The sequence below is a fragment of the Streptomyces geranii genome (genome assembly GCF_002954775.1).
In the GTDB taxonomy this organism is placed as follows: Bacteria; Actinomycetota; Actinomycetes; order Streptomycetales; family Streptomycetaceae; genus Streptomyces; species Streptomyces geranii.
Genome location: NZ_PJME01000019.1, coordinates 56,410 through 112,388, shown reverse-complemented (window position 1 = coordinate 112,388; position 55,979 = coordinate 56,410). Strand labels below are relative to the sequence as shown.

Here is a 55,979-nt window from a genome sequence, read left to right as displayed (position 1 = left end):
ACCCACCGCGCCCTTCGGCGCCCTGCTCACCGCCGAACTCGTGCTGCACGAGGACCGCGACGGCCGGCCCGTCTACCGCGAACTCCTCGACCGGCTGGTCCCCGCCGACCGGCTCGGCGAACTCACCGTGCTGGCCGCCGCCCACGACCACGAGTCGGCCTGCGCGCTCGCCGCCGCCCAACTCCCGGACGACTTCGGCCCGTCGAGCATCCGCGCCCTGGAGGCCCGGCTCACGGCGGAGGGACTGCCCGCCGTACCGGGCCAGTTCGTCGGCGACCTCTTCGTCCGCACCCTGCTCCTGCTGCGGCTGCACCACCGCAACGCCGACCACGGCAAGTGGCGGGACGTCCACGAGACCCTCATCCGGCACTACGACGGGCCCGAACCGTCGGCCGCCCGCTACCGCCTCCACCACGAACTCGCCCTCGGCGACACCGGACCCGCCGTCGCCCACCTCCGCGACACCTTCCACACCCTCGACACCGCCATCTGGCTCGACTCCCTCCTCTTCATCGCGTCCGCGCCCTACTTCCACGCCCACGACACCGAGGGCCACGACTTCGTCGGCGGCGACCACCACCGCGCCCGGATCGCCTTCGGCCGCACCGACGCCGAACAGCTCCCGCCGGACGGCGTGGACGCCGTACTGCACCTGCGGATACGCCGACTGCTGCACGCCGTCTGGCAGTTGACCGACCCGCTCGTGCTGCCCGACCGACGCCTCTGCGAGCGGCTGCGCTACGAACTGGAGCAGCTGTCCAACGACCCGCGCGCCAGCAACGCCCTGCTGTGGCAGGCCTCGCAGGAGTGGCCCGAGGCCGCGCTGGCCGGCCGCCCGCTGCGCACCCCGGGCGACGAGGACGCCGCCGACGACGACCGCACCGACGGAGGCGCGTGATGGCCCGCAGGGGACTGGGAAGGCTCGCGACCCGGCTGCGCGAGGGGGTCTGGGAGATCCCGCTGCGCCGGTTCCTGGCGCTGCTGCTGGTCACCGGACTGGTGGTCGGGCTGGCCTACGGGGTCAGGGAGTGGACGTACGACGACCGTTCGTGCGCGCCCGGTGTGACGCGGCCGGAGGGCAGCGAGGAGTGCGTGGGCGTCTCGGCCACCGACTACTCCTTCGGGCGCCCCCAACTCGCCGACACCATCAGGGCGATCGACCGCGAGAACGACTCCCTCGGCGACGACTACGTCACCGTCGCCCTGTTCGAGCCGTTCACCGCGACCGACGCGGACAACCTCAGGGATGTCCTGCACGAACTCCAGGGCGCCTATCTCGCCCAGTGGAAGATGAACCACGACGCGAACGGCGAGACTCCGCCGATCCGGCTGGTGCTCGCCAACCCGGGCCGCACCGGCGCCCATTGGGAGCACACGGTCGACCAGCTGGAGGGGATGACGACCACCTCGGACCGGCTGCGCGCGGTCACCGGGATAGGGCTCAGCACCGAGGAGAACACCCGGGCGGTGAGGGAGCTGACCCACCGGGGCATCCCCGTCGTCGGCACCTCCATCACCGCCGACAGCCTCGCCAACGGCCAGCAGGGCAGCGCCCAGGACGAGAAACCCTTCCCGGGGCTGGCCCGGGTCGCTCCCACCAACACCGACGAGGCCCGCGCCCTGGCCTCCTTCGCCAAGGTGGAGGCCGACAGGGCGGTGCTGGTGTACGACGATCCGGGCGACCCGTACACCCTCACGCTCCAGGAGTCCTTCGAGAAGCTGCTGACGGGCTCGCGCTACCAGCCCTGGCCCTTCACCTCGCCCGCCGACCGCACCGAGGAGGGCACCACCGCCAACGACTTCCGGCAGATCAGGGACCGGCTGTGCGACACCGCACAGGACGTGGACACCGTCCTGTTCGCCGGCCGCCACACCCAGCTGCGCCAGTTCATCAACGCGCTCGGCGACCGGGGCTGCCGGGAGCGCAGGTTCACCATCCTCAGCGGCGACGACGCGTCCTACCTCACCGGCGACAGGAAACTCGACCCCGAGGCCCTCAAGGACGGCACCATCTCGCTCCACTACAGCGCCCTCGCCCACCCGGACGCATGGTTCGAGAACCCCCCGAGCACCGGGGGTTCGGCGGCGGACGCCCAGGATCTGAACGATCTGCTGGACGCCGCCGAGGCGAACACCGCGGCCAAGACCGACAAGCCCCTGCCGATCGGCGAGATCGGCCTGGAGGACGGCCAGCTCATCGTGGCGTACGACGCGATGCGGCTCACCGTCACGGGCATCCGCGAGGCCACGCCCGGCGGCGAGAGTGCCCCGACCCTCACCGACGTGCGTGACCAGTGGACCAACGTCAGCGGCTCCGCCCGGGTGAACGGCGCGAGCGGCTGGATCTGCCTCGACAACAACGGCAACCCGTACAACAAGGCCGTGCCGATCGTGAGACTGACCCACGACCGGCACGCCGACTTCGTCAAGATCGCCTGGCCGACCGGGAAGCCCCCGGAGAAGAGCTGCCTGCCGCCGCCGTCGTGATCACGGGCGTTCGCCGGCCCGGTCGACCACCGCGCGCTCCATGACCGAGCTGCTGCCGGTCTGCTCGCCGTCGTCGAGCGACCGCTCCCCGAGGAACGTGTACGTCTCCTTGTCGAAGATCAGCTGCTCCTCGGCACCGTCGGCGCCGGTCCGGGTGACCGCGATCCCCGTCCGGCCCGCCGTGTCCTGCACGTCCGGGACGACCTCGACGCCCGGGATCTTCGCGGCGGCCCGGTAGAGCGCGCCGCCCACCTTCGGCGGCATCAGGGTCTCCCGGATCAGGTCGCCGAAGAGGACGAAGGCCCGGTAGTCCTTGTCGGGTTGCTCGTTGTCGACCTGCTTGCCGACGGTCTCGTACAGCCAGGCGAGCATCTTGTCGGGGTCGGTGGGCAGCTTGGACAGTTCGCGGTAGCTGGTGGCCGAGGGGGCCGTGGGCTTCCCCAGCAGGTCCCCCGAGTACTTCAGCACCTGGTGCCTGAGGTGCTCCTTGTCCTCCTCCAGGAGCCCGTCCCTGATGCCGTCCACCGACAGCCAGATCTCCCGGTCGTGGACCGGTTCCAGCTTCCCGGGACCGCCGTTGACGTAGCTCGTGTAGGCGACCCGGCTCTTGATGTAGACGAACTGGTCGTCACGGACGTCGCCGGGCGGCTGGGTGCGCTCGGCGGCGAACGCGATGTTCTGCAGCAGGGTCACGGCGGACCGGCCGGGTGCCGCGCTCGTACCTCTCTCACCGCTCGGCAGGGCGACGAAGGTGAGCGCGGCGACGGTGGCGACCGCCCCGGCGGTGAGCGCGGGCCGCAGCCAGATCTTGCGCCGGGAGGCGCGCTTCTCGTCCTGGTACCGGATCTCGGTCATCAGATGCTCCTTGAGGAGTCGGTGACGGCCCGGCGGAAGGTCTCGCTCGGAGAATCCGGAGTGTTCGGAGAATCCGGGTGGCGTGCTCATCGGTTTGCCTCCCTCATGGGCCCGACCGCGGTGGTGCGGTCACCTCTCATCTGTCCGCGTCCGGTGGGCGGTTCCAGGTTTTTGACATGTTTCGCGAGCTTTGTACGCGCCCTCGACAGCCGCGACCGTACGGTCCCCACCGGCACCCCCAGCGCCTCGGCCGCCGCCGGGTAGTCGAGCCCCGACCACACGCACAGCGCAAGCACCTCCCGCTCGGGCCGCCGCAGCAGCGCCAACGCGGCCTGTACGAGGGCGAGTTGGCCGAGGTCGTCCAGGCGGCCTGCGACCTCGTCGGCGAAGTCGCGCTCGACCTCGTCGCGGGGCAGCCGGGCGACGGCGGCGGCGTGTCTTCGGGCGGCGCGGCGGGTGTTGCGCGTGACGTTGGTGGCGACGCCGAGCAGCCAGGGCCGCAGCGAGCCGCCCTCCTCGTCGACCTTGGCGCGCAGCCGCCACGCGTCGAGGAAGGTCAGCGAGACGATGTCCTCGGCCGCCGACCAGTTCCCCGTCAGCCGGAAGGCATGGTTGTAGACGGAGCGCGCGTACGCGTCGAAGAGTTCGCCGAAGGCGTCGTGGTCCCCCGCGCGGATCCGTGTCCGCAGATTCGTGTCCACGCCCTCTTGCCTGTCCGTACGCCGAAGGCCGGTTCCCGTGACGTGGGTCACGGGAACCGGCCTTCGGGACAAGGGAGTTGCGTTACGGCTCAGACTCCGGCGTACGAGTGCTTGCCGCTGACGAAGATGTTGACGCCGTAGTAGTTGAAGAGGAAGCACGCGAACGCGATCAGCGCGATGTAGGCGGCCTTGCGGCCCTTCCAGCCGGCCGTGGCGCGGGCGTGCAGGTAGGTGGCGTAGGCGACCCAGGTGATGAACGCCCAGGTCTCCTTCGGGTCCCAGCCCCAGTAGCGGCCCCAGGCGTCGCCCGCCCAGATCGCGCCCGCGATGATCGTGAACGTCCACAGCGGGAAGACGGCCGCGTTGATCCGGTACGAGAACTTGTCGAGCGAGGCCGAGGCGGGCAGGCGCTCCATGACGGAGGTGGCGAAGGTGCCGGGCTTGCCGCCGGACGCGAGCTTGTTCTCGTACGAGTCCTTGAAGAGGTACAGGATCGTGGCGACCGCGCCCACGTAGAAGACGGCGCCGCACAGGATCGCCGTGGAGACGTGGATGTACAGCCAGTACGAGTGGAGGGCCGGCACGAGCTGGTCGCTCGCGGTGTACAGGACGGTGACCGCGAGACCGAGGTCCAGGAGGACCGACGTCACCAGGGGCAGGCCCAGCCAGCGGATGTCCTTCTTCAGGGCGAGGAAGACGAGGTAGACGCCGACGGCCGTGGTGGAGAAGGTCAGGTTGAACTCGTACATGTTGCCCCACGGCGCCCGCTGCACGGACAGCGCGCGGGCCAGCACCCCGGCGAACTCGATCAGGAACGCCAGCACCGTGAGCGACACGGCGATCCGCCCGTACAGGTCGCCCTGCACGTCACCCCCGTGCGCGCCGGGCCCGTCCGGCACGTCCCGGGCCCCGGCCGCGGCCCGGACGACGACCTTCGGCCGCTCCAGTACGGCGGTCCCGCCGGCGTTCTTGACGGTCACCTCCGGCGCCTTCGCCCCGGCGGCGGGCTTCGCGGTGAGCGCGGCGGCCGTACGGCTGATCTTGCTGCGGCTGCCGAAGGTCCACTCGGCGATGTAGGTGAAGAAGGCCAGGGTGTAGACGGCCATCGCGGAGTAGATCAGCGTGTTGCTGAGGTTCGCGAGGTTCTCGTTGGTCGCGGCGGCGAGAGATTGCATTTACTTCTCAGCCCCTTCGGATTCGGCAGGTACGGCAGTGGGGTCGGGGGTGTCGGAAACAGGGGTCTCGGGGGCGCCGGGCGCCTGGTCGTACAGGATTCCGGCGAGGTCGCCGAGTTCCTCGGGCACCTTGGCGGACTCGCTGCGGCCGAGGCCGCCCAGCTCGACGACGGTGATGCCGTCGGAGCCGCGCACCGCCCGCACCCACACCCGGCGGCGCTGGATGAAGAGGGAACCGGCGAGGCCGAAGATGGCGACGATCGCGCCGCCGAGCGCCCAGCCTGCGGCGGGCTGGCGGGTGACCTGGAAGTTGGCCCACTCCTGGGTGCCCTCGTAGGTGACCGAGCCGGCGCCGTTCGGCAGGGTCATCGTCTCGCCGGGCTTCAGGTTCTCCCGTACCTCCGCGCCCTTGGCGTCCTTGAAGACCTTCATGTGGCTCTTGTCGAGCTGGTACACGCTCTGCGGGATGCCCGCGTTGACGCCCAGGTCGCCGTGGTAGCCGATGAGGTTGAGCACCGGGTTGTCCAACGCCGGGAACTGCGAGGCGAGTTCGTTGCCGGGCACGTAGGTCGGCAGGAAGAAGGCCTGGAAACCGAGCTGTTCGGCGACGCCCTTGGCGTCGCGGTAGCCGTCCATGACCTTGATGGCACCGGAGGAGGTGACGTTGGAGTCGAGCGGCAGCAGGGCGACGGGCTGGCTGTAGACGACCTTGCCCTTGCCGTCGCGGACGGTGATGACAGGCGCGTAACCATGGGCGGTGAGGTAGACCTTCGAGTCGCCGATGACCAGCGGCTCGTTGACCTTGATGGTCCGCTTCTTGTCCTTGCCGTACGCGCCGACGCTGTAGCTGACGTCGGCCTCGTAGGTGCGCGGGGTACCGCGGTTGGGGCCGGTCGTCTCGTACGTGCCCTTGAAGTCCTTCAGGTTGAAGGAGAAAGGGTCGAGATCGTCGGTGTCGAAGAGGGTGCCCGACTTGAAGTCGTCGTACTGGGTGAGGGTGTTGGAGAAGCCGTCACCTTCGAGGATCAGCTTGTTGCCCTCGGACTTGTACAGCTGGCCCCAGGCGAAGGAGGTCAGCATCACGATCAGCGCGATGTGGAAGGCGAGGTTGCCGACCTCCCGCAGATAGCCCTTCTCGGCGGCGACCGCGTCCCCAGTGACATGTGCCCGGAAACGCCGCTTCCTCAGCAGTACGAGGGCTGCCTCGCGCACCTGCTCGGGCTCGGTCTCCGTACGCCACGTCGTGTAGGCGGGCAGCCGGGTCAGCCGGCGGGGGGCGCCCGGCGGACGGCCGCGCAGCTGGCCGACGAACTGCCAGGTGCGGGGCACGATGCAGCCGATGAGGGAGATGAAGAGCAGGATGTAGATCGACGAGAACCACACCGAGCTGTACACGTGGAACAGCCCGAGCTTGTCGTAGAGCGGGCCGAGGACGTCGTGCCGCTTCATGAAGTCGGCGACCTTGGTCTCGTCGGTCCCCGACTGCGGGATCAGCGAGCCGGGGATCGCCCCGAGCGACAGCAGGAAGAGCAGCAGCAGCGCGACCCGCATCGAGGTGAGCTGCCGCCAGAACCAGCGGGCCCAGCCGATGACACCGAGGGCGGGGGGCAGGTTCGGCGCGTCCTCCTGGGGGGCGGTGGAGAGCTGGGAGGCGGCGGCGCCGAGTTCCTGCTCGTCGCTCGTCCTGCCGGTGCTGGTGTCGGTGTTGCTCATGGATCAGATCCCCACAGTGAAGCCGTTGGACCAGGTCTGCATCTCCTGCACCAGACGGTCCCACGCGCCGGTAAGGAGCAGCACACCGGTCAGGATCATCATCGAGCCGCCGATGCGCATGACCCAGACATAGTGGCGCTTGACCCACCCGAAGGCACCGAGCGCCTTGCGGAAGGCGACCGCGGCGAGCACGAAGGGGACACCGAGGCCGATGCAGTAGGCGACGGTCAGTATGGCCCCGCGCCCGGCGCTGGCCTCGTTGAAGGCGAGGGTGTTGACGGAGGCGAGGGTCGGGCCGATGCAGGGCGTCCAGCCGATGCCGAACAGCGCGCCGAGGACGGGGGCGCCGACCAGCCCGCTGACCGGCTTCTTGTGGAACCTGAACTCGCGCTGGGTGAGCCAGGGCATCATGCCCATGAAGAAGACGCCCATGAGGATCATGAGCACGCCGAGCACCTTGGACAGCACGCTCTGGTGCTCCTGCAGCGTCTGCCCGAAGTACCCGAACAGGGCGCCGGTCGACACGAACACGGCGGTGAACCCGAGCACGAAGAGCGAGGCCCCCGCGACCATCCGCCCCCGGCGGGCCTCGCCGAGATCGGTGCCGGTCACGCCGGTGACGTACGACAGATAGCCCGGTACGAGGGGCAGCACGCAGGGCGAGAAGAAGGAGACGAGGCCGCCGAGCAGGGCGATGGGGAGGGCCAGTATCAGGGCGCCGTCCATGACGGTCTTGTTGGCCTCGGGGACGGAGGCGGCGAGCGTGAGCACACCGGTCAGCTCCGTGATCGCGCCGGACACGTCACTTCTCCGCGAGGACGGGCTTGAGCATCTTGCGGAGGTTGTCCTCGCTGAGCGCCTGGAGCGTCCGGGCGGCGATCTTCCCGTCCCGGTCGATGACCAGGGTGGAGGGGATGGCCTGCGGGTTGAGCGTGCCCTTCTTGAAGCGGAGCATCAGCTTGCCGGTGGGGTCGTAGAGACTCGGGTACGTGACGCCGTACTGCTTCTCGAAGGCGACCGCCGGACCGGTGCTGGTGTCGCGGGTGTTGATGCCGACGAACTGGACGCCCTGGTCCTTGAGATCGGCGGAGACGGCGACGAAGTTCTTGGCTTCGAGCCGGCAGGGCCCGCACCAGGAACCCCACACGTTGATGACGACGACCTTGCCCTTGTAGTCGGCGACGTCGAGCTGTTTGCCGTCGATGGTCGGGCCGGAGAGGTCGGGGGCGGCGGCCCGCTCGCCCTTGGCGACGGTCGCGATGCCGTCGGTCCCGGTGATGAAGTTGGTGTCGCCCGAGCCCCCGGACGTACCGCCGGAACCGCACGCGGTCAGCAGCAGCGCGGACGCGACGGCCGTGGTGGTGAGCACCATGGCCCGGCGGCTACGGACTTGGCCACGGGAACGGTTCGCGGAGAGGTTCGAGGAGAGGGGGGCGCGGCTGGCGGCACTCATGTGAAAAGTTTCGCATGTCCGTTCCGAGGATCTTGCGCACCCCCCTTGCGGGCGGAAACCCGCATTTCAGACGCCCTTTCAGGCTGGTCACGCGGCTGTCGTGGCGGTACCGGTGGGCGTCTGCGGTGTCTGCGGTGTCGCGGCGAGGAAGCCGTTCCAGCCGCCGACCGGCGGCTGTCCGACGTCGAGGGTCCGCAGCTTCTCCAGCACCTCGGGCTTCTGTACGTCCAGCCAGTCGACGAACTGCCGGAAGGAGACGAGCCTGATGTCCTCACCCTTCTCCTTCTCCCGCGCGATGTGCTTGAGGGCTTCCTCGACGGCGTCCATGTAGATGCCGCCGTTCCAGTGCTCGAAGTGGTTGCCGACGAAGAAGGGGGCACGGTTCGTCTCGTACGCCCGCCGGAAACCGGCGATGTAGGCGCCGGACGCCTGCTCGCGCCAGGCCGGGTAGTTGTAGGCGGGGGCGTTGGTCGAGTTGATCGACTGGTTGGCGAGGATGTTGTAGTCCATGGAGAGGACCTCGAACGAACGGCCGGGGAAAGGTATCGCCTGGAGGGGCAGGTCCCAGACGCCGTCCGTCTTCGCCGGCCACACCTGTCGTCCGCCGGGCGAGGAGGCGTCGTAGCGCCAGCCGAGGGCGCGGGCGGTGGGCAGCAGGTTGTTCTGCCCGAGCAGACAGGGCGTACGCCCGCCGATCAGCTCCTTCTCGTAGTCGAAGGGAAGGGCGGGAAGGTCGGTCCACCCGGTGTTGGTCCGCCACTCCTTCACGAACCCCTTGGCCTGCTCTATCTCGCTGCGCCACTGCTGGGGCGTCCAGTTGGCGACGGTGCCGTAGCCGGAGCAGAAGTGGCCGTTGAAGTGGGTGCCTATCTCGTGGCCGTCGAGCCAGGCCTGCCGGACGTTGGTGAGGGTCGCCTTGACGTGCTCGTCGGTGAGGTAGCCGATGTCGGAGGCGCCGGGGCGGTTGTTCGGCGGGAGGTACTTGCGCTTCTGCGACTCGGGGAGGAGGTAGAGCCCGGAGAGGAAGAAGGTCATGTGGGCGCCGTGGGCCTTGGCGAGGTCGAGGAAGCGGGGGAAGAGGCCGTTGCCGACTTCACCGGCCCCGTCCCAGGAGAAGATCACGAACTGGGGCGGGGTCTGGCCGGGTTCCAGCGGCACGGGCTTGGCGGGCTGGTGGGGCTGCTTGCCGGTGAAGGAGGTGGAGCCGTCGCCGATGGGCTTGACGGTGGGGGTCGGGGTGGCCTTGGGCGACGGCTTGCCGGAAGGCCGGTCGTTACCGGAACCTCCGGACCCGTCCGACCCGTCTCCCAGTACGGTCCCGCAGCCGGCGGTGCCGAGAGCCGCGGCGGCCCCGAGGCCGAGGCCGAGAGCGCCTCGTCGGCTGAAGCGGTGCATGTGGTCCCCATTCGTCGTACCCGCTGGTGGTCACCCAGTCAGAGGGCACGACGAATGAGGAGGTTCCCCGCGTTTTCATGGATTCCGGAACAATTGCAACAGTTGTGTCACTACGCCCCGAAAGCTTTGTCCTTCCCCTTCACCGGCTTGGCGCCGGCGAGGAGATGGGCGGGGACGAGATCGCGGGCGGGCTCGCTGTAGCCGACGGACACGATCTTGTCGCCGCGGTAGGTGAAGGTGGTGAGGGAGGCGAGGGTGCACTGCCGCTTGCGGGGGTCGTGCCAGAGCCGCCGCTTCTCGACGTACGAGCGCACGATCCAGATCGGCAGCTGGTGGCTGACGAGCACGGCCTCGTGCCCACGGGCGGCGTCCTTGGCGGCGTCCAGCGCCCCCATCATGCGGACGACCTGGTCGACGTACGGCTCTCCCCAGGACGGCTTGAACGGGTTGACCAGGTGCTTCCAGTTCTCGGGCCGCTTGAGCGCGCCGTCGCCGACGCCGAAGGTCTTGCCCTGGAAGACGTTGTCGGCCTCGATGAGCCGCCCGTCGGAGGCGAGGTCGAGCCCGTGCGCCTTGGCGATGGGGGTCGCGGTCTCCTGGGCGCGCTCCAGCGGGGAGGCGCAGACGTACGTGACATCGCGGGAGGCGAGGTGCTCGGCGACGCGGTCGGCCATACGGCGGCCGAGGTCGGAGAGGTGGTAGCCGGCGAGCCGCCCGTACAACACCCCGTCGGGGTTGGCGACTTCACCGTGCCGCATGAGATGGACGACGGTGATGTCGGACTCGTTGGAGCCGGTGCTCCGGTTGCTGCTGTCGGTCATGCTGCCGTGGCCTCCGCTGCCGCACGGGCCGCCGCCGGGAGGGCGTCGGCGATTTTCTGGATGGCCCGGTCGTCGTGCGCGGTGGAGACGAACCAGGACTCGAAGGACGAGGGCGGGAGATAGACGCCGCTCGCCAGCATGGAGTGGAAGAAGGCGGTGAAGCGGAAGGACTCCTGTGCCTTGGCGCCCTCGTAGTCGCGCACCGGCCGGTCGGTGAAGAAGACGGAGAACATGTTGGAGGCGTTCTGCACGGTGTGCGCGACGCCTTCCTTGCTCAGCGCGTCACTGACGAGTGCTCGGAGTTGCGCCGAGACGGCGTCGACGGTGACGTAGGCCGCCTCGTCGAGCAGCCGCAGCTGGGCGAGCCCGGCGGCGGTGGCGACGGGGTTACCGGAGAGGGTGCCGGCCTGGTAGACGGGCCCGGCGGGGGCGAGGTGAGCCATGACCTCGGCCCGCCCACCGAAGGCGGCGGCGGGAAAACCACCGCCCATGACCTTCCCGAAGGTCATGAGATCCGGCCGTACACCATCAATCCCGAACCACCCACCACGACTGGTACGGAACCCGGTCATGACCTCATCGGAGACGTAGAGCGCGCCATTGGCGGCGCAGGCGTCTTTCAACCCTTGGTTGAAGCCGGGGAGGGGCGGCACGACGCCCATGTTGCCCGGGGAGGCCTCGGTGATGAGGCAGGCGATCTCGCCGGGGTGGGCGGCGAAGGCGGCGTGGACGGCGTCGAGGTCGTTGTAGGGCAGGACGATGGTGTCGCCGGCCTGGGCGCCGGTGACGCCGGGGGTGTCGGGCAACGCGAACGTGGCCACACCGGACCCGGCGGCGGCGAGCAGCGAATCGACGTGACCGTGGTAGCACCCGGCGAACTTGATGACCTTGGAGCGCCGGGTGAACCCGCGGGCGAGGCGGATGGCGGACATCGTGGCCTCGGTCCCGCTGGAGACGAGCCGCACCTGCTCAAGGGGGTCGATGCGGTCGACCATCTCCTCGGCGAGGGCGACCTCGCCCTCCCCCGGCGTACCGAAGGAGGTGCCGCGCGAGACGGCGTCCTGGACGGCGGCGATGACCTCGGGGCGGGAGTGGCCGAGGATCATCGGCCCCCAGGAACAGACGAGGTCGACGTATTCGCGGCCGTCGGCGTCGGTGAGATATGGGCCACGCCCCGAGACCATGAACCGGGGCGTACCGCCCACGGCTCGGAAGGCACGCACCGGCGAGTTGACGCCGCCGGGTGTGACGACCGTCGCACGGTCGAAGAGGCCCTGAGAGACGGGCGCTTCATATGGATAGGGCAACCCGCTCGCCGTTCCGTCGGCTGCCCCGCTAGACGTTTCGCTCATGACCTGCGACTTCTCCGACTTCTCGGACTCCGGTTGCCAGTGACCCCCTCAGGGTAGGCGGCCGGACAGCGGCCCGTCGGCCCCACCCGTCTGCGAAACTGGGACCGGACACACACAGGGACACTCAGAGACACACGGCCCATCGGCCCGTACATACGAACGATGGGTGCACGATGAGCGGACGACGGTGTTCAGAGGCTGCGAAGATCCTGCGGACAGGTGTTTCAACGCACGTTTCGGCGGGCGGACGTGGGGGAGGTCACTGACACGATGATCGGGTTGCGCGGAGGGGTTCGCGCGTCCTAGAAAAGCAGTCGGGTGGAGATATGCATCGCGGTGGCGGACTGGGCGAGGGGACTGACGACCTGGGTCCTCGGCGTGCCCGGCGGGGAAGGCACCGACGCGACGTGGAGGAAGCGGCGGCAGCGGCAGAAGCGGCACGGCAGGGACAGGGACAGGGGTTGGGTCCTGCGTCAGGACCCGGTTCAGGTTCAGGATCGGGTCCAGGATCGGGATCGGGACCTGGATCGAACGGTGTGCCCGAGAGCGTCGACCGGAGGGTCGAGCGGCTCCGGGCGGCGAGTGGGAATGGTGGTCGGGTGGGGGTGACGTACAAATACTTCGGGGCGCCGGACGGCGCCACGGCAGCCCGCGTCCCGATCTCGATGCGCCCCGAGGAACTCGGCGGCGACGAACTCGGCATGAACGGCATGTTCACCAAGATCAAGCCCGAGACGATGGCCGCGATGGTCCTCACGGGCATCGAGGGCGTCCCTCTCCACAAGGTGCCGCCACTGGAACTGGTCGTCCTGCACCCCGACTACGCGGTGGTGAAGCTTCCGATGACCGTCGTCGACCCCCTGCGGGGGATCGGGGAGGAAGCGGTGGGAGCGGCGGCCTTCATCTGGTCGACGGTGCCGGACCGGGGTGGGCCTCGGGATGCGTTCAATGTGTATCAACTGCTGCATGAGTGGCAGGACTTCAGCCATCGGTTGCATGAGGCGGGGCATCAGCCTTATTGCCTGGTGTGGCCGTGAGCTGAGGGTTCGTGGGTGGTGGGCGGGGTCTTCGGGCCTCGCCTTCTTCATGTCCCCGGAGGGGCCGTCAGGCGGCCAGGGCACATTGAGGGCACATGGGTTTCGGCGGGGGTGCTGACGTGCCCTGAGCCTTCGGCGTACCGCCGCCTTCTTCCGCCTCGGCTTGAGTGAGACGTCCTGGGCAACCGTGCTCAGCGACACACAGGAAGGGCCTCTTGTCCGAGTTGTTCAGCCTCGTCACGCCCGGGCTGCAAGGAAGCGAGCTTCTCGTTGGACAGCCAGCCTGTTCGCCAACGCCTCGGGACCGATCTTGCTCAAGGCCCAGAGGCTGCTGGTCCTCCGGGCCCACTGCCAGAGCGGATCATCCGCATCCACAGGTGTACGGAAAGGCAGCACCGGGATGCTGCGGGCATCGAACGGATCAGCGTCGAGGTAGCGCAGCCCGCCAGTGCCGCACAGATAGTGGGTACTGCGGGTGGCTGCCGCGAGATCGGCAAGGCGCTCGGACCGGCCTTGACGGGTCGGAATCTCACTGCTGAGCAGCACTTCTCCTGACCAGCCAAGAGCGGTGAGCAGGGCGATTGTCGATGCTCTCGTGAGGTCGGCCACGCGGTCTGTGGTGTCGAGCATGCACAAGACCGCGTCCAGGACCTCACGCGCGGCATCCCAGTAGCGGCTGTGGCCGTAGTACTGGCGCACGAGCAGTTCGACCGTCCGTCGCGAGCGGCGGGGATCGACGAGCCGAGCCTGGCTGATCCTCGTCGCGCGCCCGTGGGGAAGGTGCGTCGGGAGCGTGAGCCACTGCTGCCGACCAGGATCGTCCAAGGCGGCGAGACGGGCTCGATGCTGGTAGTCGCGCCGGGCGAACTGCACATCGTCGAGGACTATCCAGCGGTCGGCGGCAAAGAGCTTCGCCAATGTGGACAGCCGTGGAAACAGATTCGGTTGATGAATCGCGCACACCCCACCCGACGGACCGACTCGCCGTGACTCAGGTGCTGATGAGGCGGCTGTCGAAGCCGGCGCCCAAGAGGCGCTCGTACGCGTCATACACATCCCCCGGTACGTCCTGCTCGACGGCGAAACCGAGCTTCGGGTACTCGATCACCCGTTGCAGGTCACCGACAAGCATGTCGACAACGAGCTTCTCGTCGCCGATGGACTTGATGTAGTCGTCCAACTCAAGCGGCTCGGAGGCACAGACCACCTCTACCTCCGGCCACAAGTTGCGGCAGGTCGCGTACGAGCGGCGCTCCATGTACGGCTTGGAGATCAGCAGAAGCGACTGCACCTCCACGCCGGCGTCGGCCAGCAGCTCGCGGGAGAAGGTGATGTTCTGGCCGGTGTTCGCCGCCTTCGGTTCCACCAGGATCGCCTCGTCCGGAACGCCCAGGGCGAGCGCATGCTCGCGGTAGTGGACGGCCTCGCCGCGCGGGAAGCGGGCTCGGGTGGTGGGGCTGTTGCCGCCGCTGAACACCACGACGGGAAAGAGCCCGGCACGGTAGAGGTCGGCTGCCGCCGTGGCCACCCCCAGGTCGTGGCTGCCCAGGCCGATCGCCGCCGAGCAGGACCGCTGCTCGTGGCCCATCTGGTGGTAGTTCCAGATCAACGTCGCATCGTGGAACTGCTCGTCGGTGATCTGACGCTGCTGGTGCTCCGGCACGTGCACTCCCTGGCTCATCCCTGCTGGCCTCTACGGATGCCCTCGATGCTGCGCAGCTGGTGGCTCAGCCCGAACTGCTGAGCCACTTGTGCCGCCTGATCGAGGACGGACAGCCCATCATTCCGGGTCGCCGCATCCGACAGAAGGATGTGCCCGTACGCGGTGTCCAACCGCACCCGCTGCATCGGAGAGTCGACCGTGCCGGTGGTTCGCGCGATGTCGATGTAGTGCAGGGCCTGCTTCAGGTCCCCTGCACCGCGGTGGGCCAGGGCCATCTTCTGGTGGGCGACCGACCAGTCCTCCGGCTCGCCCAGGTCCTCGAACACTCGAGTGGCGTCCGCCATCACATTGGTGGCGTACTCGTTGTTGCCTTCCTTACTCAGGGCCGTACCCACCCAGAGCTGGGCCCTGGCGCGGTCGCGAGGGCTCAGGCGCTCGTCGGTGGCGAGGAGTTCGTAGTGGCGGGCGGAGGCTTCGAGTTGGCCGGACATCTCCTGTACGACAGCGAGGGACAGCTCGATCTGTGCCACCCGGCGCGGGATGTCGAGTTCGGTGAACATGCCACGGGCGGTCCGGTAGGAGTGAAGGGCGGAGAGCGGGCCGAGGATCGCGCCCTGGTCCCGCTGAAGGTCACCGAGGAGCACGAGTGAACGGCCGTACAGATAAAGGCCCTTGTCCTCCAGGCGGTGTGGGTCGTGACTCCCCAGCCAGCGGTTCAACAAGGTGGAGGCGAAGGAGAAGTTCTGGCGGCTGACGCAGACCACGGCCCGCTCGATGTCCTCGGTCCAGGTCTCGTAGTCCGCCGACCTCGCGCTCTTTCGCTCCGGGCACAGCACCGCCTCGAACCGGGCATGGGCGGCAGCATCGGCACGAGCGAGCGCGGTGTCGAGGATCGCCTGCGTATCGGGCCGCGGCTGCGTTTCGGCGCGCAGGCTCTCCCACTTGGCCACCGTACGCAGGGCGACGCCCAGGTGCTCGGCGAAGGCGCGCGTGCTCATACGCAGGGCAGCGCGCAGAGCGCTCGCCTCCCGGCCTGTCCATTGCTGCTGCACGCTGACCACGGATTACCTCCCCTCCGTCACGTATGTAAGCACCCTCTGTGACGGCGCAGGGCGAGAAGTGCAACGGAAGTACAACAGCAGGTCATTTCGAGGCCGCTCGCGCTGGCCGACGCTATGGGCATGGACGAGGAACCCATCACGGAACGCCGCCCGGTCACCGGCCCACACGTCTTCGGCTACATACGCCACGTCACCGGTGGACGTGCCCGACACGCGGCGTTGGTCGACTGCCTCACCGAGTACTGCCGACGGCACGAACTGACCCTGTCCGGGGTCTTCACCGACCGCGAGTCGACCGTGACCGTCTGCTCCCCCGCCTTCGTCGGCCTCCTCGACGCCCTGGAACTCCCCGACACCTACGGCACCGTGATCCCCGTCCTCAGCCACCTCGGCCCCAAGCGCACCGCCAACGAGCGGAAGCGGCGGATAACCGCGACCGGTACCCGTCTGATCGTGGTCCGTTCCACCAGGGTCACCACTGGTCCTTCGCCTTCACTCGGCGCAAGTTCCAACCTCCAACGGCAAGGAGGCACGTGATGTTCCTACGCGAAGCGCTGCGGAGCGCCCTCATGGTCAACGGTGTGCCCGGACTGCGCCTGCTCCAAGTCGGCGACTGCTGGGACCTCGTACGGATCCCCGCGGACATCGGCCTCCTAGCCTTGGCTCACCTCCGCGCCACCGGCGCGACGATCGGCCCTGTGCTGTACGACAAGCCCAACGAACGTCTCTACTACGCGATCAGGACCGGCACCCTCGGCAGTTGGGACGACCTGCCCGTGCGGCATCTCTCCAGCAACTCTTGGCTGGTAGCCCCTGGCCTTGAGCTGATGGACGACTGGTTCGGCGGCTGGTGCGAGCTGCCCGACGACAGCACCCTCACAGACGTCGACACCCTCCGCGCCGCACTGTCCCATCCCTACGTCCTCGCCGGGCAGGAGGAGCCCTCCGGCACCTGTCGCAGACAGACCGAGTTCGAAGAGGCAGGCCGGTGAATACCCGCGCAGTCATCCGCCACATGGAGTGGACCATCCAGCCCGACCGGGAGCCGGATGCGGAGCCGACCACATACGCGATGCAATGCGCCGTCTGCGGCGAGACCTCCCGACCCAGCATCGACTTCGCCGAACCGCAGGACTGGGTGTTCGGGCACGGCGGCCGCAATCCGTCGCACCACACCTACCGGGAGATCATCGCCCGGCCATGGCGAGCTTGGTGGAAGCCGTGACACGCCGTCCTGTGAGTCGACTGGCGCACTACACGGCCTGCTTCCGATCGTGCTGATCGGCGCCTTGTGCGGCTTCGTGATCGGCGTTGTGGTCTCCACGGTCCCAGCCGGCCCCTGAATTCCCGTCCCTGCCGGACGTAACCGATCGAGAAGTTCCCCCACCCGAGAGGCCCCGGCAGGGGCGGGTCGTAAGCCCCCGCCCCGGGCGGATCAACCGCCCGAGCCCTGGACAGGTCTAGCGCCGTCCGGGGCGGGTCCGCAATGCCGTTTCATCCCGAACTCCAGGAGGATCAATGCCGAACGAGAGCACCACCCCGGCGACCGGACAGGCCCAGGCCGGGCTGGTCAAGGCACGTCGCCGCATCCAGGCCGCCCGCGAGCGGGGCGTCACCCCGTCCGACGGCGGCAGCACCGGCCGTACCGACGGCAACGACTGATCCAGGAGGAGAAGCGTTGTCGCCGCTGAATCTGGCGGCTCACCTGGGCCAGGACGAGTTCCTGGCCCAGGTGCTCCACCGCCGCTACCGCTACATCCCGTCCGCCGTCCCGAACCCAGGCGAGCTGATCACCTGGAACGACGTCAACACGATCCTGGCGACCCACCGCCTGGAGCCGCCCCGCTTCCGCCTCTCGGCGGACGGTGAGATGCTGCCCGCCCACCGCTACACCGCTCCCGTCACCACCCGCCGACACACTGTCTGGCAGCGCCTGCACCCCACCGAACTGCACGCCCGACTCGCCGAGGGCGCCTCCCTGGTCATCGACGCCGTCGACGAACTCCACCCACCCATCGGCCGCGCCGCCATGGAACTGGAGCAGTGGCTACGCACCGGCGTGCAGACCAACCTGTACTCCTCCTTCACCGCCCGCGAGGGCTTCGGCGTGCACTGGGACGACCACGACGTCGTCGTCATCCAGATCGATGGCACCAAACGCTGGAAGCTGTACGGCCCCACACGCACCGCCCCCATGTACAAGGACACCGACGAACCCGAACCACCGCCGGAGGAACCGGTCGCGGAACTGGTCCTGCGACCCGGCGACATGCTCTATCTCCCGCGCGGCTGGTGGCACTCGGTGGCCGCCTCCGAAGGCGAGCACTCCCTCCACCTCACCTTCGGCATCCAGACCACCACCGGCGCGCAGCTGCTGTCCTGGCTCGCCGACGACCTACGCCGCCACGACGTCCTGCGCGAGGACCTGCCCGTACACGCCACCGCAGCGCAACAGGCCGCATACCTGGAACGACTGCGCAAGGAAGTCACCACCGCCCTTGAAGACCCCGGGTTGCTCGGCCGGTACACGGCGATGCGTGACAGCACCGACCTCACCCGCCTCCGCCCGAGCCTTCCTCACATCACCGGACTCCCCGCAGACCCGGACATCCACATCCAGTTGACCAGCAGTCGCGCGCAGATCGGCCCCGCACCCGACGGGGACGGAGTGATCTTCCGAGCCTGCGACAACGAATGGGAGTTGGCCGAGGAGGCCCTGCCTCTGCTTCAGCGCCTGACGTCCGCCGCACCCGGCACTGTCTCCCTCGGCGAACTGGTCGCGGCAACCGGAATCCCTATGGCGGACGTGACGGCCGTCGTCTCCGATCTGCTGAACGGCCAAGCGGCCACAGTGGTGCAAGGAGACCGACGATGACGATCCCCTCTCTCGGTCTGGGCACCTACCGCATCCAGCCGTCCGCACTGTCCGACGCCGTCATCCGCGCAGCCACCGACCCGACCACCGCATGGATCGACACAGCGCCCAACTACCTCAACGGACAAGCCCAGTCGCTACTCGCCCCGGTTCTCACCCAGCACCGCGTCCCGATCTCCACCAAGATCGGCTTCCTCACCGACCGGGCCATCAAGGACGCCGTCGCCGACGGAGCCCTCACCACCGGTGCCGCCAAACACGGACACTGCCTGAGCACCCCGTACGTGCACTGGCAGTGCTCCCGCAACCGCACCGAACTCGGCCGCGCCCACCTGGACCTCGTCTTCGCCCACAACCCCGAGCGCGCCTACGGCGACCCTTACGAGTCCCTGCGCGACGCCTTCATCGCCCTGGAAGCAGAAGCGGCAGCGGGCACCCTGGGCGCGTACGGCGTCGCGACCTGGGACGGCTTCGACACCGGCGTCCTGAGCGTCCCCTCCCTGCACCAACTGGCGGCCGAAGCCGCCGGCACGGAACACCACCACCTGCGAGCCATCCAACTGCCCGTATCCCTCGTCACCGCCACCGCGTTCGGCCAGGCCCTGGACGGAGATGGTCCCATCGCTCAGGCAGCCGAACTCGGATGGCAGGTGTACGCCTCAGCGCCCCTGTTCGGCGGGGAACTTCCTCACCTGGCCACACCCGAACTCACCGCACTCCTCAGCCCGGATCTCACCGTCCCCCAGGCATGTCTCCTCGCCACGGCCTCCTGCCCGGGAATGACGCGGATTCTGCTCTCCACCTCCACCCCGGCACACTGGGCCGAGGCGCAAGCGGCTCTGCGAAGCCCGGCCATCCCGGTCCCCACGCTGCGAAAGGTGCTGGATGTACTCGCCACCGACTGACCTCGCCGACCAACAGCGCATGCACCGAGCATTCGTCCAGGCCGCGCAGACGCTGAACACCACGGTCGTCGGTCCGGAGGTCTGGGGCTGGTACGGCCGCACCCTCAGCAGCCGCGTCCAGCACCCGGACCGCGGAGTCTGCTGGCTAAGGCTGCTCTCGGCACCCGAGGACAAGGCGGCCGGGAAGATCTGGGAGGGCAACGGACAGGCCGCCGCCCTGTTCGACCGGCACGTCCGCAAACCACTGCTGTACGACACCTCGGACGCGAGCAGCGACGGCCACGCCTACCGCGCGGAACTGCACCAGTACGTCACCGAACCCGCTGTCTCTCCGAGCCCAGTCCTGCACACGGATCCCGATCCGCCGGTCTCGTGGTGGGACTCGCTCCGAGAGGACCTGGACTACGTGAGCAGGGTCCCGACGGACCGCGTGGCCGTACGCCAGGAGTGGGTGGACCGCAGCGTCCCCCGCTTCCTCGGCATCCCCGGCCCCCGGATCACGGACTGGACGACGGCCCACGGAGACCTGCACACCGCCAACCTCACGAACACCACCCCCTACCTCCTCGACTGGGAAGGCTTCGGCCAGGCGCCGGCCGGCTACGACGCGGCCATGCTGCTGGCTTACTCCCTGCTCGTGCCGGGATTCGTCCAGCGTGTCCGGGACACTTTCCCCGTACTCAAGACAGAACCCGGACGCGTCGCACAGATCATCGTCATCACCGAACTGCTGCAGTCTGCTTCACGCGGAGATCACCCCGAACTCGTCCCCGCGCTCCGCGCCCTGGCCGCAGAACTGGTCTGATCAGCCTGTCGGCATTCGTCACGGCGATAAACGGGCTGTCGAAGCCACTGCAGCCTGGATATGGCCCAGGGCCTGTCCGGTCGGCGGGGAGGAACACCGGACAGGCCCTGGCGTATTCGGGCGCGACTGGGCGCGGGGGAGATCGGCTCGGGTGATTCCGTCGCCGAACGTCGGTCAGTCCAGTAGTAGGACCGTGGTGTCCGGCGGCAGCATTCCGTCCTTGTTCAGCGGTCCTGAGGTGAGGAGCGGGCTCCAGGCGGCGGGGAGTGGCATCGGCCGGTCGGAGAGGTTGACCGCGCACACCAGGCCGTGACTGATGACCTGTCCGTGGCCGAGCACTCCTGGCGTACCGCCCTCCTCGCCACGATCATCGCCAAACTCGAAGGCGCCGACCCCGCCCGCGCCGCCTACCTCGCCGTGTGGCACGACTCCCAGGAGACCCGTACCGGCGACGTCAACCACCTCGGCAAGAAGTACGCCCCGGACGCGGACCCGCAGGCCGTGACCGCCGATCAGGTCGCCGGTATGCCCGAGGTCCTCGCCTCCGGGTCACTGGAGTGGCTGCGGGCGGCGCTCGGGGAGAAGCAGGGCTGAGGACCGTTGCCTGTCCGGTGGTCGGTAGTCGGTAGTCGGTGAGGAGTGGACATCGGGCAAGCCTTGGGGACTTATACGTCCTTCCGTCCGTCCCTATGTCGTCATCCGGTCGTCCTGGGCCAGGCGTACGGCGAAGGCCGCTACGACCGTGCCGGTCACCCGGTCCAGGCGCCCCGGGCGGTCACGCCGAGCGAGGTGAGCGCGCCCCAGGCGAGCGTGCCGGTCTGGATGCCCAGGACCACCCTCAGGCGCGGGTGCGCAGGATGACCGCCGTGTCCAGTCCCGGGGTGACGACGAGAAGCCCGACGACGAGGGCGAAAGACCACAGTGCCGTGCTCATTGTCATGCGGGACCACCTCGGGGCGGGCTCTTTGGATCGACTCGGAGTCCGGCGGTTGTGGATGCTGCCAGGTGTTGGTTACCGGCGGATCTCCGCCACTGTGCGCCCAGGCCGGACGAGGGGGCCGGGCCGACGTCCGGCCGGCGGCGCTCCTCGCCGTGCAGGCGAGGCGGTCATCCGGGGTCAGCAGCAGCTGTTCACCCTGGTCGGCTCCTCTTGCCCGGCGTCCTCCTCCGCCCCCTCGGCGCAGCACGCGCTCTCCTCCTGCCTGGCCAGGGAGTTCGCGTCGGCCTTCACGACGTACACCTCCCACGCCTCGCGGCCCGGGCCGTGAACCCAGACCTTGTCCTGGAGGGCGTAGCAGCACGTCGTGTCGTTCTCCACGTCCGTCGGCAGGCCGGAGGCGGCCAGGCGGGTGGTGGCCGTGTGGACCGCCTCGGTGGTGTCGACCTCTATGCCGAGGTGGTCCAGGCGGGTCGTCTCCTCGCCTCGGCCCTCGATCAGGACGAGCTTGAGCGGGGGTTCGGTGAGGGCGAAGTTGGCGTAGCCGTCGCGGAGTTTGGTGGGTTCGGTGTTGAAGAGCCGGGTGTAGAAGGCCACGGATGCGGCCAGGTCGGGGACCCGTAGAGCCAGTTGCGCTCGGGAGTTCATGGCGATCTCCATGTCGTGTCGTTGTGTTGTTGCGGTGTCCAGCCTCCCTCTTGTATTGATGGATGTCAATATAGACGTTCATATAATCAGTGCGTGGCAGTATGGATACGTGCCGAAACTCGAAGCCTCAGCCTCCTCCCTCCTGGGCCCCGCCGCCCCCGTGCCGTGCTGCCCGCCGCTCACCGAGCGGCCACTGACCGCCCCGGAGGCCGAGCGGACCGCCGCGATGTTCAAGGCGCTCGGCGATCCCGTGCGGCTGCGGCTGTTCTCGCTGGTCGCGTCGCACGAGGGGGGCGAGGCGTGCGTGTGTGACATCTCCGACGTCGGGGTCTCCCAGCCGACCGTCTCCCATCACCTGAAGAAGCTCCGGGAGGCCGGTCTGCTCGCCTCCGAGCGGCGCGGCACCTGGGTCTACTACCGTGTCGAGCCGTCCGTACTGGCCGCGATGGGGCAGTTGCTCGGCGTCGCGTCGCCCGCCTCCGGCTGACGGCGGGGGGAACCCCAGGTCATTCAGCCGGTCGTTCGGGCACGAAGATCAGCGCCACCAGCGCCAACCCGATCACCCCGCCCACCAGTTGCGCCCCCACGAACCCCGGCACCGACCCCGGCGCGATCCCCGCGAACGTGTCGCTGAACGCACGGCCGATCGTCACCGCCGGGTTGGCGAACGACGTCGACGACGTGAACCAGTACGCGGCGCCGATGTACGAGGCCACCGCCGCGGGCGCGTGTCGCAGGCTGTCGGTGCGGGTCAGGCCGCGGATGAGGAGGATCAGGCCGGCGGTGGCCACCACCTCGCCCAGCAGCAGGTGACCGGACGAGCGGTCCCGCGTGGACCAGCGGACCAGCGGCTCGCCGAACATCGCGTCCGCCAGGACCGCTCCCGTGATCGCACCCGCGATCTGCGCGGAGACGTACACCGCGACCTCCCCGACCGAGGCACCCCGCCCGGCCGTCCACCACTCGGCCAAGGTGACCACCGGGTTGAAGTGCGCCCCCGAGACCGGGCCGAACAGCAGGATCAGGACGCCAAGGCCGAAGACGGTGGCGAGCGAGTTCGCCAGGAGTTGCACTCCGATGTCCGTCGTCAGCTCGGCCGCCTGGATGCCCGAGCCGATCACGATCGCCACGAGGAGTGCGGTGCCCAGGAATTCGGCCGCCGCCCTCGCCCTCAGGGGCATGACCGCTTGATCCCGTTCTCGGTGGTCGCTCGCGCCGCCTCCGCCAGCTCCGCGAAGCCGTCCGCCAAGGGCGCGATGGCCTCCGGGCGCAGCCGGTAGTACGTGAAACGGCCGCACGGCTCCGTGTCCACCACCCCCGCCTCGCGCAGCACCCTCAGGTGGTTCGAGAGGTTCGTCTGGCCCGCGCCCGTCTCCTCGATCAGGTGGGTGCTGCAGAGCGTCTCCCGGGCGAGCAGGGTGACGATCCGCAGGCGGAGCGGGTCCGCCAGGACTCGCATCAGGTCGGTGTCGACCGGCATCAGCATGGGCTGATACTTTCACATCAGCACAGACTGATACCAGTCAGGGCTGAACTGAACCTTCGATCGGATCGAGAAGGAAGCTCCCATGCACTCCACGCCGCTCCCCTCCGTCCCGTCCGGCTCCCCCACCCCCTCCGTCCTCTTCGTGTGCGTCCACAACGCCGGGCGCTCGCAGATGGCCGCCGGTTTCCTCGGCCATCTCGCCGGTGACCGGATCGAGGTGCGCTCCGCCGGGTCCGTACCCGGAGAGCGGGTCAATCCGGCCGCCGTCGAGGCCATGCGGGAGGTCGGGATCGATATCGCGGGCGCCCGGCCCAAGATGCTCAGCGCCGAGGACGTGCGGGCGTCCGACTACGTCATCACCATGGGGTGCGGCGACGCCTGCCCGGTCTTTCCCGGCAAGAGGTACCTCGACTGGGAGTTGGCGGATCCGGCGGGGAAGGGGGTCGCGGCCGTCCGGCCCATCCGCGACGAGATCAGAGCCCGTATCGAGGCTCTGATCGCCGAGATCGACGCAACGGCTTCCTGATCGCCTACTCCCTTACCCCGTTACTCCGTTACCCCGTTGCCCCGTTACGCCGCTGCTCCCCCGCTCCCCAGACCCCTAGCGATCCCTCCAGGCCCCTACCGGTCCTCCAACTCCCCCTCAGCCTCCAGATAAACCCGCCGCAACCCCTCCAGCACCGCCGGATCCGGCTTCTCCCACATCCCCCGTGACTCCGCCTCCAGCAGTCGCTCCGCGATGCCGTGCAGGGCCCATGGGTTCGCCTGCTGCAGGAACTCGCGGTTCGTCTCGTCCAGGACGTACGTCTCCGTGAGCTTGTCGTACATCCAGTCGGCGATCACGCCTGTGGTCGCGTCGTAGCCGAACAAGTAGTCCACCGTTGCCGCGAGTTCGAAGGCTCCCTTGTAGCCGTGGCGGCGCATCGCCTCGATCCACTTGGGGTTGACCACCCGGGCTCGGAAGACCCTCGACGTCTCCTCCACCAGGGTGCGGGTGCGGACCGTTTCCGGGCGGGTGGAGTCGCCGATGTAGGCCTCGGGGGCCGTGCCCCGGAGGGCGCGGACCGTGGCCACCATGCCGCCGTGGTACTGGAAGTAGTCGTCGGAGTCCGCGATGTCGTGCTCGCGGGTGTCCGTGTTCTTCGCCGCGACCTCGATCCGCTTGTACGCCGTCTCCATCTCCTCGCGCGCCGGGCGGCCGTCGAGTTCGCGGCCGTAGGCGTAGCCGCCCCAGACCGTGTAGACCTCGGCGAGGTCCGCGTCCGTGCGCCAGTCGCGGGAGTCGATGAGCTGGAGGAGGCCCGCGCCGTACGTTCCCGGGCGGGAGCCGAAGATACGGGTCGTGGCCCGGCGTTCGTCGCCGTGGGTCGCCAGGTCCGCCTGGACGTGGGCGCGTACGTGGTTCACCGACTCCGGCTCGTCCAGCGAGGCCGCCAGGCGTACCGCGTCGTCCAGCAGGCCGATCGTGTGCGGGAACGCGTCCCGGAAGAAGCCCGAGATGCGGAGCGTGACGTCGATGCGGGGGCGGCCCAACTCCTCGGCGGGGATGGGTTCCAGGCCGGTCACGCGGCGCGAGGCGTCGTCCCAGACCGGGCGGATGCCGAGGAGGGCCAACGCCTCCGCCACGTCATCTCCCGCTGTGCGCATGGCACTTGTGCCCCACAGCGACAGGCCCACCGACGTCGGCCACTCGCCGTTGTCCGTGCGGTAGCGCTCCGCCAGGGATTCGGCGAGGGCCTGGCCCGTCTCCCAGGCCAGGCGGGACGGGACCGCCTTCGGGTCCACCGAGTAGAAGTTGCGGCCCGTCGGGAGGACGTTCACCAGGCCCCGGAGCGGGGAGCCCGAGGGGCCCGCCGGGACGAAGCCGCCGTTCAACGCGTGGACGGTGTGGTCGAGTTCGGCCGTCGTGGCCGCCAGGCGGGGTACCACCTCGCGGGCCGCGAACTCCAGTACGGCCGCCACCTGTTCGCCGTGCTCCGTGGGAACGGCGGACAGGGCCCAGCCCGCGTCCTCCATCCCCTGGACCAGCGCTCGCGCCTTCTCCTCCGCCGCGTCGGCCGTCGTACGGGTCGCGGCCGACTCGTCGAGGCCGAGTGCCTCGCGCAGGCCGGGCAGGGCCTGGGTGCCACCCCAGATCTGGCGGGCCCGGAGGACAGCTAGAACCAGGTTGACGTGGTCGGCGCCCTTCGGCGGGTTGCCGAGGACGTGCAGACCGTCGCGGATCTGGGCGTCCTTGACCTCGCACAGCCAGCCGTCGACGTGGAGCAGGAAGTCGTCGAAGCCGTCGTCCTCCGGGCGGTCCGCGAGGCCGAGGTCGTGGTCCAGCTTCGCGGCCTGGATCAGGGTCCAGATCTGGGCGCGGATCGCCGGCAGCTTCGCCGGGTCCATCGACGCGATCTGGGCGTATTCGTCGAGGAGTTGCTCCAGGCGCGCGATGTCGCCGTACGAGTCCGCGCGGGCCATCGGCGGCACCAGGTGGTCGACGAGCGTCGCGTGCACGCGGCGCTTGGCCTGGGTGCCCTCGCCCGGGTCGTTGACCAGGAAGGGGTAGACGAGGGGCAGGTCACCCAGGGCCGCGTCGGGGCCGCAGGCCGCCGAGAGGCCCGCGTTCTTGCCGGGCAGCCACTCAAGGTTGCCGTGCTTACCCAGGTGGATCATCGCGTCGGCGCCGAAGCCGCCGTCGTCCGTGCGGGCCGCGAGCCAGCGGTAGGCCGCCAGGTAGTGGTGCGACGGCGGCAGGTCCGGGTCGTGGTAGATCGCGATCGGGTTCTCGCCGAAGCCCCGCGGCGGCTGGATGAGGATCAGCAGGTTGCCGAAGCGCAGGGCCGCGAGGACGATGTCGCCCTCCGGGTTCGCGCTGCGGTCCACGAACATCTCGCCCGGCGCCGGGCCCCAGTGTTCCTCCACCGACGTACGCAGCGACTCGGGAAGCGTCGCGAACCAGCGGCGGTAGTCCGCCGCCGGGATACGGACCGGGTTGCGCGCCAACTGCTCCTCGGTGAGCCAGTCCTGGTCGTGCCCGCCCGCCTCGATCAGCGCGCGGATCAGCTCGTCGCCGTCTCCGGACGCCAGCCCGGGGACGTCGGCGCCCCCGAAGTCGTAACCCTCTTCCCGCAGTCGGCGCAGCAGCGCGACCGCGCTCGCCGGGGTGTCCAGGCCGACCGCGTTGCCGATGCGGGAGTGCTTGGTCGGGTAGGCGGAGAGGACGAGGGCGAGGCGCTTGTCGGCGTTCGCGATGTGGCGAAGTCGCGCGTGGCGTACGGCGATTCCGGCCACGCGGGCCGCGCGCTCGGGGTCGGCGACGTACGCCGGGAGGCCGTCCTCGTCGATCTCCTTGAAGGAGAACGGGACGGTGATGAGCCGGCCGTCGAACTCGGGTACGGCGATCTGGCTGGCCGCGTCGAGCGGGGAGACACCCTCGTCGTTCTCCTCCCAGTTGGCGCGCGAGCCGGTCAGGCAGAGGGCCTGGAGGATCGGCACGTCGAGGCTGGTGAGCGCGCCCGCGTCCCAGGACTCGTCGTCACCGCCCGCGGAGGCCTCGGCGGGCTTGGTGCCGCCCGCCGCGAGGACCGTGGTGACGATGGCGTCGGCGGCGCGGAGTTCGTCGATCAGCTCGGGCTCGGGGGCGCGGAGCGAGGCGACGTACAGCGGGAGGGCGCGGGAGCCGGTGTCCTCGATCGCCGTGCAAAGGGCGTCCACGAAGGCGGTGTTGCCGCTCATGTGGTGGGCGCGGTAGTAGAGGACGGCCACGGTCGGACCGTCCTCCCCCGGGGCCGCCGCCCTCGACTCGCGCTCCAGCGGGCCCCAACTCGGCGCGGGCGCCGGGGCGTCGAAGCCGTGGCCGGTCAGCAGGACCGTGTCGGAGAGGAAGCGGGCGAGCTGTTCGAGGTTGGCCGGGCCGCCGTGGGCGAGGTAGGCGTGCGCCTCGGCCGCGATGCCGACCGGGACGGTCGAGGCGGCCATCAGCTGGGCGTCCGGGGCCTGTTCGCCGGTGAGGACGACGACCGGGCGGCCGTCGGCGAGCAGCAGATCGAGGCCGTCCTGCCAGGCGCGGATGCCACCGAGGAGGCGTACGACGACCAGGCCGACGCCGTCGAGCAGCGCCGGGAGGTCGTCGAGGAGGAGCCGGGAGGGGTTGGCGAAGCGGTACGGCACCGGGCCGCCGGCCGCGCGGGCGCTGAGCAGGTCGGTGTCTGACGTCGACAGGAGCAGGACGCCAGGGTTCGGCGGGAGCCCCTCGGATGAGTGCAGCATGCGGCGTCGGCCTTCCTCGGGGTGTCCGCGCCCCGGGCGGTGTCGGACTGCGGGAGTTCCTGACTCGCCCGGACCTCGTCGGCCGGACTCACAGTGGCGGGACCGCGCCGGACTCGCACCGGCTTCCTCCCCTGTCGCCGTCATGGCGACGGCGGATCGGATGATCCGCCGATCAGCATAGTAAGGGCGGAATGGTAAGGGGCGGGGGACGAGGGCGGAGGATACATCGCAGGTGGGGCGGGTGAGGCAGGCGACGAGGGCACACGGTAGACCGCAGGTGGGCGCACGGTACATCGCAGGTGGGGGTGGGTATGCTCGCCGCCATGTCCTCGGCTGCCCTCCGTCCGTCCCCTCAGGCCACAGCGGCCTCACGGGACCTCGGCGACGCCTGCCCCGGCACCCTCCGGCTGCACGCGGCGGACGACGGCGCGCTGGCCCGCGTACGGATTCCCGGCGGCGTCCTGACCACCGCCCAGGCGGAGACCCTCGCCGAGGTCACCCGCCGCCTCGGCGACGGCGACCTCCACCTCACCTCGCGCGGCAACGTGCAGGTCCGGGGCCTGGCGGACGACTGCGGCGCGGAGTTGGCGAGCCTGCTGACAGAGTCAGGTCTGCTCCCCTCACCGACCCACGAACGGGTCCGCAACATCGTCGCCTCCCCCCTCTCCGGCCTCGACGGACACGGCCACAGTCACGGCCACGGCCACTTCGCCGTACGTCCCTGGCTCACCGCCCTCGACACCGCGCTGTGCGCGAGCGAACCGGCGCGCGGCCTCTCGGGACGGTTCCTGTTCGCCCTCGACGACGGCCGCGGCGACATGACCGGCCTCGACGCCGATGTGACCCTGCGGGCGACGGCGGACGGCGACGCGGAACTCGGGCTCGGGGCGTGCGATGCGTCCGGTGCGGCGGCCCTGCGCATATCGGCCGAGGATGCGCCGGGGGCGGCGCTGGCGGCTGCGGAGACTTTTCTCGAACTGGCCGTGGAAGCGGCGATACGGGCGCCCGGTGGCCGTGTCTGGCGGGTGGCCGAACTCCCGCTCACCGAGGGCGAGTTGCTCGACGCGGTGGGGCGACGGCTGACCGCCGGGGGCATCGGCCACGAACGCCGGGCCCGTACGACCGACCGTACGGACGGACCGGCCCCGGGTGCCGTCCGGAACGGGCTGTCCGTGCACGTGCCCCTGGGGCGGCTGTCGGCCGCGCAGTGGCGAGAGCTGACGCGGATCGCCTCCACCGGTTGCGGTGCCGGTGAGCTGCGTCTCACCCCGTGGCGCGGTGTGGTACTTCCCACACAGGCGCCGCCGACAGCAACAGCGCCTGGAACAGGGGCAGCGACAGCGGCAGCAACAGCGGCGGACGCGCACGAGTCGCTCGCGCGTCTCGCCGCCACCGGTCTCGTCACCGACCCCGGCTCGCCCTGGCTGCGCGTCGGCGCGTGCATCGGGCAGCCCGGCTGCGCCAAGTCGCGGGCGGATGTCCGTACCGACGCGGCCGGCGCGCTCGACGCGGTCTCCCCGTACGGTCTCCCCGTGTACTGGTCCGGGTGCGAACGCCGCTGCGGACATCCCCGGGGCGACCGGGTGGACGTGGTCGCGGCCCCGGAGGGCGGCGGCTACCGCCTCTCCAGGGCGGTGGAGGGGGCGGAGCCCCGGAGCACCTTCACTGACCTGGACCACCCCTCCGACCTCGCCACAGCCCTGGCGGCCATCGACGCGACCACCGCCATCACCATATGAACGACCCGAGCCGCACCGACGCGAACCCGAAGTGAGAAGAACACCGTGACCACGTACGACTACGAGAAGGACGGCGCGGCCATCTACCGCCAGTCCTTCGCCACCATCCGCGCGGAGGCCGACCTCGCGGGCCTGCCCGCCGACGTCAGCCAGGTCGCGGTCCGGATGATCCACGCCTGCGGGATGGTCGACCTCGTACGGGACCTGTCGTACACGCCCGGCGTCGTGGCCCGCGCCCGGGAGGCGCTGCGGGCCGGGGCGCCGATCTTCACCGACGTACAGATGGTGGCCAGCGGGGTGACCCGCAAGCGGCTGCCCGCCGGGAACGACGTGCTCTGCACCCTCTCCGACCCGGCCGTCCCCGACCTCGCCGCCAAGCTCGGCACCACGCGCAGCGCGGCGGCGCTGGAGCTGTGGCGGGACCGGCTGGAGGGTTCGGTCGTCGCCGTCGGCAACGCGCCCACCGCGCTCTTCCGGCTGCTGGAGATGATCGAGGAGGGTGCTCCCCGGCCCGCCGCCGTGATCGGGGTCCCGGTCGGCTTCATCGGCGCGGCCGAGTCCAAGGACGCGCTGGTGGCGCATCCGTCGGGCCTGGAGCATCTCGTCGTACGCGGCCGTCGCGGGGGCAGCGCCCTCGCCGCCGCCGCGCTGAACGCGATGGCGAGTGAAGTGGAATGAGCCGACGGATGAGCAGTACTGAACAGTTCGAAGTCGGGCGGCTGTACGGGGTCGGGCTCGGGCCCGGTGATCCGTCGCTGATGACCGTACGGGCCGTCGAGGTCATCGCCGGGGCGGATGTGATCGCGTACCACAGTGCCCGGCACGGACGGTCGATCGCGCGTTCGATCGCGGCGCAGCACATCCGGGCCGACCACATCGAGGAGCCGCTGGTCTACCCGCTCACGACGGAGACCACCGACCACCCCGGCGGCTACCAGGGCGCGATGGACGAGTTCTACGCGGAGGCGTCGGCGCGGCTCGCCGCGCACCTGGACGCCGGGCGCACGGTCGCCGTCCTCGCCGAGGGCGACCCGCTCTTCTACGGCTCCTACATGCACATGCACAAACGACTCGTGGACCGGTACGAGACCGAGGTGATCCCCGGTGTCACGTCAGTGTCGGCGGCGGCTGCCCGCCTCGGTACGCCCCTCGCCGAGGGCGAGGAAGTACTGACGATCCTGCCGGGCACCCTGCCCGAGGAGGAGTTGGCGGCACGGCTCGCCGCGACGGACGTCGCCGTGGTGATGAAGCTGGGGCGCACCTTCACCAAGGTCCGCAGCGCGCTGGAGAGTTCGGGGCGGCTCGGTGAGGCGCGGTACGTCGAACGGGCCACGATGGCCGGGGAGCGGCTGGCCGAACTGGCGGACGTGGACCCGGAGTCGGTGCCGTACTTCTCGGTGGCGGTGCTGCCGAGCAGGGTGGATGTGGAGCGGCCGGCGGCGCGGGAGCGGGGCGAGGTGGTGGTGGTCGGGACCGGTCCGGCGGGCCCGTTGTGGCTGACGCCGGAGACGCGGGGCGCGCTGGCCGCCGCCGACGAACTGGTCGGCTACACCACCTATCTGGACCGGGTGCCGGTACGGGCGGGGCAGGTACGGCACGGTTCCGACAACCGGGTCGAGTCGGAGCGGGCGGAGTTCGCGCTCGACCTGGCCCGGCGCGGGCGGCGGGTGGCTGTCGTGTCGGGCGGTGACCCCGGGGTCTTCGCGATGGCCACGGCCGTGCTGGAGGTGGCCTCGCAGAAGGAGTACGCCGATGTGCCGGTGCGGGTGCTGCCGGGGGTGACCGCGGCCAACGCGGCGGCGGCCCGCGCGGGCGCTCCGCTCGGCCACGACTACGCCACCATCTCCCTCTCCGACCGGCTGAAGCCCTGGGAGGTCATCGCGGAACGGCTCCGCGCGGCGGCCTCGGCGGATCTGGTGCTGGCGCTGTACAACCCCGGGTCCGGCAGCCGTACCTGGCAGGTGGGCAAGGCGCGGGAGCTGCTTCTGGAGTACCGGGCGCCTGAGACGCCTGTGGTGGTGGCTCGGGATGTGGGGGGTTCGGGGGAGCGGGTGCGGGTGGTGCGGCTGGCCGACCTGGACCCGGCCAAGGTCGACATGCGGACGATCCTGCTGGTCGGGTCGTCACAGACGCGGGTGGTTCGGCGGGGGGATGGGGGGGAGGTTGTTTGGACTCCTCGGAGGTATCCGGAGGGGTAGGGGGCGAGGGGTTGGGAGCAGCCGAGCAAGTTTTCGCCCCCGCCGCCCCTACCCGTACCCATCCCTGGGGGCTGCGCCCCCAGACCCCCCTATCGCGCTGAACGCGCTCGTCCTCAAACGCCGGACAGGCTGAGAGGCCCCGGCCTGGGCTGGGTAAGAGGCAGTAAACGGGTGGGCGGGCGGGAAATCAGAGCTGAGCGGAACCAGCCTGGCCCTGCAAACACCGAACGGACCAAGACACCCCGACCTGTGCTGAAGCGGCAGTAAGGGCGGGTGGGTGGGAAAACAGAGCCCCGCTGCACCCCCCTCACCTCTTCTCCGCCAACCCCGCCGTCCACCTCTCCTCGATCCGCCCGAACTTCCACACCAGCAGCGCCACCGCCCACGTAGCGAAGAACAGCCCGACAATGACGTACCCGATGATGTTGAGGTCCAGGCCGGAGACCCAGTTCCAGAACGGCCCGTGCAGGTCCGCCTGTTCTGCGATCAGGCCCAGTAGTTCGACCGTGCCGATGATGAGTGCCACGGCGACCGACAGGCCGGTGATCGTGAGGTTGTAGTAGACCTTGCGGACCGGCTTGGAGAAGGCCCAGCCGTAGGCGAAGTTCATGAACGAACCGTCGATCGTGTCGAGCAGGGACATGCCTGCCGCGAAGAGGACCGGCAGGCACAGGATCGCGTACCAGGGCAGTCCGGACGCCGCGCCCGAGCCCGCGAGGACGAGCAGGGCGATCTCCGTGGCGGTGTCGAAGCCGAGGCCGAAGAGGAGGCCCAGGGGGTACATCTGCCACGGCTTGGTGATCGACTTCATCAGGCGGCCCAGGAGGCGGTTCATGAAGCCGCGCTTGTTGAGCTGCTCTTCGAGTGCGTCCTCGTCGAAGTGGCCGGTGCGCATCTGGCGGAAGACCTTCCAGATGCCCGCCATGATCACGAGGTTGATGATCGCGATGGCGTAGAGGAAGGTGCCCGAGACCGTCGTGCCTATCCAGCCCGTGACGCTGTGGAGCGTGGAGTCGTCGTTCGCGACCGGGTCGGCCAACGCCTTGACGCCGAGGGAGAGCAGGAAGGCCAGGGCGAACACGATGCTGGAGTGGCCGAGCGAGAACCAGAAGCCCACGGAGAGCGGACGCTGCCCCTCGCTCATCAGCTTGCGGGTGGTGTTGTCGATGGCGGCGATGTGGTCGGCGTCGAAGGCGTGGCGCATGCCGAGGGTGTAGGCGGTGACGCCGATGCCGATACCGAAGGTCTTCGTACCGAGGCTGTAGTGCTCGGGGGCGACGATCACGACCAGCGTGAACCAGCCGATGACGTGCAGGGCCAGGATGAAGGCGGCCATTCCGCCGAGGCTCGCCCACTCCTTGCGGGTCATCGACGTACGGATACGGTGCCGGACGGACTCGGGAGGGGAACCGGACACGGTCGCCATGGGGATGTGGCCTTACTTCTCGATGCTTCTCGATGCTTCTCAATGCCTGTCGATGCTTCTCTGCGCGCGGCTGCTTTCAGCCGCCGCATCCACCAGGCTTCTGCGCATCGGTTGCAAGTACAAGATCAGGGCGGCAAAGGGCGTGTCAGGTTTCGGCCAGGGAACGGAAAGGGAGGAGGTTCAAGTGCTCCCTTGCTCCCCCTACTTCCCTACTTCCCTACTTCCCTGCTCCCTGATCCAGCTGGCCGCCGACTCCGGGTCGGGTACGACCGGGACACCCTCGGGGGCCGCTGGTCTGCGGACCACGACCACCGGCAGCCCCGCCTCCCGCGCCGCCGTGAGCTTCGGGGCCGTGGCCGCTCCCCCGCTGTCCTTGGTCACTACGACGTCGATGCGGTGGCGGCGCAGCAGTTCGCGTTCGCCGTGCTCGCCGTCGAGGGTGAAGGGGCCTCGGTCGAGCAGTACCTCCATACGGGCCGGGTACGGGGGCTCGGGCGCGTCCACGGAACGTACGAGGAACCACAGCTCCGCCAAGTCATGGTCGGCGAAGGCTGCCAGGCCCGTGCGTCCGGTGGTGAGGAAGACGCGACGACCGAGGGTGGGGAGCAGCGCGGCGGCCTCCGTCAGGGAGCCGACCTCGTGCCAGTCGTCCCCTTCTACGGGGGTCCAGCCGGGGCGGCGGAGCGCGAGCAGGGGGACGTGGGCCGTCGCGGCGGCCCGGGCCGCGTTGGCGCTGATCGTCTCGGCGAAGGGGTGGGTGGCGTCGACGAGCACGTCCACCCGGTGCTCGCACAGCCACGCGGCGAGCCCTTCGGCGCCCCCGAAACCGCCGACCCGGACCTCGCCCGGCGGGAGGCGGGGGGTGGCCACGCGGCCGGCCAGGGAGCTGGTGACTCTTGCCCCCGGGGCTCCCTGGAGCAGTTCGGCCAGGCGGCGGGACTCCGTCGTGCCGCCGAGGATCAGTACGTGCCGGGGCGTCGTGGCGGTCATGGAAGTCCGGGTTCGGTCATGAGGGGCAAGGCGGTCAGGGGGGCAAGGCGGGTAAGGGGGGCAGGTGCGTCGGGCTCAGCCTCGGTCCCGCCCCCGCTCAGGACGCGCCGCGCTCCCGCCCCGGCGAGTAAAGGTGGCTGTCCCCGAACTGCTCCGCCCCCAGTGTCCGCCCGACCATGATCACAGCCGTGCGCAGCACACCCGCCTCCTTCACCTTTCCGGCGATCTCGTCGAGCGTGCCCCGGATGATCAGTTCCTCGGGGCGGGAGGCGTACGCGACGACCGCCGTGGGGCAGTCGGGGCCGTAGTGCGGGAGGAGTTCGGTGACCACCCGGTCCACGTACCTCGCCGCCAGGTGCAGCACGATCAGCGCGCCGCTGCGGCCGAGGGTGGCCAGGTCCTCGCCCTCCGGCATGGCCGTCGCCTGCTGCGCGACCCGCGTGAGGATGACGGTCTGGCCGACCGTCGGCACGGTCAGCTCCCGCTTCAGCGCAGCAGCCGCGGCGGCGAAGGCCGGTACCCCCGGCACCACCTCGTACGGCACCCCGGCCGCGTCCAGCCGCCGCATCTGCTCGGCGACCGCGCTGAACACGGACGGGTCCCCGGAGTGCAGCCGGGCCACGTCGTGTCCTTCCCCGTGGGCGCGTACCAACTCGGCGGTGATCTCGTCCAGGTTGAGGTCCGCGGTGTCCACCAGCCGTGCGTCCGGCGGGCATTCGGCGAGCAGCTCACGCGGGACCAGGCTGCCCGCGTACAGGCAGACCTGGCAGGCCGCGAGCGTACGGGCGCCGCGCACCGTGATCAGGTCGGCGGCGCCGGGCCCGGCGCCGATGAAGTACACGGTCATCTGTCGTCTCCTGGAAGGGGGTTGGAGGTTTCCCGTACGAGGTCCCGGGGTTTGTGTACAGCCCACTGCGTCACCGGCATCGCCTGCCGCCACCCGGTGAAGCCGCCCACGGGCACGGCGTGCGCCACCGCCAGTTTCGCCAACTCGCCGCCATGACGCCGGTACGCGTCGGCGAGCAGTGCCTCGGACTCCAGCGTGACGGTGTTGGCGACCAGCCTTCCTCCGTCCGGCAGCGCCGCCCAGCAGGCGTCGAGGAGGCCGGGTGCGGTGAGGCCGCCGCCGATGAACACGGCGTCGGGGGGCGGGAGTTCTGCCAGCGCGCCGGGCGCGGAACCGACGACGACACGCAGGCCGGGTACGCCGAGCCGGTCGGCGTTGCGGGCGATGCGTTCGGCGCGTACCGGGTCACGTTCGACGGTGATCGCGCGGCACGAGGGGTGCGTACGCATCCACTCGATCGCGATCGACCCCGAGCCGCCGCCGACGTCCCACAGCAACTCGCCCGGCGCGGGGGCGAGTACGGCGAGCGTCGCGGCGCGGATGTGGCGCTTGGTGAGCTGACCGTCGTGCTCGTACGCCTGGTCGGGGAGACCGGGTACGGCACCGAGGTGCGTGGTGTCCGGGGCCGGACGGCAGACCACGGCGACGATGTTGAGGGGGTCCACGGGGACTTCGGGGTGCCCGGCCGTCCGGTCCCCGGGCCAGTCGTCGGCCGTGGTCTCGGGGGTCGTACGTTCCCGGTCGCCGCCGAGTTGTTCCAGTATCCGCATCCGGCTCGGCCCGAAGCCGCGGTCCCGCAGCAGGGCGGCGACCTGGGCGGGCGTACTCGCGTTCGCGCTCAGCACGAGGAGCCGTCGGCCGTCGTGCAGGGCGGCGGCGAGGCGTCCGAGGGGGCGGCCGACCAGCGTGACGACCTCCACGTCCTCCAGCGGCCAGCCGAGCCGGGCGGCGGCGTAGGAGACGGAGGAGGGATGCGGCAGGACCAGCAGGTCGTCGGCCTCCTCGGCGAGGGCGCGTCCGATGCCGTAGAACATGGGGTCCCCGCTGGCCAGTACGGCGATACGGCGGCCGGTGTGCGCGGCGAGCAGCCGGGGTACGGCGGGGCGCAGCGGGGAGGGCCAGGGGAGGCGTTCCCCGGTGCAGTCGGGCGGGAGCAGGTCCAGCTGGCGCGGGCCCCCGATCAGCACGTCGGCCTCGCGCAGCGCCTCGCGGGAGGCACCGGGGAGCCCCTGCCAGCCGTCGGCGCCGATCCCCACGACGGTGACGGCGGGGGCGGGGGCGGGGCCTGGTCGTGCGGGGTTCACTGGTTCACTGCTCGGTACCTCGGGTCGGACTTCGGGGGACGGCGGCTGGGGCTGAGGCGCACTCTACTGGGCGGTGACCAGCGCATCTCTGGCCGGGTGCGAGGCCCGTACCCCCTATCGCGCGGGACTCGCGCCGGGTACGGCCCGCGCGCGGAACTCCTCGGCGAGGAGCCCGAAGAGCACGTCGTCGGTCCACTCCCCCTTCATCCAGGTGCTGCGGACGAGGTGGCCCTCGCGGCGGAACCCGACCCGTTCCAGCAGCCGCGCCGAGCGGGCGTTGCGTCCGTCGCAGCCGGCCGAGACCCGGTGCAGCCCCTCCTCCACCAGCAGGAACTCCACCACCCGCCCGACCGCCTCGCTCGCGTACCCCCTCCCCTGGAACTCCGGCGCGAACGTGAAGCCCAGTTCCGCCTGCCGTCCGTCCTCGCTCCGGCACACCCCGACATCGCCGATCAGCCCCGGTACGTCCCGCCGCTCGACGGCGTACTGGAACCACCCCGGCGCACGGGCGTCCCCCGCCGACAAGGTGACCGCCAGCCGCCCGGCCTCGGCGAGCGACACCGGCGGCTCCCAGGACTGGTACCGGCTCACCTCGGGATCCGACCGGTACGCGGCCAGGGCCGACGCGTCCGCCGGACCGAACCTCCGGAGCCGTAGCCTCGCCGTCTCCATACCTTCGTCCTCTCCCTTCTCTTTCCTCCTCTTCGTGCCTCTTCTATGCCTTCAGGTGTCCCGGAGCGGCACCGGCGGCACCGACGGCGCCCTCGGCCGCGTCCTCGTACCGCCCCCGCAACTCCGACAGCACCCCGAAGGCCGCCGCCGTCAGCGGTACGGAGAGGAGCATGCCGAGGATGCCCGCCAGGGAGGCGCCTGCCGTCAGGGCCAGCAGGATCACCGCCGGGTGCATCTGGAGGGTGCGGCTCTGGATCATCGGCTGGAACACGTTCCCCTCCAGTACCTGGACGACGGTGACGACGCCGAGGACCCACCCCGCGGTGGCCAGCCCGCCGTCCGCGAAGGCGACGAGGACCGCGACCGCGCCCGAGAGGAAGGCGCCGAGGTAGGGGATGTACGCGCCGATGAACACCAGCGCCCCGAGCCCGATCGCACCCGGCACCCCGATGATGAGCAGACCGACGGTGATGCAGAGGGCGTCGATGAACGCGACGATCGTCGTGCCGAGCATGAAGCCCTCGATCGCCTGGAAGGCACGGCGGGCCATGACCTCCAGAGTCGCGCCGGTGCCCCGGGGCGCGAGGGTGTGCAGGGAGGCGACGGCCCGGTCGGAGTCGCGGAGGAAGAAGAAGAGGAGCAGGATCGCGAGCGTTCCCGTGGCGATCATCTCGGTGAGCAGGCTGACTCCGCTCAGCACCCCGGAGACCGCGCTGCCGCCGAAGCTGGACAGCAGGTCCTTGGCGTTGGTGGCGAGTTCGTCGAGCGCGTTGCCGACCACGTCGAAGCGCTCGCTGAGGTCCTTCGCGGCGTCCCGCACGGAGTCGATGATCTGATCACCGGTGTCGATCAGGGCGTTCACGACGATGTACGCGGCCCCGCCCATGACCAGGATCACCGCGGCACAGGTCAGCCCGGCCGCGAGCGACTTGTTGAACCGCATCGCGACCAGCCGCCGGTAGAACGGCCCGAGCAGCGCCGACAGCAGCAGCGCGAGCAGCACGGGCGTCACGGCCGTCTGGAAGGTGATGCAGAACCACACCCCCACCGTGATCACACCGCTGATCAGCAGCAACAGCGCACTTCCGGCCGCGATACGCCGCGCGGGCTCGGACAGCAACGGGCCACCGCCCCGGCCGTCCGGACGGACCGGCGGCGCCACGACGGGCCCACCGGTCGTACGTACGGTCGTACGCGTCCGGTGTATCCGAGCACCGCGTCCCCCAGGCCGCCCGGCGCCACCACTGCCACTACTACTGCCGCTGCCGCTGCCGCTGCCGCCGACTCGTCGACGGGCTCCCGTACGGCTGTTCATCCTGTTTGTCTCCGCTCACCCGCATGACCGCTGTTCGCGGCGACAGAGTAGACCCGTGCGGGACCCGTGGGGTTGAGCGAGCGGGGTGGGCCGCAGGTGAAGAACCGGTGACGGTGTGGTGGCCGGAAAGCGGCGCCGAAGCTGTGGGGACCATAAGAACTTGTGTGACACCGCCGGAGCTGGGCAGGCGCGGTCGTTATGAGCACCTCCAGCCTCCCCACGACCCCCGACAGCGCCACGGCGAAGACGGTGACCGAGGCCACCGAGCCGCGGCGCAGATCCGGCACGGGCGTCGGTGGACGCGGGTTTCCGTCGGCGCTGCGCGGTGGTGGGCGGGTGGCGGGGCTGGACGGGCTGCGGACGGTCGCGGTCGTCCTGGTGATCGCGTACCACGTGGCGCCCGGCCCGCTGCCCGGCGGCTCGGTGGCCGTGGACGTCTTCTTCACCCTCAGCGGCTTCGTCATCACCCGGCTGCTGATCGCCGAGTACGCCCGCACGGGCCGTATCGGCCTCGGCAGGTTCTACCGCCGCCGCTGGCTGCGCCTCGGCCCGGCCCTGCTGGTGATGTGCGCGGTCACCGCACTTCTCTCCCTCACGCTCCCGCTGCCGCTGTTCGACGGGGCATGGACGGCGGCGGCGCTGGCGGCGGTGTCGGTGGTCAACCTCGTACGGGCGGGCGAGGCAGGCCCGTACTCGGACCTGACCGCCCCGCTGAGCCACACCTGGTCGCTCGGGGTGGAGGAACAGTTCTACCTGGCCTGGCCCCTGCTCCTCCTCTTCCTCCTACGCCGTACCAGCGCGCGGAAGGTACTGGCCTGGGTCGCCGCACTGTGCGTACTGCCGCTGCTGTGGCGCCTCGCCCTCTGGGACCCCACGGCCGCGCACCGCATCTACAACGGCCCCGACACCCGCGCCGACCAGCTCCTGATCGGCGCCCTGCTCGCCGTACTGCTGGCCCGGCTGCGTGCCGACGACCCCCGCCTCGCCCTGCTGCGCCGCTGGGCGGGACGCCTGTGCTGGCCGGCGCTCGCGCTGCTGGGGCTGATCGCCTGGCAGATCCCGATCGCGGGGGCCAGCGCGTGGAACCCCTTCTGGTACACGGCCGGTTTCATGGTCGCCGCGCTGCTGTCGGCGACGGTGGTGGCCGGCCTGGACCTGGTCCCCGGTTCGTGGCCGTCCCGGCTGCTGTCGATCGGGGCACTGGCCTGGGTGGGCCGCAACCTCAGCTACGGGATGTACCTGTGGCACTACCCCGTCATCCGCCTCCTCTCCGACCTGGGCGTGACCGACGACCAGTTGCTCCCGATGGGCATGGTGGCGACGGTCGCGGTGGCGCTGGTGTCGTACGCCCTGGTGGAACGGCCGCTGCTGCGGCGGGGTTGAGCCGGTTACGAGGTGGGGGTGAGGCGGCGATCCCACCGGGGCTCGGCTCACGGGACCTCGGTGTCAGCGGGCGGTGTCAGAGGGCGGTGTCAGTGGGCCGCCCTAGACTCCGCGCACCATGACCGACCACCACTCACCCCTGAGAAGCGCACCGCTCCCGCCCCCACTCGACTCCATGACGGTGCTCGTCGGCGCGGTGATCGTCCACGACCGGGCGGCGGACCGCGTCGTCCTGCTGCGACACGGCCCACACGCCAGGTCGGGCCGCCAGGGCATGTGGGACCTGCCCATGGGCAAGAGCGAACCCGGCGAGCCCATCACCGACACGGCGGTGCGTGAGCTGTACGAGGAGACGGGCCTGCGGGTGCGGCCGGAGGCCCTGCGGGTCGCCCACATCGTCCACGGCGCCCGGAACGCGCGGACTCCCAACGGCTACCTCACCGTCGTCTTCGCCGCCGACGAGTGGACGGGCGACCCGGAGAACCGCGAACCCGGGAAGCACGCCGAGGTCCGCTGGGCCGAAGTGGACGCGCTGCCGGGGGAGTTCGTCCGGTCAAGCGCGGAGGCGTTGCACCGGTACCTGGCCGACGGGCCCTTGGTGATATCGCTGGTGGGCTGGTCACCGTGACGGGGTCGACCGGGTTCCGGTCGGCCACGGACCAACCCCCCTAAAGAACTTGGGTTAAAGAACCAACCACCCTCCTCCTCCCGCCCGTTGACCCGTTCACCCTCAGGAGTGACGCGGTTGCGGCGAGTGGGCGCGGAGAGTTACGTTCCCGGAACAACCCAACTAAAGACGACGGCCCCCGCCAGGACGGCAATCCTGAACGAGGGCCTGACCGCTCAGGAAGGTACGAACTTCCCGATGGCTGAAACGCAGTCTAACGCGCCCTCGTGCGCCAACGCCGGTGCGGCAAAGGCACACACCTACGGTGTGATCCACGTACGCACCCGTCTCACCGCCGACTTCACGGTGATCTCCAACGCCCTCGCCCAGCGACGCGGCAGCGCGGTCACCGTCGGCGTCGCGGCCTACATCCTCTCGGTGCCCGACGGCGCCCGCGTCAGCATCGCCGCCCTCTGCGCCCACTTCGACGAGGGCGAGATCCTGATCTCGCGCGCTCTGCGGGAGTTGGAGGCGGCGGGGTATCTGGAACGGCGCCGGGTGCGCGGGCCGAACGGCAAGGTCCGTACCCAGACGTGCTTCTACGACGTACCGCGCGGCGCCGACGACAGGCCGCCCCTCGCTCCACCGCCCTCGCGGCCCAGGACGTCCGCGACGCCGGACGGGGAGAGCACGCCGCCGAACGGGCAGAGCACTCCGTCGGCCGCACCTGCGGAAGCGACAACCCCCCTGTTTGTCCAGCCCGTTGACCTGCCCGTTGACCTGCCGCCCTCGTCACCTCCCCCGCCCCCGCTCGGCCTTGACGACGCCGACCCCCAGGCCGTCGTCATCCTCGCCTCTCTCCGGATCGTCGACCGCAGGCTGATCCTGTCCCGCGGCGAGGTCGCCGAGTTGGCCCCGGCGGTCGCCGAGTGGCTCGCGCAGGGCCTGCGCCCCGAGGAGATCACCGGGGCCCTCACCAGCGACCTCCCGGCCCACTTCCGGGCCCGCCCGGCACGCGTACTGGCGTTCCGCCTGCGCGAGACCCCGCTCCCCGCGCCCCCGAGCGCACCGCCGCCCGCCACTCCCCGGCCACTCGCCCTCCCCTGGCAGACCTGCGACGGCTGCGAACGGGCGTTCAGGGCGGCGGAACCTTCCGCGTGCCGGGACTGCAGGCCGGTGGAGGCGGCCTGATGGTTCGGGGAGCCGGTGTCCGGGCACGGCACGTGACGGAGGCGCACCGTCATGGCGTACAGCCGGCGAGTCCGGTGTGCAAACATGCGGAACCTCGGACCAACGGAAGCCGGGCCAACGGGAGGAGGATCATGGTCAATCGATTCAACGACGGGCTTCTGACACCCACGGAGACGGCCTCCCACCTGGAGGTCCCCCTGCCGACGCTGACCAGCTGGCTCAAGGGAACGGCGGCGGGCGCACCACTCGTCCACCGCGTCGAGCCTGTGCGAAGCGGACAGCCGTCGGTCCCGTTCATCGCCGTGGCGGAGGCCCACGTACTGCGCTCCCTGCGCTCGCTGGGCCTGCGGATGAGCGAGATCCGGGAGGCCGCAGCGGCCGTACGGAAGGCGTTCGACACTCCCTACGGACTGGTCTCGAAGCGCATCGCGACGGACGGCGTGGACATCTTCGTCGAGCACGGTTTCGGCGATCTGAGGCGCGCACGCGACGGCCAGGCCCCCATCCACGAGGTGGTGGCCGGGTATCTCCGCTACCTGACCTGGGAAGGCGAGGACGACTACCCGGCGAGCCTGCGGCTGAAGCAGTACGGGGAGTCGGTGCCCGTCGTGCTCGATCCCCGGTTCGGCCACGGACTGCCGGTCATCGCCGCCAACCGCGTCACGGTCAAGGCGGTCGCGGACCTCTGGGAGGCCGGTGAGAGCGTCGAGGACATCGCCTACGAGTACGGCATGACGCCCGAGCAGGTGGATTCGCTCTGCCACGCTGTGGTGCGCCTTGCCGCCTGAGTTCTTCCTCGACCGGAACCTGGGACGCCGCGTCGCGGAGGAACTGAGGCACCGTGGCTGGGCGGTGCACCGCATCGTCGACGTCTTCCCGGCGGACGCGCAGGACGTTCCCGACGAGGAGTGGATCTCGTACGGGCTCGACCGGTCATGGGTTCCGCTGTCGAAGGACGGCCGTATCAAGACCCGGGACCTGGAGATCCAGCCCGTCCTCGATCACTCCGCCGTGCTCTTCTACCTCGACAATCAGCAACTCCGCACCCTGGAAATGGTGGAACGGCTCGACGCACATCGCAGCGCGATCCTCCGGGCCGCCGAGAAGGGCGGACCCGCCGCGTACGCCGTGCGGCTCGGCGGCCTCGACCGGACGTGGCCTTGACCGTCGGGTACGGAGAACTGGCTCGCCCGACGGCTCAGGGGGCCGTTTCCGCGACCGGCCAAGCCCCCCGCCCCACCAGATCCAGAACGAGCGCGGCGATGTTCCAAGCGTCGTCCTCCCCCCGGTGATGGCGTCCTTCGAGCGGCAGTCCGGCGATCTGCAGGGCCTGGCTCATGCCGGGTTTCCGGCGCAGCCCGTACGCCTCGGTGAACACCAGCTTGGCGTTGGTGTGGGTGCGCTCCGTCGGATACCCGAACGGGTAGGCCACCCGGTCGGCCTGACTCTGCCGGGCGAACTGCCGCCGGTCGTACTCGCCCCAGCTCGCCCAGGGCCGTTCCCCGGCCCCGTACTCCTCGACGAGGACCCGGCAGGCCTCGCCGAAGCCGACACCCCGGTCGACCTCGGCCTGCGTCAGCCCGGTCAGCTCGGTACAGAAGGCGCTCACGGCCGAACGGGCAGGCCGGACCAGGAGCCGATGCCGGGACACCCGGCGCCGTGCGGCAACGTCCACGACGGTGAGCCCGATCTCGATGATCTCGTTCACCGAACCGGGCGGCGGCTGTCCGTCCCAGCAGGTGGCTTCCACGTCGATGACGTTCAGGAGGGTGGGGTGGTGGGGCATGGGGCGAGGGTAGGGAGGGGGACGCGGTACCGGCATCCCAGTTTCCGGAACGCGCCCCACAGTTGGTCGTTGTACCGCCGCGCAGAAGCATGGTAGCGAGGCCGCATGACGACCAGGTACGAGTGGCGTGCCCACTTCGACAACGCCTCCCTCAACGCCCTCCACGCCGAAGGCTTCGGTGGCCACCCGGCGACCACGGACTGGCGCACCCGGCTGCAACGCCACAGCCTCGGCTGGGTCTGTGCCCGGGACGGCGACTCCCTCGTCGGGTTCGTCAACGTCGCCTGGGACGGCGGAGTTCACGCCTTCGTCCTCGATACGGTCGTGGCCCGGCGCTGTCGGTCCCAGGGCATCGGCGCCACGCTGATCGCCACCGCCGCACAGCACGCCCGTACCGCCAACTGCGAGTGGCTGCACGTGGACTTCGAGGACCACCTCAGTTCCTTCTACTTCGAGGCCTGCGGTTTCCGTCCTACGGCCGCCGGACTCATCGCCCTGTAGTCGGCCCAGGTCTACCCAAGTCCCCCATTGCTCATCAGCAGTTGCCCATTGACCCACTGCCCTTCCTCAGAGCACAGGAAGTCCACGAGATGGGCCGCGTCCTGCGGAGTGCCCAGGCGGCCCAGTGGGGTGCGGCGGCGGAAGTTCGCCCGGTCCTCCTCCGACATCCAACCGGTGTCCACCGGACCGGGGTTGACGGCATTGGCGGTCACCCCGAGGTGGGCGAGTTCTCGGGCCGCCGCCAAGGTGATGCGGTCCATGGCACCCTTGCTCGCGCCGTACGGCAGGTTGCCCACCGTGTGGTCACTGGTGAGGCTGACGATCCGGCCGGTTCCGGCAGGCGCCGTGAAGCGGAGTCCGAACTCCCGGATCAGCAGCCAGGTGGCCCTGGCGTTGACGGCGAAATGCCGGTCGAAGCTCTCCAGGGTCGTGTCGAGCAGCCCCGAATCGACCGACTCGCAGTGACACATCACCAGCGCGGCGACACCAGCACCGGCACCGAGACGGGCACTGGCACCGCCGCCGCCACCCGCACCGCCCATCCACCGCTCGACCTCGTCGAAGACACGGGCCGGAGCATCCGCGTCGGCGAGGTCCGCCTCGATCGCCGTACTCGCGGCGCCGAGCGCGCTCAGCTCCCCGCTGATCCCATCCGTGGCCCCCCGCTCGACGCCCCAGGACATCCGGGCGTCGTACGGCGTCCAGTACGTGAAGGCGACATCCCACCCCGATGCCGCCAACCGCCGGGCGACCCCCGCCCCGATGCCGACGGTACGACCCACCCCGGTGACCAGGGCGAGCGGCCGGGTGCGGCCGGGTGTTCGGTCGGGGCGGGCTTCCTCGGCATGCGTCGTCACGGTCCGGGATCGTCCAGGATCGGCGTCCGCCCGGCAAGCGGTTATCCTCGGCAATCGCAACATTGCGTGATAATCGGCCCAAGCGAAGGAACCATGAGATTTCCCCCGCCCTCCAAGACCGGGCCGCTCATCGCCCTGGTGTACCTGGTGGTGGTGTTCGGGCTCGACTACCTGGGCGTCGACCGAGGCAGCGACACGGCGGCCGTCGCCCTGTACGTCATCACGTTCCCGTCAGGCTTCCTGACGACCATCGCGTTCCTGCTGCTCGGAGGTGCCGTCGGGTTCGACGAGTACAGTCCGGGCCCGGATTCGTACGCACCGTCCGTGTACGCCGTCGCGGGCATCGTCCAGGTGCTGCTGGTCTGGCTGGCTTGGCCGGCCTGGAGGTCGCTGAATGCCTTCAAGTACAGGACTCGTCAGTAGCACCCCCTCCCTCAGCTGGCCGGCCGCCGAATCCGCCCCCCGTAATGCCGCTCCAACCCCAGATTCCCCTCGAACCCCCCAGGCACGTTCGCCGACACGTACACCGGCGGACGCACCCCCGCCCCGATCAGCACCGCCGCCGCCTCCGCCACCGCCATCTGCACCAGCATCACGCCCGTCAGCGTCGACAGCGCGCACACCGCGCCCCCGCCCGGCAGTTCCAGCAGCGCGTCGCCCGTCGGGGCCTCGTTGTCCAGGACCACGTCCGCGATGTCCGCCAGTTTCCTGCCGCTGGAGTGGCCCGCCGGGACCGTCCGCGTGTGGGTGAGGGACGTGATCGCGAGGATCTTGTGGCCGTTCTCCTTCGCCTTCAGCGCCATCTCGACGATGACGTTGTTGACGCCCGAGTTGGAGATGATCACGAACAGGTCGGCCGGATGCGGGGCGGCCAGGTCGTACAGGCGCTCGGCGATACCCGGCTTGCGTTCCAGCAGCGGGTCGTCGAGGGCGCTCGGGTCGTCGCCGCCGTAGAGGACCAGGTCGGCCATCGACAGACGGTTCGTGGGGACGAGGCCGCCCGCCCGGCCGGCCAGTTCCAGGACGAGGGCCTGCGAGTGCCCCGTACCGAAGGCCTGGATCACGCCGTCCGCGCGGATGCAGTCCGCGATAAGTCCGGCGGCGCGGGACACCGACTCCTGGGCGGCCCCGGACCCGGTGACGCGGTCGAGGACGGCCCGGCTCTCGCGCGCGAAGCCCTGGGCGCTGACGGACTCGACGGTCACTCGACACTCCCCACCGGTGGATGAAACCACCCGCTCTACCTCTATCGGTGAATCAATAAATCACAGTGTACGGGCCACGGGCAACGACCCGCGAGCAACGGGGCAACAAGCAACCAGCAAAGCCCGCCCACACCCTCCCCCCTCCCCGGCCCCTCTGGTCCTGGAATTCAAACTGCCCCACAGACGGTGGCTGATACATTCGTCACGACCATCAGCAACCACCAGCACAGCGCCGAGGAGATCGGTTACCCCATGGAACGGACCGAACGGACCGGCTCCGGCACCGGGATGCCCCCGACCGACGTCACCACCCTCATCCGTACGGAGCTGCCGCGCCTCGCCGGCTCCCTCCGGAAGGTCGGTGAGCTGATCCTCGAAGACCCCGCCGCCGTCACCCACTGTTCGGCCGCCGAACTGGGCCGCCGCACCGGCACCTCGCAGGCCACGGTCACCCGGTTCTGCCGTGCCATCGGCCTCGACTCCTACCAGCATCTCCTCATCGAGCTGGCCCAGGAGCGCGGTCGCGGCGAGGTCTCCGACTGGGGCACCGCCGAGATCGGGCCCGACATCTCCCCTGATGACAGCCTTGAGCGCGTCGTCCAGGTGGTCGGGAGCGCCGATCTGCGCGCCATCCAGCAGACCATCGACCGCATCGACCTCGACTCCATCGAGCGCGCCGGCCAGGCCACCGCCCGCGCCCGCCGTATCGACGTGTACGGCGTCGGCGGCAGCGGCGCGGTCGCCCAGGAGACCGAGACCCGCCTGTTCCGCATCGGCTGCCAGGTGCGCGGCTGGACCGAGGTGCACGCGGCCCTCACCTCCGCCGCCCTCCTCACCCCCGCCGACGTCGCCATCGGCATCTCGCACTCCGGCTCCACCCGCGAGACCATCGAGCCCTTCGAACTGGCCAAGCAGCGCGGCGCCACCACCGTCGCCATCACCGCCGACCCGAAGTCCCCGCTGGCCCGCGCCGCCGACGTACGGCTGATCTCCTCCTCCTCGGAGACCAGCTTCCGCACCGAGAGCATCGGCGCCCGGCACTCCGTGCTGGTCCTCATCGACTGCCTCTACGTCCGGGTCGCGCAGCTCTCCTACCAGCGCGCCAGCGCCTCCCTCGCCCTCACCGACCACATCGCCAGGGAGCACGCGGTGAGGTCCCGCCGCACCCGCTGACCGATCGACGACAGCACACGAGCCGCCTCGGACCACTCCGGTCCGAGGCGGCTTTTGCATGGATGAACCACCAAGGAAACAAGAAGATGGTTGTTTGAACCATCCGATCGGTGCCACGATAGGGCCCCGCGATTTCGATGTCCCGATTTCCCGGCATCCCGGCATCCCGTTTTCCGGTCCGCTTCCCTCCTAGGCCTCGCAGGAGACCCATGCGCGTCACCTCAGTCGAGTCGACCGAGCTGTTCGTCGGCAGCGCCGAGCACCCGCGTCAGGTGGTGACCGTCGAGGTCGGCCACCTCGCCGGCCGTACGGTCCGGCTCACCGCCGAGGGCCCCGGCGTCCGCAGCGAGGGGGACATCCGCGCGACCGTCGGCGACGACGGCACCCTCCGCGCCGAACTGCCCGTGCTCTGCGACCTGCCGCCCGGCGAGCGCACCCACATCACGGTCACCGCCGAGGACACCGACGACCCCGCCCAACGGGCCTCCCTCACCGGCGCCCTCCTCGTCGCCGAGCCCGGCTGGACGATGTTCATGGTCAGCCACTTCCACTACGACCCGGTGTGGTGGAACACCCAGGCCGCCTACACCGAGACCTGGGACGTCGCCGACGACCCGGCCCTCTCCGGTCTCCCCGCCCGTACCTTCGACTCGCGCGGCCAGTCCGGGATGAGCCTCGTCCGCGCGCACATCGACCTCGCGCGCCGCGACCCCGCGTACACCTTCGTGCTCGCCGAGGTCGACTACCTCAAGCCCTACTGGGACTCCTTCCCCGAAGAGCGCGCGTTCCTACGGCAGTTGCTGCGCACCGGACGCGTCGAGATCATGGGCGGCACCTACAACGAGCCCAACACCAACCTCACCGGCGCCGAGGCGACCGTACGCAACGCCCTCTACGGCGACGGCTTCCAGCGCGGCATCCTCGGCGCCGACCCGCACACCGCCTGGCAGCTCGACGCCTTCGGCCACGACCCCCAATTTCCGGGGCTGATGGCCGACGCGGGGCTCTCCTCCAGCTCCTGGGCGCGTGGGCCCTTCCACCAGTGGGGGCCCACCCTCTCCGTGTTCGGGGAGGAACCGCGCGATCCCCAACGCATGCAGTTCCAGGCCGAGTTCGACTGGATCGCCCCCTCCGGGCGCGGGCTGCTCACCGCCTACATGGTCAATCACTACGGCGCCGGCTGGGCCATCGACAACGCGCCCACGCTCCCGGAAGCGGAGGCCGCCGCCCTCAAGCTCTTCACCGGGCTGAAGCGGGTCGCGCTCACCCGCAATGTGCTGTTGCCCGTCGGGGGCGACTACGCGCCGCCCTGCCGCTGGGTCATGGGCATCCACCGCGACTGGAACGAGCGGTACGTCTGGCCGCGCTTCGTCTCCGCGATCCCCCGCGACTTCTTCACCGCCGTCCGCGCCGAACTCGCCGCCGAGGGACGGAAGGCGTCACCCCAGACCCGGGACATGAACCCGATCTACACCGGCAAGGACGTCTCGTACATCGACACCAAACAGGCCCAGCGGTACGGCGAGACACTCCTCGCCGACGCCGAGGCCTGGGCGACCCTCGCCTCCCTGGTCGCCCGACACCCCTATCCGGACGCGGCGTTGGACAAGGCCTGGCGGCAGCTCGTCTACGGCGCCCACCACGACGCGATCACCGGCTCCGAGTCCGACCAGGTCTACATCGACCTGCTGACCGGCTGGCGCGAGCTGTACGACCTCGCCGAGTCCGTGCACGCCGACGCCACCCAGGCCCTCGCGGACCGCGTCACCCCGCTGCCGGGCGGCGGCCCCGACCTCGTCGTCCTCAACTCCGCGACCTGGCCCCGCCGCGACACCCTCACCACCGACCTCCCCGAGGGCCTCGTCCCCGTCGACGACTCAACCGGCCTGCCTCTTCCGGCGGTCAGAGAGCCGGACGGCAAACTCCGGCTGCTGACCCCGGAGATACCGGGCCTCGGTCTCAAGGCCCTCCCCCTCACCGAGGGCAGGGCCCCCGAGTGGACCCCCGGCGAAGGCCTCACCATCCACAACGAGTTCTACGAGGTGACGGTCGACCCCGCACGCGGCGGCGCCGTCAGCGGCCTGCGCCGACTCGCCGACGGCGGCCGGGAGTTGCTGCGCCCCGGCGACATCGGCAACGAGCTGGTCGTCCAGGAGGAGTACCCGAGGCACCCGCGCTTCGGCGAGGGCCCCTGGCACCTCACCCCGACCGGCACGACGGCCGCCCGCAGCGGAGACGTGACGGCGGACGCCGTGAAGGTCGAGCACTCGCCCGCCGGGGCGCGCCTCACCGTCACCGCACGCCTCGGTCAACTCCTCACCTACATGCAGCAGTTGACCCTCTGGAAGGGCATCGACCGGCTGGACGTGTCGACGACCCTCGACGGGTACGACGGCTCCGACCGCCTCATCCGGGTCCGCTGGCCCGCCGACGTCAAGGGCGGACTGCCCGTGCACGAGGTGGCCGACGCGGTCATCGGGCGCGGGTTCGGGTTCGTGGAGGTGGACAGCGAACAGTTCCCCTGGACGCTCGACAACCCGGCCAACAACTGGTTCGCGCTGGGGGCGACGGCCCGGGTCGCGCTCAGCGACGACACCGGCCGCCCGCTCGGCCAACGGGCCGTCGGAGTAGCCGAGTTGGTCTACCCCTCCTGGCAGGAGGCCGGCGAACTCGGTGCCGAACTCGCCGCCGCGCTGGTCCGCGTGGGCGTCACGGCCACCTCGACGATCGCGGGCGGCCACCGCTACGGCGACCTCGAAGTCGACTCCAACCTCCCCGACCTCCGCATCGCCGTCGGCGCCCCCGAACGCAACTCCGTCGTCGCCGAGGCCCTCGCCATGGACCCGGCCGCCGGACGCGAACTCCGGCGCCAGCTCGCCGAGTCGGGCACGGCGTCGGTGTGGGTCGCGCCGCGTGCGGGCCTGCGCGAGGAATGGATACCGGGGGCGGACCTGCGCGACCTCGAACGGCTCCCGCTGCTCGTGGTGGCGGGCAGCGGCCCCGAGGACGACGCCAAGGCGGTGCACGCGCTGATCGCCGACCTCGCCGACTCCGTCGTACACGCCACGGCTGCCGGTGGCGGCGAGGCGCTGCCGCCGGGCGACACCTGGGACGGCACCGGCTTCGCCGTCCTCAACCGGGGCACCCCCGGCTGCGTGGTCACCCCTTCCGGCGACCTGTACATGAGCCTGATGCGCTCCTGCACGGGCTGGCCCTCGGGCATCTGGGTCGACCCCCCGCGCCGAACAGCCCCCGACGGCTCCGCCTTCCAGCTCCAACGCTGGTCGCACACCTTCGAGTACGCCGTCCTGGGCGGCACCGGCGACTGGCGCGAACTGCGGCTGCCGCAGACGGGACACGCGTACAACCACCCCTTGCGGGCGAGGGTGAGGGAGCGGTCTCCGGAGGCCGACCGCCTCCCCCGCACCGCGACCCTCCTGAGCCTCGAACCCGCGGGCGAGGTGATCCTCGACGCGCTCAAACCGGCCGGTTCACCGCTCGCGCGAGGGAGCGCGGCGCCCGCCGACCCCGGGCGCGGTGTCGTCGTACGACTGCACGAGGTCAACGGCCGTTCGACGGCGGCGCGGGTGCGCGGGCCGGTGCCGTGGACGGACGGCGCCCGGGCCGACGTACTGGAGAGGCCGGGGGAGCCGCTGCCCCCGGACGCGGACGGCACGCTCGGCACCCACCTGACCGGCTTCGAGGTGGCGACGGTACTCGCAACTCCCGCCGGGGTGACGGCTGTTGACCCGGGTGCCGGTGTGGATGCACACGAGCCCGCCCAGCCCGTCCACACCCGGTACTGGCTGCACAACTCCGGCCCGGCGCCACGCGGCAACCTCCCGGTGGGGGTCTACCTCTCCCCCACCACCCTCACCGCCTCCGGCCCGGTCACGGTGACGGTCCGCATCAGCTCCGAACTGACGGACGCCCCCGTCTCCGGCACGCTCACCCTCGGCGGCCCGCCGGGCTGGTCCGCCGACCCGGCCCAACTCCCGTACGCCCTGGCCCCCGCAGGCTTCACCCTCACCGAGATCACGGTGACCCCACCCCCCGACGCATCCCCGGGCCGCCACTGGCTCACCGCCCGCCTGCCGTACGACGGCCAGGTGTACGAGGACACGGTGGCCCTGGACGTGCCGGGCGGCGGCGGTCCTGTCGGCCCAACTCTGCTTACAGAGCTGGGGGTTGACCGGGTCGTCGTACGGCGCGGAGAGCGCGTACGGGTCCCCGTGAACCTGCGCAACACCACCCTCGGGGAGATCAACGGCACGCTGTGGGCGGTGTCCTCGTGGGGGACGTGGGCGGGGGTCGGCCCCGGGGTGCGGGGGTTCGCCGTACCGGCCGGGGAGTCGGTGGAGTGCGGCATCGAGGTGAACGGCGGGGCCCTGCAGCCGGGTTCGTACTGGCTGATGGCGAAGGCCGGCTGGCACGGGTGCGTGGCGTACACGGAGGCAGTGGTCCTGGAGGTGACCCCATGAACCGACACGAGGACGAACATCCACCGGAGGGCGCCTGCGCCGTCGTAGACGGCGACCCGATACCGAGGGGGGATGTGGAGGCGGTCCTAGCGGCGATTCCGGTGCGGAGTGGTCGGGCCCGCGGTGACGCGCCCCTTCAGGGGCGCGGGGCTGTGTCAACTAGCGGCTCCGCCGCGGGGCGCGACCAGCCCCCACCGACCGCAAGCCAACCCACAACCCCGTCCGCGGAACGACAACGCCGCCGCTGGGCAACACAGGTGGTCGTGGCCGACGTACTGGCAAGACGAGCATGCGAGGACCGAGGACTGCCCCCACCAGACGCACCACTGACCCTGGGCCCCATCCCCCAGGCCGACGTAGCGAGCCTGGGCAGCATCGTCGCCGTAACCCTCGCCTACTCCCCCGCAGCCCGAACCCTCCTCACCCACCTGGAAGCCCGCCAGCACATCCCCGAGACAGCCCTACGGGAGTACTACGAGCACAACAGGGACCGCTTCCTGACAGTGGCCGCCCTACGCGCGGGCACAGACCCCTTCGGCGCAACGAAGGACGCGGACTTCCTCCCGTACGAGCACGTGAAGGCGGGAATCGAGGGCGAGTTGAGACAGGCGGCGGGCAGGCTTGCCTTCTTCTCGTGGCTCGACCTCGCGCGGGCGGACGTCGTGTACGCGCACGGGTACGAGCACCCCGGCGACCCGTCCCACCCGGACCACGAACACCGCCACTGAGGCGGCGGACACAGGTTCCGGAACCTAAAAGCAACACGGCACCCCATTGACCTCCGATGAATTCTGGTCCACCTTTTCATCAATCGGAGTCAAAGTTGGTGAATTGAACCAGCATCCAGGACATCCAGAGCATCCAGGACGCTCCCAGGAGGGCAGCAGCAATGCGCGCAAGAAGACTGACCGGATCCCTGTCCTGTCTCGTCGTACTGACGTTGACGGCCGCAGGCTGCGGCCTCTCCGGAGGCTCCGACGACGGCGGCGCCACCGCCGGTGCCTGCAAGGTCGACAAGGGAAACGTCGGGTCGGGGAAGCTGACCGGTGACGTCAAGGGCACGATCACCTTCCAGACCACCAACCTGAAGAAAGACTTCGGCGACTTCTTCAACGGCGTGATCGCCGACTTCGAGAAGGCCCACGCCGGTGCCAAGGTCAAGTGGATCGACGACCCCGGCGACAACACCTTCACCAGCCGGACCGTGGCCGACGCCCAGGCCTGCACGATGGCCGACGTCATCAACGTCAACGCGCCGACGGCGACCGCCCTCACCAAGGCCGGCTACCTGCTCGACATCGGTACCAAGGACCCGGCCGCCTCCAAGCCCTTCGTCCCGTCGTTCTGGAAGACGGCCACCTTCGCGGACGCCGCAGGCAAGTCGATCCACACCACGCTGCCCTGGTACACCGGCGGCGTGCTGCTGACGTACAACAAGGACCTGCTGGCGAAGGCCGACATCGACCCGGCGAAGCCGCCGACGAGCATCTTCGGGCTCTTCGCCGACTACGAGAAGATCGCCAAGGCCTCCGACGGCAAGTACTTCGCGACGATGGCCAACCCGATCTGGCGTATCCCGGCCGACTTCGACCAGATGGGCATCAAGGTCCTCTCCAGCGACGGCAAGTCGGCCGTCTTCGGCGACGACCCGCGCACCACCGAGTGGGTGGAGTGGATGGCGAAGCTGTACAAGGAGGGCGCGATGCCGAAGGACTCGCTGTCCTCCAGCAACGACCCGTCCACGCTCTACAGCCAGGGCAAGGTGGCCTACGGTTCGACGAACCCGAGCTTCGTACGGTTCGTCAAGCAGAACAGCCCGTCGGTCTACGCCAAGACGGCCGTCGGCCAGCAGCCGTACGACGATCTCGGTGTCGCCTCCGCCGGTGCCCCGCAGTACATCTCGGTCGCCGCGACCAGCAAGCACGCGGCCACCGCGCTGTCGTTCGCGGAGTTCCTCACCAACGCCGAGAACCAGACGGCCTGGTGCAAGGACCCGGCCGTGGTGATCTTCCCGACCACCACCGAGTCGCTGAACGACCCGTTCTTCCAGAACGTCACCGGCACCGACCCGTTCTCCCAGGCCCGCAAGCTCGTCGCCGACCAGCTCAAGACGGCCTCCACCAACCAGACCAACCTCTCCCCGGCCGTGCAGAACGCCATCGTGTCCCAGGTGCAGTTGGCCATGCAGGGCAAGAAGAGCGCGGCGGACGCCGTGAAGGACGCCCAGGAGAAGTCGAACGAGCTGCTGAAGCAGGGCAGTTGACGGTGACGGCACAGATCACGAACCCGGTGTCCGGCGCGGAGGCCCTGACCTCCACGCCGGGCCCGGCCCCCTCCCCGCCCCCGTCCCGCCTCCGTCGGCTCGCCAGGGCCGCGCTGCCGGGGCCCGCTCCCGGGGCCAACGGCGCGGCCATGTACCGCCGTTGGTGGCTGCCGTGGCTGTGGACCGCCCCCGCGGTCGTGTGCGCGGTGGTCTTCGGGGTGTTCCCGTTCCTCAACACGGTGCTGCTGTCGTTCACCAACGCCAAGCCGCTGGGCGGCGCCGCGAGTTTCGTCGGGCTCGACAACTACACACGGATGCTCCAGGACGACGACTTCTGGCTCGCGACCCGCAACAGCATCCTGTACGCGGTGATCGTCGTACCGCTGATGGTGCTGCTGCCGCTGATGCTGGCGGTCCTGGTGGAGAAGAACCTCCCGGGCATCGGCTTCTTCCGTTCCGCCTTCTACACACCGGTGTTGGCCTCCAGCGTGGTCGTGGGCCTGAGCTGGCAGTGGCTGCTCGCGGACGACGGCCTGGTCAACACCTGGCTGGAGAAAGCCCACTTGATCAAGTCGGCGATCCCCTTCCTCTCCGACTCGTGGCTGATCCTGCTCTCCGCGATGGGCCTGACCCTGTGGAAGGGCCTGGGCTGGTACATGGTCTTCTACCTGGCCGCCCTCGGGAACGTGCCCAAGGAACTGCACGAGGCCGCGCAGATGGACGGCGCGGGTGCGGTCCGCCGCTTCTTCCACATCACGGTCCCCGGCGTACGGACGGCCATGATGCTCGTAGGCACCCTCACCGGCATCGGCTCTCTCCGGGTCTTCACGGAGATCTACATGCTCGGCAGCTCCACCGGCGGCCCCGGCGGCGCCGACCGCACCCTGCCGTTCTACATCCGGGACGTCGGCCTGGACCCGATCACCGGCAACGCGGGCTACGGCTCGGCCGTCAGCGTGGCCCTGTTCGCTCTCACCCTGGGCCTGACCCTGCTGGCGCAACGCCTGACGAAGGAGGACGAGTCGTGAGCACGGCCGCTGTCGACAAGCGCCGACGCCTGATGCCGCGCTGGCGGGACTACGGCCGCCCGCGCGAACTCCTCGTCCGCTACCTGCTGTTGCTCCTGGTCCTCGGCCTCACAGTGGGCCCACTCCTCTGGCAGCTGCTGGCCTCCCTGAAGGGCACGAGCGAGGACGTCTTCGGCGCGAACGCCACCCTGCTGCCGCACGACCCGACCCTGCGCGCGTACCGGACGGTCTTCGACCAGGTGCCGGTGTGGTCGTACATCCAGAACAGCCTGATCGTGGTCGCCCTGTCGGTCACCAGCCAGCTGGTCTTCTCCACGACGGCCGGCTACATGCTCTCCAAGCCCGCCTGGAAGGGCCGCAGGGCGGTCTGGGTGGTGCTGATCGCCTCGATGATGTTCCCCTTCGAGTCGATCATGGTCTCGCTGTTCATCAGCATCCGCGACCTGGGCCTGGTCGACAGCCTGGCGGGCGTATGGCTGCCGGGCTTCGTCGGCGCCATCAACGTCATGCTGATGCGCGGCGCGTTCCTCGCGGTCCCGCGCGAGATCGAGGACGCGGCGATGCTGGACGGCACGAGCGAGTGGCAGCGCTTCAGGTACCTGTATCTGCCGTCCGCGTGGGGCGCGATCATGGTGGTCGTCATCAACACGTTCATCAGCGCCTGGGACGACTTCCTGTGGCCCCTGATCGTGCTGCGCTCGGAAGCCAACATGACGCTGACGCTGGGCCTTTCACGCCTCCAGTCGTCGTCGTTCGGCTACGACCAGCGGATGGTGATGGCGGGGTCGGTGATCTCTGTGGTGCCGGTGCTGGTGCTGTTCGTGATTACGCAGCGGTGGTTCTATCGGGGGGTGGCTTCGGGGGCGGTGAAGATCTGAGGGGCCGGTGGGCCGGCACCTTTCCGTACGACACCTTTCCGTACGGCACCCCTGCGGACGGCACCCTTCCGGGCGGTGCCGTCCGCCTCCTGCACGACGGCCTATTCGTGAGTGACGAAGTCCTCCACCGTCGCGGTGCCCGAACGCACCGTCCACACCCCGCTGCCCACGGGGGTCTCCTCCGAACGAGCCTTGAGATCCTCGATGTCGACGCCGTTCGGCCAGCTGGTTCCGTCCGGGGACCAGCGGACCCCGGTGAGGTCGATTCCGTTCAGGTCGACGCCGCTCAGGTCCGATGTCGTGAAGTCGTTGAGGAATGCGTCGACCAAGTCCGTGTCCAGGCCGGGCAGTTCGCGGCCGAGTGTGCTGCGGATGGCCTGCCTCACGTCCTCGGCACGGGTGTTCACCAGGTCGTGGGCGAGGGCGAGGTTGAATGCCTGGGGACGGGCGGGGCCGTGGTCCGGTGCGCGGAAGCCGCCGATGTCGAGGCTCAGGCCGAGGTCGAAGTGACG

The 55,979-nt window shown here is 70.1% G+C and carries 55 protein-coding genes, 1 pseudogene and 1 riboswitch (2 of these 57 only partly in view); of the genes and pseudogenes, 29 read left to right on the top strand and 27 right to left on the bottom strand.

The annotated features are described in order from the left end of the window. Positions 1-898 carry the 3' portion of a hypothetical protein gene (locus CW359_RS24690; RefSeq protein WP_105972293.1) on the top strand. The gene continues 1,232 nt to the left of window position 1, outside the view, so 898 of the gene's 2,130 nt are visible here — the last part of the coding sequence; its start codon lies beyond the left edge, outside the window; the stop codon is at positions 896-898. Next, positions 898-2,487 (top strand): ABC transporter substrate-binding protein, encoded by a 1,590-nt coding sequence (locus CW359_RS24685; RefSeq protein ID WP_105972292.1) that lies wholly within the window; start codon positions 898-900, stop codon positions 2,485-2,487. The genes CW359_RS24690 and CW359_RS24685 overlap by 1 nt, the downstream gene beginning before the upstream one ends. Here the strand turns inward: CW359_RS24685 and CW359_RS24680 are convergent, their stop codons facing one another. From CW359_RS24680 to hemL, 9 genes are all read right to left on the bottom strand, one after another. Beyond that, positions 2,488-3,432, bottom strand: coding sequence for a CU044_5270 family protein (locus tag CW359_RS24680; protein ID WP_105972291.1), 945 nt, complete (start codon positions 3,430-3,432; stop codon positions 2,488-2,490). Further along, positions 3,429-4,043, bottom strand: a complete 615-nt coding sequence (locus CW359_RS24675) for an RNA polymerase sigma factor (protein ID WP_232838578.1) — start codon at positions 4,041-4,043, stop codon at positions 3,429-3,431. Before CW359_RS24675 ends, CW359_RS24680 begins: the two co-directional genes overlap by 4 nt. Before the next feature lie 89 nt (positions 4,044-4,132). Continuing rightward, on the bottom strand, positions 4,133-5,218 hold the full coding sequence (gene ccsB, locus CW359_RS24670; RefSeq protein WP_105972290.1) for a c-type cytochrome biogenesis protein CcsB: 1,086 nt from the start codon (positions 5,216-5,218) through the stop codon (positions 4,133-4,135). Continuing rightward, positions 5,219-6,931, bottom strand: coding sequence for a cytochrome c biogenesis protein ResB (resB, locus tag CW359_RS24665; RefSeq protein ID WP_105972289.1), 1,713 nt, complete (start codon positions 6,929-6,931; stop codon positions 5,219-5,221). It lies immediately after the preceding gene. A gap of 3 nt (positions 6,932-6,934) precedes the next feature. Continuing rightward, positions 6,935-7,711, bottom strand: coding sequence for a cytochrome c biogenesis CcdA family protein (locus CW359_RS24660; RefSeq protein ID WP_408647513.1), 777 nt, complete (start codon positions 7,709-7,711; stop codon positions 6,935-6,937). A 22-nt stretch (positions 7,712-7,733) separates the two neighbouring features. After that, positions 7,734-8,384 (bottom strand): TlpA family protein disulfide reductase, encoded by a 651-nt coding sequence (locus tag CW359_RS24655; protein ID WP_105972288.1) that lies wholly within the window; start codon positions 8,382-8,384, stop codon positions 7,734-7,736. 87 nt (positions 8,385-8,471) lie between these two features. After that, the gene (locus CW359_RS24650) at positions 8,472-9,779 is read right to left on the bottom strand and encodes a polysaccharide deacetylase family protein (protein WP_105972287.1); all 1,308 of its coding nucleotides are present in this window, start codon (positions 9,777-9,779) and stop codon (positions 8,472-8,474) included. Positions 9,780-9,889: 110 nt separating this feature from the next. Next, positions 9,890-10,600, bottom strand: coding sequence for a histidine phosphatase family protein (locus CW359_RS24645; RefSeq protein ID WP_105972286.1), 711 nt, complete (start codon positions 10,598-10,600; stop codon positions 9,890-9,892). After that, positions 10,597-11,952, bottom strand: coding sequence for a glutamate-1-semialdehyde 2,1-aminomutase (gene hemL / locus CW359_RS24640; RefSeq protein ID WP_105972285.1), 1,356 nt, complete (start codon positions 11,950-11,952; stop codon positions 10,597-10,599). Before hemL ends, CW359_RS24645 begins: the two co-directional genes overlap by 4 nt. Before the next feature lie 599 nt (positions 11,953-12,551). Between hemL and CW359_RS24635 the strand changes: the two genes are divergently transcribed. Further along, complete coding sequence (locus CW359_RS24635; RefSeq protein WP_003974483.1) at positions 12,552-12,989, top strand: hypothetical protein; 438 nt, start codon at positions 12,552-12,554, stop codon at positions 12,987-12,989. A 237-nt stretch (positions 12,990-13,226) separates the two neighbouring features. Here the strand turns inward: CW359_RS24635 and CW359_RS24630 are convergent, their stop codons facing one another. From CW359_RS24630 to CW359_RS24620, 3 genes are read right to left on the bottom strand one after another with little or no spacing between them, the layout of a single operon-like run. Beyond that, entirely contained in the window at positions 13,227-13,952 is a 726-nt protein-coding gene (locus CW359_RS24630; protein WP_105972284.1) for a WbqC family protein, read from the bottom strand. 28 nt (positions 13,953-13,980) lie between these two features. Then, complete coding sequence (locus tag CW359_RS24625; RefSeq protein WP_105972283.1) at positions 13,981-14,670, bottom strand: YdcF family protein; 690 nt, start codon at positions 14,668-14,670, stop codon at positions 13,981-13,983. Beyond that, complete coding sequence (locus CW359_RS24620) at positions 14,667-15,713, bottom strand: helix-turn-helix domain-containing protein (protein WP_105972282.1); 1,047 nt, start codon at positions 15,711-15,713, stop codon at positions 14,667-14,669. The genes CW359_RS24625 and CW359_RS24620 overlap by 4 nt, the downstream gene beginning before the upstream one ends. 120 nt (positions 15,714-15,833) lie before the next feature. Here CW359_RS24620 and CW359_RS24615 point away from each other — a divergent pair, with 120 nt between their 5' ends. The 7 genes from CW359_RS24615 (at position 15,834) to CW359_RS24590 (ending at position 20,298) form a co-directional block, all read left to right on the top strand. After that, positions 15,834-16,250: a hypothetical protein gene (locus CW359_RS24615; protein WP_232838577.1), complete on the top strand. Its 417-nt coding sequence runs from the start codon at positions 15,834-15,836 to the stop codon at positions 16,248-16,250. Further along, positions 16,250-16,705: a hypothetical protein gene (locus CW359_RS24610; RefSeq protein WP_105972280.1), complete on the top strand. Its 456-nt coding sequence runs from the start codon at positions 16,250-16,252 to the stop codon at positions 16,703-16,705. Before CW359_RS24615 ends, CW359_RS24610 begins: the two co-directional genes overlap by 1 nt. After that, positions 16,702-16,938 carry a DUF7848 domain-containing protein gene (locus CW359_RS24605; RefSeq protein ID WP_456300558.1) on the top strand — a complete coding sequence of 79 codons (237 nt, stop codon included), beginning with the start codon at positions 16,702-16,704 and terminating at the stop codon, positions 16,936-16,938. Before CW359_RS24610 ends, CW359_RS24605 begins: the two co-directional genes overlap by 4 nt. Before the next feature lie 293 nt (positions 16,939-17,231). Further along, positions 17,232-17,375, top strand: coding sequence for a hypothetical protein (locus CW359_RS45930; protein WP_198655369.1), 144 nt, complete (start codon positions 17,232-17,234; stop codon positions 17,373-17,375). Between the two features lie 16 nt (positions 17,376-17,391). After that, positions 17,392-18,588, top strand: coding sequence for a cupin domain-containing protein (locus CW359_RS24600; protein ID WP_105972278.1), 1,197 nt, complete (start codon positions 17,392-17,394; stop codon positions 18,586-18,588). Beyond that, on the top strand, positions 18,585-19,493 hold the full coding sequence (locus tag CW359_RS24595; RefSeq protein WP_105972277.1) for an aldo/keto reductase: 909 nt from the start codon (positions 18,585-18,587) through the stop codon (positions 19,491-19,493). Before CW359_RS24600 ends, CW359_RS24595 begins: the two co-directional genes overlap by 4 nt. 19 nt (positions 19,494-19,512) lie before the next feature. Beyond that, the gene (locus CW359_RS24590) at positions 19,513-20,298 is read left to right on the top strand and encodes a phosphotransferase (protein WP_232838576.1); all 786 of its coding nucleotides are present in this window, start codon (positions 19,513-19,515) and stop codon (positions 20,296-20,298) included. Positions 20,299-20,472: 174 nt separating this feature from the next. Here CW359_RS24590 and CW359_RS45425 read toward each other — a convergent pair whose 3' ends face one another. After that, positions 20,473-20,601, bottom strand: coding sequence for a DUF3459 domain-containing protein (locus CW359_RS45425; protein ID WP_332874993.1), 129 nt, complete (start codon positions 20,599-20,601; stop codon positions 20,473-20,475). Between the two features lie 6 nt (positions 20,602-20,607). Between CW359_RS45425 and CW359_RS24585 the strand changes: the two are divergent. Continuing rightward, positions 20,608-20,856 (top strand): annotated as a pseudogene (locus CW359_RS24585) (HD domain-containing protein); the annotation flags it as partial. A gap of 559 nt (positions 20,857-21,415) precedes the next feature. Here the strand turns inward: CW359_RS24585 and CW359_RS24575 are convergent. Beyond that, on the bottom strand, positions 21,416-21,883 hold the full coding sequence (locus tag CW359_RS24575) for an ArsI/CadI family heavy metal resistance metalloenzyme (RefSeq protein WP_105972345.1): 468 nt from the start codon (positions 21,881-21,883) through the stop codon (positions 21,416-21,418). A 109-nt stretch (positions 21,884-21,992) separates the two neighbouring features. On the opposite strand from CW359_RS24575, the gene CW359_RS24570 reads away from it, so the two are divergent. Beyond that, entirely contained in the window at positions 21,993-22,370 is a 378-nt protein-coding gene (locus CW359_RS24570; RefSeq protein WP_105972275.1) for an ArsR/SmtB family transcription factor, read from the top strand. Between the two features lie 19 nt (positions 22,371-22,389). On the opposite strand, the gene CW359_RS24565 is transcribed toward CW359_RS24570, so the two are convergent. Both CW359_RS24565 and CW359_RS24560 read right to left on the bottom strand, forming a co-directional pair. Next, on the bottom strand, positions 22,390-23,064 hold the full coding sequence (locus CW359_RS24565; protein ID WP_105972274.1) for an aquaporin: 675 nt from the start codon (positions 23,062-23,064) through the stop codon (positions 22,390-22,392). Further along, positions 23,055-23,369 carry an ArsR/SmtB family transcription factor gene (locus CW359_RS24560; protein ID WP_105972273.1) on the bottom strand — a complete coding sequence of 105 codons (315 nt, stop codon included), beginning with the start codon at positions 23,367-23,369 and terminating at the stop codon, positions 23,055-23,057. Before CW359_RS24560 ends, CW359_RS24565 begins: the two co-directional genes overlap by 10 nt. An 82-nt stretch (positions 23,370-23,451) precedes the next feature. On the opposite strand from CW359_RS24560, the gene CW359_RS24555 reads away from it, so the two are divergent. Continuing rightward, the gene (locus CW359_RS24555) at positions 23,452-23,895 is read left to right on the top strand and encodes an arsenate reductase ArsC (RefSeq protein WP_105972272.1); all 444 of its coding nucleotides are present in this window, start codon (positions 23,452-23,454) and stop codon (positions 23,893-23,895) included. Between the two features lie 95 nt (positions 23,896-23,990). On the opposite strand, the gene cobN is transcribed toward CW359_RS24555, so the two are convergent. Continuing rightward, positions 23,991-27,623, bottom strand: coding sequence for a cobaltochelatase subunit CobN (cobN, locus tag CW359_RS24550; protein ID WP_105972271.1), 3,633 nt, complete (start codon positions 27,621-27,623; stop codon positions 23,991-23,993). A 34-nt stretch (positions 27,624-27,657) separates the two neighbouring features. After that, positions 27,658-27,808, bottom strand: a riboswitch (cobalamin riboswitch). 126 nt (positions 27,809-27,934) lie between these two features. Between cobN and CW359_RS24545 the strand changes: the two genes are divergently transcribed. From CW359_RS24545 to CW359_RS24535, 3 genes are read left to right on the top strand one after another with little or no spacing between them, the layout of a single operon-like run. Then, positions 27,935-29,362: a cobalamin biosynthesis protein CobG gene (locus CW359_RS24545; protein WP_198655368.1), complete on the top strand. Its 1,428-nt coding sequence runs from the start codon at positions 27,935-27,937 to the stop codon at positions 29,360-29,362. Positions 29,363-29,407: 45 nt separating this feature from the next. Further along, the gene (locus CW359_RS24540; protein ID WP_105972269.1) at positions 29,408-30,040 is read left to right on the top strand and encodes a precorrin-8X methylmutase; all 633 of its coding nucleotides are present in this window, start codon (positions 29,408-29,410) and stop codon (positions 30,038-30,040) included. Positions 30,041-30,048: 8 nt separating this feature from the next. Further along, entirely contained in the window at positions 30,049-31,560 is a 1,512-nt protein-coding gene (locus tag CW359_RS24535) for a precorrin-2 C(20)-methyltransferase (protein WP_105972268.1), read from the top strand. A gap of 307 nt (positions 31,561-31,867) precedes the next feature. On the opposite strand, the gene nicT is transcribed toward CW359_RS24535, so the two are convergent. From nicT to CW359_RS24505, 6 genes are all read right to left on the bottom strand, one after another. Next, positions 31,868-32,929 (bottom strand): Nickel transporter NicT, encoded by a 1,062-nt coding sequence (nicT, locus tag CW359_RS24530; RefSeq protein ID WP_105972344.1) that lies wholly within the window; start codon positions 32,927-32,929, stop codon positions 31,868-31,870. A gap of 258 nt (positions 32,930-33,187) precedes the next feature. Continuing rightward, a complete protein-coding gene (locus CW359_RS24525; RefSeq protein WP_105972267.1) occupies positions 33,188-33,976 on the bottom strand; it encodes a cobalt-precorrin-6A reductase in 789 nt (262 codons plus the stop codon). Positions 33,977-34,073: 97 nt separating this feature from the next. Then, positions 34,074-34,823: a precorrin-4 C(11)-methyltransferase gene (cobM, locus tag CW359_RS24520; protein WP_105972266.1), complete on the bottom strand. Its 750-nt coding sequence runs from the start codon at positions 34,821-34,823 to the stop codon at positions 34,074-34,076. Then, a complete protein-coding gene (gene cbiE / locus CW359_RS24515; protein ID WP_105972265.1) occupies positions 34,820-36,127 on the bottom strand; it encodes a precorrin-6y C5,15-methyltransferase (decarboxylating) subunit CbiE in 1,308 nt (435 codons plus the stop codon). The genes cobM and cbiE overlap by 4 nt, the downstream gene beginning before the upstream one ends. 114 nt (positions 36,128-36,241) lie before the next feature. Beyond that, positions 36,242-36,799 carry a GNAT family N-acetyltransferase gene (locus tag CW359_RS24510; protein ID WP_105972264.1) on the bottom strand — a complete coding sequence of 186 codons (558 nt, stop codon included), beginning with the start codon at positions 36,797-36,799 and terminating at the stop codon, positions 36,242-36,244. A 43-nt stretch (positions 36,800-36,842) separates the two neighbouring features. Further along, positions 36,843-38,114, bottom strand: a complete 1,272-nt coding sequence (locus CW359_RS24505; RefSeq protein ID WP_232838573.1) for an AI-2E family transporter — start codon at positions 38,112-38,114, stop codon at positions 36,843-36,845. Between the two features lie 198 nt (positions 38,115-38,312). Between CW359_RS24505 and CW359_RS24500 the strand changes: the two genes are divergently transcribed. The 5 genes from CW359_RS24500 to CW359_RS24480 all read left to right on the top strand — a co-directional run bounded on the left by CW359_RS24500 (position 38,313) and on the right by CW359_RS24480 (position 42,459). After that, positions 38,313-39,497 carry an acyltransferase family protein gene (locus CW359_RS24500; protein ID WP_105972263.1) on the top strand — a complete coding sequence of 395 codons (1,185 nt, stop codon included), beginning with the start codon at positions 38,313-38,315 and terminating at the stop codon, positions 39,495-39,497. 118 nt (positions 39,498-39,615) lie between these two features. Then, on the top strand, positions 39,616-40,125 hold the full coding sequence (locus tag CW359_RS24495) for an NUDIX domain-containing protein (protein WP_105972262.1): 510 nt from the start codon (positions 39,616-39,618) through the stop codon (positions 40,123-40,125). Positions 40,126-40,362: 237 nt separating this feature from the next. Continuing rightward, positions 40,363-41,295: a hypothetical protein gene (locus tag CW359_RS24490; protein WP_105972261.1), complete on the top strand. Its 933-nt coding sequence runs from the start codon at positions 40,363-40,365 to the stop codon at positions 41,293-41,295. Between the two features lie 131 nt (positions 41,296-41,426). Then, complete coding sequence (locus CW359_RS24485; protein WP_105972260.1) at positions 41,427-42,083, top strand: DUF433 domain-containing protein; 657 nt, start codon at positions 41,427-41,429, stop codon at positions 42,081-42,083. Continuing rightward, complete coding sequence (locus CW359_RS24480) at positions 42,073-42,459, top strand: PIN-like domain-containing protein (protein WP_105972259.1); 387 nt, start codon at positions 42,073-42,075, stop codon at positions 42,457-42,459. The genes CW359_RS24485 and CW359_RS24480 overlap by 11 nt, the downstream gene beginning before the upstream one ends. A 34-nt stretch (positions 42,460-42,493) precedes the next feature. Here CW359_RS24480 and CW359_RS24475 read toward each other — a convergent pair whose 3' ends face one another. Beyond that, positions 42,494-43,081: a 3'-5' exonuclease gene (locus CW359_RS24475; RefSeq protein WP_105972258.1), complete on the bottom strand. Its 588-nt coding sequence runs from the start codon at positions 43,079-43,081 to the stop codon at positions 42,494-42,496. Positions 43,082-43,186: 105 nt separating this feature from the next. On the opposite strand from CW359_RS24475, the gene CW359_RS24470 reads away from it, so the two are divergent. After that, on the top strand, positions 43,187-43,582 hold the full coding sequence (locus tag CW359_RS24470; protein WP_105972257.1) for a GNAT family N-acetyltransferase: 396 nt from the start codon (positions 43,187-43,189) through the stop codon (positions 43,580-43,582). 11 nt (positions 43,583-43,593) lie between these two features. On the opposite strand, the gene CW359_RS24465 is transcribed toward CW359_RS24470, so the two are convergent. Further along, entirely contained in the window at positions 43,594-44,439 is an 846-nt protein-coding gene (locus tag CW359_RS24465) for an SDR family oxidoreductase (protein WP_232838572.1), read from the bottom strand. A gap of 93 nt (positions 44,440-44,532) precedes the next feature. Between CW359_RS24465 and CW359_RS24460 the strand changes: the two genes are divergently transcribed. Continuing rightward, positions 44,533-44,862, top strand: coding sequence for a hypothetical protein (locus tag CW359_RS24460; protein ID WP_105972255.1), 330 nt, complete (start codon positions 44,533-44,535; stop codon positions 44,860-44,862). 11 nt (positions 44,863-44,873) lie between these two features. Here the strand turns inward: CW359_RS24460 and CW359_RS24455 are convergent, their stop codons facing one another. Beyond that, positions 44,874-45,644, bottom strand: coding sequence for a sugar isomerase domain-containing protein (locus CW359_RS24455; RefSeq protein WP_105972254.1), 771 nt, complete (start codon positions 45,642-45,644; stop codon positions 44,874-44,876). A 288-nt stretch (positions 45,645-45,932) separates the two neighbouring features. Between CW359_RS24455 and CW359_RS24450 the strand changes: the two genes are divergently transcribed. The 6 genes from CW359_RS24450 to CW359_RS24425 all read left to right on the top strand — a co-directional run bounded on the left by CW359_RS24450 (position 45,933) and on the right by CW359_RS24425 (position 55,467). Further along, complete coding sequence (locus CW359_RS24450; RefSeq protein WP_105972342.1) at positions 45,933-46,817, top strand: MurR/RpiR family transcriptional regulator; 885 nt, start codon at positions 45,933-45,935, stop codon at positions 46,815-46,817. Between the two features lie 209 nt (positions 46,818-47,026). Continuing rightward, a complete protein-coding gene (locus CW359_RS24445) occupies positions 47,027-51,298 on the top strand; it encodes a glycoside hydrolase family 38 N-terminal domain-containing protein (RefSeq protein WP_105972253.1) in 4,272 nt (1,423 codons plus the stop codon). A gap of 263 nt (positions 51,299-51,561) precedes the next feature. Beyond that, positions 51,562-52,026, top strand: coding sequence for a peptidyl-prolyl cis-trans isomerase (locus CW359_RS47610; RefSeq protein ID WP_408647512.1), 465 nt, complete (start codon positions 51,562-51,564; stop codon positions 52,024-52,026). Positions 52,027-52,187: 161 nt separating this feature from the next. After that, a complete protein-coding gene (locus tag CW359_RS24435) occupies positions 52,188-53,561 on the top strand; it encodes an extracellular solute-binding protein (protein WP_105972251.1) in 1,374 nt (457 codons plus the stop codon). Between the two features lie 2 nt (positions 53,562-53,563). Then, on the top strand, positions 53,564-54,589 hold the full coding sequence (locus tag CW359_RS24430; RefSeq protein WP_105972250.1) for a carbohydrate ABC transporter permease: 1,026 nt from the start codon (positions 53,564-53,566) through the stop codon (positions 54,587-54,589). 32 nt (positions 54,590-54,621) lie between these two features. Then, positions 54,622-55,467, top strand: coding sequence for a carbohydrate ABC transporter permease (locus tag CW359_RS24425; protein ID WP_198655373.1), 846 nt, complete (start codon positions 54,622-54,624; stop codon positions 55,465-55,467). Between the two features lie 101 nt (positions 55,468-55,568). Here the strand turns inward: CW359_RS24425 and CW359_RS45420 are convergent, their stop codons facing one another. Beyond that, positions 55,569-55,979: the 3' portion of a hypothetical protein gene (locus tag CW359_RS45420; protein WP_157968630.1), read on the bottom strand. It continues 867 nt past the right edge of the window; 411 of the gene's 1,278 nt are visible here — the last part of the coding sequence; its start codon lies beyond the right edge, outside the window; the stop codon is at positions 55,569-55,571.

What these genes read in the sequence shown, in the direction of transcription:
- CW359_RS24490 (WP_105972261.1), top strand. Translation starts at nt 40,363, where the DNA reads ATGGCTGAAACGCAGTCTAACGCGCCCTCGTGCGCCAACGCCGGTGCG.
- CW359_RS24425 (WP_198655373.1), top strand. Translation starts at nt 54,622, where the DNA reads ATGCCGCGCTGGCGGGACTACGGCCGCCCGCGCGAACTCCTCGTCCGC.
- CW359_RS24615 (WP_232838577.1), top strand. Translation starts at nt 15,834, where the DNA reads ATGGACGAGGAACCCATCACGGAACGCCGCCCGGTCACCGGCCCACAC.
- CW359_RS24575 (WP_105972345.1), bottom strand. Translation starts at nt 21,883, where the DNA reads ATGAACTCCCGAGCGCAACTGGCTCTACGGGTCCCCGACCTGGCCGCA.
- CW359_RS24505 (WP_232838573.1), bottom strand. Translation starts at nt 38,114, where the DNA reads ATGAACAGCCGTACGGGAGCCCGTCGACGAGTCGGCGGCAGCGGCAGC.
- resB (WP_105972289.1), bottom strand. Translation starts at nt 6,931, where the DNA reads ATGAGCAACACCGACACCAGCACCGGCAGGACGAGCGACGAGCAGGAA.
- hemL (WP_105972285.1), bottom strand. Translation starts at nt 11,952, where the DNA reads ATGAGCGAAACGTCTAGCGGGGCAGCCGACGGAACGGCGAGCGGGTTG.
- nicT (WP_105972344.1), bottom strand. Translation starts at nt 32,929, where the DNA reads ATGACCCGCAAGGAGTGGGCGAGCCTCGGCGGAATGGCCGCCTTCATC.
- ccsB (WP_105972290.1), bottom strand. Translation starts at nt 5,218, where the DNA reads ATGCAATCTCTCGCCGCCGCGACCAACGAGAACCTCGCGAACCTCAGC.
- CW359_RS24545 (WP_198655368.1), top strand. Translation starts at nt 27,935, where the DNA reads ATGCTCGCCGCCATGTCCTCGGCTGCCCTCCGTCCGTCCCCTCAGGCC.
- CW359_RS45930 (WP_198655369.1), top strand. Translation starts at nt 17,232, where the DNA reads ATGCCGAACGAGAGCACCACCCCGGCGACCGGACAGGCCCAGGCCGGG.
- CW359_RS24610 (WP_105972280.1), top strand. Translation starts at nt 16,250, where the DNA reads ATGTTCCTACGCGAAGCGCTGCGGAGCGCCCTCATGGTCAACGGTGTG.
- CW359_RS24450 (WP_105972342.1), top strand. Translation starts at nt 45,933, where the DNA reads ATGCCCCCGACCGACGTCACCACCCTCATCCGTACGGAGCTGCCGCGC.
- CW359_RS24590 (WP_232838576.1), top strand. Translation starts at nt 19,513, where the DNA reads ATGCACCGAGCATTCGTCCAGGCCGCGCAGACGCTGAACACCACGGTC.
- cobN (WP_105972271.1), bottom strand. Translation starts at nt 27,623, where the DNA reads ATGCTGCACTCATCCGAGGGGCTCCCGCCGAACCCTGGCGTCCTGCTC.
- CW359_RS24625 (WP_105972283.1), bottom strand. Translation starts at nt 14,670, where the DNA reads ATGAGCCAGGGAGTGCACGTGCCGGAGCACCAGCAGCGTCAGATCACC.
- CW359_RS24685 (WP_105972292.1), top strand. Translation starts at nt 898, where the DNA reads ATGGCCCGCAGGGGACTGGGAAGGCTCGCGACCCGGCTGCGCGAGGGG.
- CW359_RS24650 (WP_105972287.1), bottom strand. Translation starts at nt 9,779, where the DNA reads ATGCACCGCTTCAGCCGACGAGGCGCTCTCGGCCTCGGCCTCGGGGCC.
- CW359_RS24495 (WP_105972262.1), top strand. Translation starts at nt 39,616, where the DNA reads ATGACCGACCACCACTCACCCCTGAGAAGCGCACCGCTCCCGCCCCCA.
- CW359_RS24485 (WP_105972260.1), top strand. Translation starts at nt 41,427, where the DNA reads ATGGTCAATCGATTCAACGACGGGCTTCTGACACCCACGGAGACGGCC.
- cobM (WP_105972266.1), bottom strand. Translation starts at nt 34,823, where the DNA reads ATGACCGTGTACTTCATCGGCGCCGGGCCCGGCGCCGCCGACCTGATC.
- CW359_RS24645 (WP_105972286.1), bottom strand. Translation starts at nt 10,600, where the DNA reads ATGACCGACAGCAGCAACCGGAGCACCGGCTCCAACGAGTCCGACATC.
- CW359_RS24655 (WP_105972288.1), bottom strand. Translation starts at nt 8,384, where the DNA reads ATGAGTGCCGCCAGCCGCGCCCCCCTCTCCTCGAACCTCTCCGCGAAC.
- CW359_RS24460 (WP_105972255.1), top strand. Translation starts at nt 44,533, where the DNA reads ATGAGATTTCCCCCGCCCTCCAAGACCGGGCCGCTCATCGCCCTGGTG.
- CW359_RS24555 (WP_105972272.1), top strand. Translation starts at nt 23,452, where the DNA reads ATGCACTCCACGCCGCTCCCCTCCGTCCCGTCCGGCTCCCCCACCCCC.
- CW359_RS24470 (WP_105972257.1), top strand. Translation starts at nt 43,187, where the DNA reads ATGACGACCAGGTACGAGTGGCGTGCCCACTTCGACAACGCCTCCCTC.
- CW359_RS24475 (WP_105972258.1), bottom strand. Translation starts at nt 43,081, where the DNA reads ATGCCCCACCACCCCACCCTCCTGAACGTCATCGACGTGGAAGCCACC.
- CW359_RS24500 (WP_105972263.1), top strand. Translation starts at nt 38,313, where the DNA reads ATGAGCACCTCCAGCCTCCCCACGACCCCCGACAGCGCCACGGCGAAG.
- CW359_RS24680 (WP_105972291.1), bottom strand. Translation starts at nt 3,432, where the DNA reads ATGAGCACGCCACCCGGATTCTCCGAACACTCCGGATTCTCCGAGCGA.
- CW359_RS24445 (WP_105972253.1), top strand. Translation starts at nt 47,027, where the DNA reads ATGCGCGTCACCTCAGTCGAGTCGACCGAGCTGTTCGTCGGCAGCGCC.
- CW359_RS24560 (WP_105972273.1), bottom strand. Translation starts at nt 23,369, where the DNA reads ATGCTGATGCCGGTCGACACCGACCTGATGCGAGTCCTGGCGGACCCG.
- CW359_RS24525 (WP_105972267.1), bottom strand. Translation starts at nt 33,976, where the DNA reads ATGACCGCCACGACGCCCCGGCACGTACTGATCCTCGGCGGCACGACG.
- CW359_RS24435 (WP_105972251.1), top strand. Translation starts at nt 52,188, where the DNA reads ATGCGCGCAAGAAGACTGACCGGATCCCTGTCCTGTCTCGTCGTACTG.
- CW359_RS24535 (WP_105972268.1), top strand. Translation starts at nt 30,049, where the DNA reads ATGAGCAGTACTGAACAGTTCGAAGTCGGGCGGCTGTACGGGGTCGGG.
- CW359_RS24510 (WP_105972264.1), bottom strand. Translation starts at nt 36,799, where the DNA reads ATGGAGACGGCGAGGCTACGGCTCCGGAGGTTCGGTCCGGCGGACGCG.
- CW359_RS24565 (WP_105972274.1), bottom strand. Translation starts at nt 23,064, where the DNA reads ATGCCCCTGAGGGCGAGGGCGGCGGCCGAATTCCTGGGCACCGCACTC.
- CW359_RS24595 (WP_105972277.1), top strand. Translation starts at nt 18,585, where the DNA reads ATGACGATCCCCTCTCTCGGTCTGGGCACCTACCGCATCCAGCCGTCC.